Raw genomic sequence first — 57,671 nt, 5'->3', positions numbered from 1 at the left:
TAGAGCAAGGAAAACGAACTACTGGTACACCTTCTATTGAAACTGCTCAAAATTATTCATACAGCGCTTATGATTTATTCCGTATAAAAGAAAATCGTCAACGTATGATTGTCGGTGATCCGTCTTCTGTAAAAGAAAAAATAATAAACTTAAGCAAAGCATACAATACTGACGAATTTATGATTGTCACGATTACTCATCAATTCGAACATAAATTAAAGTCTTATCGCTTACTAGCAAATGCTTTTAATTTATAATTCTAAAAAGAGATGCATCACATATGATGCATCTCTTTTTCTTACTACTTATTGTTTTCATTTCCTATATATTCAATAGCTTCTTTTAATAGCTCTTCAAAGTTAATAGGATAATTATGATCTAAGTCAGGCACAACTTTATACTTATGTTCTATATTCTTCTCTCTTAATAGTTGTACGAATTGCTGCGTGGATTCGAAACAGTCTTCATCTTGATCCCCGCATACTATATATCCTTTTATATGTTTATCCTTCAGCACTCTTAGCAACTCATCCCATTCTTCAATCTCAGGAAGCCAGGGTGCCATAAAAACAAAACCATCTACATCTATATCTTTTTGTAAAATCGTATATAAAGCTACTCTTGCCCCTGCAGAAAAACCACCAATTATTACATTTTCTACTGTATGATTTTCTATAAACTTATTGTAATGCTCTTTTAATTCCCCTTTCCCTCTCTCTAGATCACCCCAAACAAATCCATCTGAAAACTGAATTTGTGAAGACTGTGGTAAAGCTAACGTGTAATCTTGTGTCAAAACTGATTTCCAATATGACTCTACTATTTGAATATTTTCTTGGTCACCATGTAATGTAAGTAGTAGATTTCCCTCTTTCTTGCTGTATATATATTTCACGTCTGGTCTTTCCGTTTTATGTGCTAATGCTTCTCTTTCTTTACATAATTGAACCATTGTATGAAATTCTTCAAATTTATGTAGTGATTTTAAATCATCGTCCGAAATTAAATACTCATTTCCATACCAGAATCCCTTTTCTATAATGGCCTCTCTCATTAAATGTAATGCTTCTTTTTCAAGTCCCGATGCACTTGCGAGCGCATACTTAAAATTATATATTTGCGCCTCATTCCCTATTACACCTGTAGCATTTTCCATTATATAATTGTACGCTTCAAAACTTCCTTTATTTGCATAACAACGTAACGTTTCATTTAATAATTGAATGTAAGTCATACTATTTTTCATGTACCAATTCCCCCGAAACCTTTTATAATATTTTTTTGCGAATCTTTATACCACTTTGTATAACCTACTCTAACAATTTCTTATTCTCAGAATGATGCTTAATAGTTACTCTTCCCTGTCCAATGCATTTAGTATAAATAAGAATAGACTGAAAAATCAATATTTTAACAGACAAAAAAAGACAACAATATATGTATTGTTGTTTTCATTACGTCTACCCGCTCTTTTGTTTTTTTCTATCTGGTTTACTTGAAACTAAATAATGTTTTTCTGAAATATATAAGTCTCTTTTTAAGCTACGATTTAAGTAAGGTCCTAGTTTCATTCCGCATATGAGGCGATCTTCGCTACCTTCAACAATTGGGAACATTTCTTTTTCTGTTACGTATTGATCTACTGCTTTTTGTACGACATCAATTTCTTTCACTAGGTTTAAATTTTCTTCTGTATGTTCAAATACCTCAAGCGTTTCCTTCGTTATAAGAAAAACATTTGTTGGAAATGCAGGTAAATACGGTTTTAACAGATCATAATTTACTGTATAATCATCATTTACTAATACTGTATAAACGATATTAGCATTCGTTTCTAAAAACTGAGCCATCGCTTGTTCTAACTCATCTTTCGTAATTTCCCGCTCTTCTTTTCCAGTTCTGAAAAAGCGAAACATCGCATCGCCTCCTTTTTACTATATTATAGCATAAAAGAAAACTGAAAAATCATAAAAAAACCCATTGAAATAATTTTTCAATGGGTTTCTATATATTTTTTATCGTTATTTTAAGAATGCACTTAGCATCCATACATGTTGTTCTAATGTTGTATGAATTGCTAACAGCATGTCAGCTGATGTTTCATCGCCAGCTTCACCCGCAACTTCCATACCTTCTTTTAATTCTTGAATAAGTGCAGAATAATCATTCACTAATGTTTGCACCATTTCTTCTGCAGATTCTTTGCTTGTCCCTTCACTGACACTAGATGTTGCGAGATATTCTTTCATTGTCGCTAATGGTTTACCTTCTAAAGCTAAAATACGTTCTGCTAACTCATCAATATACGTTCCAGCCTCATTATAAAACTCTTCAAATTTCTCATGTAATGTAAAGAAGTGTGGCCCTGTCACATACCAGTGATAATTATGTAATTTAACATATAACACATTCCAGTTTGCTACCTGCTTGTTTAATACTTCAACAACATTTGTTTTCGTACTCATACAATCCACTCCTCTTATCATTTTGTAATGTTTATCTTTTAATAACCTAATTACATTTTACCATACATTCCCTTTCCTTTCGAACAATCGGCTTATATGTAACAAAGTTTTAACACCTTTAATACTTCCCTAATATCATTTAATTCATGTATTTTTTCAAACACTTCATACGTCTAATTGTCCAAGCTCATACATATGCATAATAGTACATCAAGCTCATCATAGTAGAAAGAGGGATAACATGGACAATCAACAATGGCAAGTAGCAAAGAAAGTAGCTGCTACTTATATCGGAACTGTCGTTGGAGCTGGATTTGCTACTGGACGAGAAATTGTTGAATTTTTCACAGTGAATGGATTATACGGGACAATTGGCATATGTGTAAGTGGATTTTTTTTTATTTGGCTCGGCACAAAGATGATGTTACTTTCATCACAAATCGGGGCATTTTCAGCGCAAGAATTTAACAAATATTTATTTGGGGATGTATTTGGGAATGTTGTAAACACATTATTATTACTCGTTTTATTCGGCGTAACGAGCGTTATGTTATCAGGGGCTGGTGCAGTATTTGAAGAGCAACTTCGCTTACCAAGACAACTCGGTATTCTCATTACAGTTATCGCTTGTCTCATTATAAGTAGCCGCGGATTACAAGGTGTTTTTGAAGTAAATACACTTGTCGTACCTATTATGATGATTTTTATTATCGGACTTGCTATTACAACCTTTTTTCACGGTACACCTTCCATTAATAACACTATTCCTGCAGAGAGTTGGAATATGAAATGGATTACTAGCCCTATTACATATGTCGCCTTAAATCTTTCTCTCGCCCAAAGTGTTCTCGTCCCATTAGCCAGTGAAGTAAAGGATCGAAAAGCCATTTTTTGGGGTGGGATTTTAGGTGGTGCTGGACTTTCTTTAATTTTATTATGCAGCCATTTAGCAATCTTATCAGTCGATCAATTTTATCAATATAACATCCCAATGGCTGAAGTCATAAGAAGATTTAATGCAACTTTTCACTTCTTCTTCGTTCTCATTATTTTCGGTGAAGTTTTCACAACTTTAGTTGGTAATGTGTTCGGGATGACAAAACAGATGCAATCTATTACCGGGTGGAAAAATCACAATATTATTTTCTTCATTTTACTAATTAGTTATTGCTTTAGTTACATCGGTTACAGTGACTTACTTCACATTCTATATCCTATCATCGGATGGGTAAGTATTGTTATACTTCCAATCATTGCGTTTAAACAACTTCAAAAAACATAAAAAAGCATCCATGTTATTGGATGCTTTTTTATGTTCATTCACAATCATCACATACTTCCCAGTACGGTCCCATTTCTAATGCTAAATACGGCTTTAACTGCAACCGAATCATTCGACTAGGCATGCGTTCTAAAACAAATTGAATTCCTTCTTCATCTTCGTCTAATTCAACTTTTGAAATCACAATTCTTTGTATAGTCGTAATCGGAATTCCATCTTTATATAAAGTGATTTTCACCTCATCGTATTCATTAAAATACAATTCGACACTCATTTGATTTTTCAGTATTTCATCACCAATTTTATATGTATCATTTTGTTCTTGGATTATATATTTCCATCCGCCTCTATCTTCTTTCGGAGCTGTTTGAAATAATGTCTCCAAATCCTCGTATAGCATAAGATAACCCCTCTCTTACTAAAAAACGATGAGTATTTTATATACCCTTTATCTCTATCACTATCCATAGCTATTGTACCATATATCACCGTTCTTACCGTATTCATTTGCTTCATAGATACTTATAAAATAACTAATTCTATCTTCATTATTATGTATATTACCTCATTACTCCATACACTCTTACAAGTTTAAATAACGTCAGACTTTAATCCATGCAAATATTGTCTACTCTCCGCTTTTATTAGCTCACAGCATTCATACTTTTACATATAGTAAGACTACCACAAATAAAAAAGGAGAGTGACTTATACCACTCCCCTTAAAAGAACTTCCCTATAGCTGCTAAAACTAATACGATTATTAAAATTGCAAATAATAATGAGACAATGAAACTAAAAATAGGTAACGCTTTCTTTTCATTCTTCTTAAATAGTAACTTTAAACTAAGAAAAATATTTACCGGTACAAGTATAAAATAAAAATATTTAACAATTTGTACCGAGCTATTCGAAAGTGTTTTTAATATAAACACTTCAATTAGAAAAACAATAAAAAATGAAATACTTAGCCAAAATGAGACGTAACTAAGCCAAGAATGTCTTTTTGTCCCCCAATACACTCCCATAATACTCTCCTTTTATTTGTATTCTATACGTTAATAATTATACACAAAGCTAACAAATACCTCTATTTTTCGACAAACATTATGCAAAATGCCATTTTAAACGTCATAAAGGAAGTCTACATCCCTATTTGATTTTACACAATAAAACAGACTACCCTCTAGTGGCATAATGCTACTAGGGGATAGTCTGTTCTCTATTAAACTTTAAATCTGTCAATTAGTCCTTGTAACTCTTCAGCCATTTGAGATAACGTGCCCGCTGCGGATCCAATTTCCTCCATTGAAGCTAGCTGTTCTTCAGCTGAAGCCGCAACATTTTGTGTGCTTGTTGCATTATTTTGTGCTGTCATTGCAATTTGTCCTACCGAAATAGATACTTCATTTGCCCCTTTTGACATTCCATTAGCCGTTTCAACCATCGTCTTAATTTGATTAGCTATTTCATTTGTAGATTGTAAAATTTCAGCAAAGTTTTGCTTCGTTTCATTTGCGATAACAAGTCCAGATTGAACTTCCTCATTTACATGATTCATAGATTTGACTGTCTTACCCATATCATCTTGTATTTCACATATTAATTTACTAATTTCACTAGAAGATACGCTAGACTGCTCTGCCAATTTACGCACTTCATCTGCAACAATTGCGAAACCTCTTCCATGCTCACCGGCTCTTGCGGCTTCAATCGCCGCATTTAGAGCTAGAAGGTTTGTTTGATCTGCAATATTTTGAATTACTTCTAAAATATCACCAATTTGTTTTGATTTATTATTTAGTAATTGTATAACTGCATCTGATTGTGACACAGATTCTGCAATAGACTGCATCTGGTTTACTGTTCTTCCTACTAGTTTCCCACCATCTTCTGCTTTTTCACGAGTATGTGCAGAAGCCGTATTAATAGATGATGAACTATTTGCTACATGCTGAATACCTTCCGTTACATCAAACAGTAACATAGCGCCATTTTCTACGCTTGTTGTTTGCGTCGTTGCCCCACTTGATATTTCATCCATTGCGATTGTGATTTGCTCAGTCGCTTCACTTGCTTGCCTTACACTTGCAGTTAGCTCTTCTGATGCCGCTGCAACATGCCCAGCTGAATCGTTAATTCTTCCGATTAACGTCCGTAACGAATTCGTCATCTCATTAAAGCCTTTAGCAAGTTGGCCGATTTCATCATTAGAATGAATTTCAATTGTTTGCGTTAAATCCCCTTCACTTATTTCTTTAGAGGTAACAACTAATCTCTTTAAAGGCTTCGTAATTGAAAGTGTTACAAAATAAATAAGTGCTCCACCTATTACTAATGAGATAAGCATAACAATTAACATATTATAAAATACAGGTTGAGCAGCTTCAATTACTTCACTTGAGTACATAGTTCCACCAATTTTCCAACCTGTTTTTACATTTGTAGCAAATACCATATTCTTTTCACTACCGCCATAAGAATATGAAAAAGCACCGTGATTATCTTCATAAATTTTCTTTGCCCAAGAATCAGCCGCTTTTTCTCCTGATTTTTCTTGTGGATGAGCAATTATTTTTTGCTTTCCATCTAAAATGAAGGCATATCCTTTTTTACCAATATTAATTAACTTTGATGTTTTTAATAAATTATCTAAACTTAAATCTAGCGCAACAACCCCATTTTTATCTTCTGTTTGTTTTGCGATTGTTACGACAATATGTCCATTTCCTTTTGCCTTATATGGCTCAGTAACAACAATACCACCTTGTTTTGCAACTGCATCTTTATACCAAGAACGCTCTGTTGGATCATAGTCTGCTGCCATTTGTATATTTGGTTCTTGTACAAATTTTTTATCATTTCCGGCAACATATACTTGTTCAACATCTTTATTTAAATTTATATATTGAGATAACATTTTTCTTAATTCATCCTGATTATCTCCTTGATACATATTCCCCTGAATCACCCGTGCAAAATTATTCACATCATTAAATTTTGCATCAATCATTTGATTGATTAAATTATCCAGTATTTTTATATTGTCGTTGGCACTACTCTTAATTTGCGATTCAAAATTCTTTTTGGCTGTTTGATAAGACATGCCTCCAATACTAGACACAGCCGCAATTAAAATTACAAAGAATGAAATTAATAGCTTTTTTGCTACTTTCATATCACGAAACAAATTTAATAGTTTACCCATTATGAACCTCCTAATTTTCAAATTTAAAAGTTAATTTGAGTTAATTATGAATATTTCCCATTCCCTAATTATTATTTTCATAACCTATTATGGTGAATACTTTGTAAAGTTTAAACAATTAATTTCCCTTTGTCTATATATACGAATAATATTATTATAAAATTTACAAATAGAAAAAACCAAAGGGGCCCTTTGGTTTTTACATTTTTTTATGTTGTTTAGAAATTTTCTTCCATTTATCACGCTCTGCTCTGGCAAGGATTGCATCTTGTTTCCTCATAAAATACGCCAGTTCTCTTTGTAATTTTTTATAGCTTTTCAAACGATCTATCGTAATAAGTCCGTTTTCAATTGCACTATACACCGCGCATCCTGGTTCATTCTCATGCTTACAATCCCGGAAACGACATGTTGTCGCAAGTTCTTCAATATCAGAGAATGCTGTTTGAATCGCTTCGCTGCCTTCCCAAAGTTGCAATTCCCTCATGCCAGGCGTATCAATCACGAGAGCGCCACTAGGCAATTGGAATAATTCTCGGTGCGTTGTCGTATGCCTCCCCCTACTATCCTCTTCACGTATATCTCCCGTTTTTGCTACATCAATTCCTATTAAAGCATTTAACAAAGTTGACTTTCCTACCCCTGATGATCCAACTAAAGCAATTGTTTTCCCTGAAGAAACGAATTGTTTCAACGAATCAATACCTGTATGCTCTAAACTATCAACAACGAAAATAGGAACACCAATTGCTATAGCTTCCGTTTCTACAATTTTCTCTTCCACATCATTACATATACTACTCTTTGTTAAAACAATAACTGGCATAGCGCCGCTTTCATACGCTAATAATAAATAACGTTCCATCCTTCTAACATTAAAATCATGATTAAGTGCATTCACTAAAAATAAATAATCTACATTTGCTGCTATAATCTGTTCTTCTGTTCTTGTTCCAGCCTCTTGTCTTGAGAAAGAGCTTCTTCGCTGGAAAATACGATGAATAATCGCTTTCTTTTCATCTTCTATTTTCTTTATATACACCCAATCACCAACTGCTGGATAATCGCTTTTCGTAATCACTTCATGCCGAAACTTCCCAGACAGTTCTGCCATATATTCACCATCATTACAAATAATGCGATATATATGCTTATGCTCAAGTAAAATACGACCTACTTCATAATTTTTCTCTGTAACTTGTTCTTCAAAAAATGAATCCCAGCCGAAAGATTCTAAAATATTTTGATTCAAATAAATATCCTCCCTAGTTTGTATTCAGTGGAAGGATTGCGAATTACCTTATATAATATCGCCCTTTCCATCCACCTTTGTATTTGGTTGATTATTCATATAAGTTATTTTCGCCATAATACATCACCCCGTTCTTATTTTAATTATTCTCATTATATGGAATTCTCCTATAAAAAGCTACATTACTTTACGTAATTTTCAAATAACTTGTTTTTGAGCATTCTAATTTGTCCTCGATGACTAATTTCATCTTCTAGCACATGAAACCATAGATAGTGCTGGTTATATGCTACACCGTTAGGCCACTTTCTTTCTGACATGAGCCACTCATCACCTTGTTCACTTAAATACTTCAGAGATTCTTCTCGAACACTTTGTAGAAGTTGTACATAATACTGTATTTCATGACCACGGATTGCTCTACCCGCTTCCCCTAAATACAGTGCATCTTCCCATATTTCTAATTCTTCTTTTGTAAAGTCACGATCTTGAAATGAAATAAGCTGATGAACTTTTTCAATAGCTGCTATATGCTTTAATAAGGCGCCAATTGAATTTCCGCTGCTTTGCATAATTAAATCTAATTTCTCAACTGATAAATTTTTTACTTCGCCTAATGTTACAGCTCTCGTATGCTCAAGCAGGCTTACTAATTCCCCTATTTTTTTTGTATAACTATCTACGCTTCTTATTCGATAATCTATATTCATATCACGCACCCCTTTCTGCATTCATATTATTGTAAAAATGATTCATATAATAGACTGAAATATATCTAAATTTTCTGTTAAAATTAATTTGAATACAAAATATACCCAAACAAACTTTCTCAATATGCTTATATGAAATATTAAAAGGAATCAATATAAAATAATCGAATCTTATTCACTAAAAGGAGTGGATTCGATGGAAATGTATCAATGGCTAACCGCTGTTCTCGTTGGTGGCATTACCGGCTTCGTTTCCCATCTAATCAATAACCAAGGTAAGTTATTGCTTCCACGCCGTTTGAAAACATTTTTTCATTTTGGATTTTTAACTGATATTTTTACTGGTAGCCTAGCCGCACTTCTTGGGCTCGTTTTATTCGATGTCACCGCAATAAAAGAAATTATAAAAGTATCCATTGTAACTGCTATTTCCGGCCAAACTTTCTTACTACATCAAGCTCTTGGTGGCGAACAGGCTAAAAATACGCAAATTGGGAAAGCTGATGAGAAGATTCAAGAAATTGACAAATTATTGCGACGTTAGTGTATACTTTCTTTTAAAATTATTGTTATAATGAGAAATAAATATTTTCTATTGCGTCGTTTGTCAGGAGAAAGGGTGTTTCGTATGACAAAAAAGAAAATAGAAGATTTCTTAACAAACTCCGAAAAAGAGGAACTGCTAGAAAACTATAAATGTTTACGAGAAGCCCGCACAAAAAGCGAAGCTAACTATTTTGGCGAAGCAGTAAACCATCTATTAAATAAAGCAAAACAACGAATTATTAAAGATGCAGGTATACATGATGAAAATGCTGCAACTGTTCAATCAAAGAGAAAAGCACTGTTTTAGCTACATTAGCTAAAACAGTGCTTTTTATTTAGAATTTTTTTCTTTCCATGCTATATTCTCTCTGCCTTTATCTTTCCATTTTTACAGTTTCAAAAGTCATCTAGACCTAAAGATCAACCTAATAATATTAGCCCACGCAAACCATTTTAATAATAGATAAAATAATTGAACTAGTAATGCTACAAACTAAACAAGTTTATTAAATCGCTTCTTTTAAATCTGAATGCGGATTTGGTCCGTATTGATTGTCATTTTCTTCACTTTCAATGATAAAAAATACAAGTAAAACAACGCTACCAAACGGTACAAAATTTAATAGTTGCCACCATCCCGTTTTCCCAATATCATGTAATCGTCGTGCACCAACCGAAAAGCTTGGTATAATCATTACTAACATAAATAGCAACGCAATAATAGCAACTAACACCTCTGAAAATGATGATAAAAATAACAGTAGCCAAAAAATTACGATATTGGATAAACTAAAAATCCAGTACTCTTTTCGCGTAGCTCTACCACTAAAATTCCCATAATTCTTTAGAGCTTTCAAATACCATTGCATTTAAACCTCTCCCTTTTATCCCTAATAAAATTAAAATATGTAATTATTAACAGATAAGTAGAAATATAACACAACATTTATGTAAAATCCATATCCCCATCTAAATTGCCCTCTATTTAAATAGTTTTTTCCTTCGGCATTTTTCACATTACTTTCACATCTATTTCATAAATATAAGTAGTCCGATATGTTAAACTAAGTATATCCTTTTCCAAGGAACTATATGCCGATATATAAATCCCTATCTTTATAGGGATTTTTATTTTTTGATTCCTCATAACTTTGTTACAATACATTTCTTCTACTATTTCTATACTTTTAGTAACCACTTTAATTAAAAGCACATTCATGTATTCACACTCTTATTAATTCTGATTTGCGAAATATTTATACAAGCTTTATGATACAATTCCTGTTTCACTATTTTCAGTAAGTTTTTCACTTTTTCTAAACAAAAATAAAGCTCCTATATATAGTAACGCAGTAAAACTACCTATAAGTATAAAATTGTGAGATACTGCAAATAACATTCCTGCTATTGCCGCTCCAATCATTTGACCAATATACATAGAAGCATTTGCAAGCGCGGCTCCTGTTCCTCTTGCTATACTAGACATGTTTTGTAAATGTCCCATCATTAATACAAACAAAATTCCTGTCACAAAAAACAAAGCAAAGAACGATAACTCCACCAATACAATGTTCTTTACATGAGGAAGTAATACATATAGCACTGCTGTAAATATAATTCCACCATAGAAAGAAAGGTTATAACCAATTTTATTTACGATTCTAGGACCAAAAATATTACCAGTTAAATTTCCTAATCCTAATACGAGCATAGCTGTACCTACTTCATGAACTTGTAAGCCAAATTGAATGGAAAGCCATACACCAAAAAATGAAAATGCAGCAAAATTTCCGGTTTGAAAAACAAAGTATGCAAAATAAGAAAGTGAAACCTTTGAATCTGTAAGTAATTGTTTATAGCGCTTTAAGATAGCTTTTTTATTTCCACCTATATGAACCGACTGGATTTCTGGTAATACAACATAAATAAGAATGACAAGTAGTGCTGATAATATACCAATGGAATAGAATGGCATTGTATAATGTATCGTTGCTAAATAAGCTCCCAGTGGCAGCCCTAAAATTTGAGAGATTGATAACCCTGCTGTTGCAATCCCAATTGCTTTCACAATTTGCTTTTTCTCTATAAGGAGCGGAATGGATGCCCACACTTGTGGAGATACAAAAGCTGCACTTACACCTGCTAAAAATCTAAATGTTAGCATCCATAAAAAACTCGGTGCAATTCCACACAAAAACGTACTTATTGCAAAAAAACTCATACCTAGTACCATCACTTTTTTTCTGTTTAATCCATCTGATATAGGACCAGCGATAAGTGCAAATCCAGCATACCCTAAAGCATAGGAACTCACCATCCATCCTGACAACTCAGTTGAAACATGATACACCTGTTGTAATGTCGGCAACAGTGGTGAAATTAAGAAAGTATCTGTACCGATCATAAACATTATTGTGAAAAATACAGCTAGTGCTCTGTTCATTTAGACCTTCTCCTTATATAAACAGAGGGTACTCTCCCTCTGTTTCACTAATCTTCTAAAATAGATTGGATTTCTTTCATGACTCTTTCATTCAATACAACGTCTACCGCTTTCACACTTTCTCTTACCTGCTCTGCCCGCTTTCCACCAGGTATAACAGTATCAATTCCTTCTTTATTTAATAACCATGCTAACGCTAAATGAGACACTTCAATATCATTTTCTTTAGCTAGCCCTTTTAACTTTTCCACTTTCTTAAAATTACTCTTATATGTATTTTCTTCAAATAGATTTACATTTTGGCGCCAATCGACTTCGTTCAATTTAAAATCTTCTGTATATTTTCCGCCTAATATTCCAAAAGCAAGAGGCCCATATGGAATAAATGAAATACCCGCTTCTATACAATACGGCAACAGTTCTTCCTCAGCTGTACGTTCTAACATATTGTATGGAGATTGTACAACATCTATATGACCATGTTGATTCGCCTCTTTTAATTGTTCTATGTTTACGTTCGATATTCCAATTGAACGAATTTTCCCTTCTTCTTTTAAATGAGTAAGCTCTCCGATTGAATCTATGTAACTTGTTTCAGGATTTGTAAAGTGTAAATAATATAAATCAATATAATCAGTCTGTAATCTTCTTAAGCTATTTTCCACAGCATTCCTTAAATAACTTGGTTCATTGTTAATATAAGTTTCTCCATTTAACAACGGTTGAATTCCACCTTTTGTAGCAAGTATAAACTCATGACGTTTTCCCTTTAATACTTCTCCTACTAATTCCTCTGATCTACCGAAACCATATGAATCTGCTGTATCAAAAAATGTAATCCCTTGCTGAATAGCTTCTTCTACTAATCGCTTTCCTTCTTCTTCATTCACATCAGCATATAAATTATGTCCCCCTACTGCATTTGTACCTAAACCCAACTTTGAAATATTTAATCCTGCCTTTTGCAATTTTGTATACTTCATTTTTTCTCCCCCTATATTTCTATTGTTCGAATATATTCGAACAATAGAAATATAGCACTTTATATGTTATAGTGCAAATATCTTAACTTATACAAGTAGGTGAAATATGCGTACACTCTATCATCCAAATCGAGAAGAAATTCAATTTTCTTCTGTCTTATATGCACTTAGCGATCAAATTCGTTTACAAATTGTAAATATTTTACTAGAGAAAAATGAACAATCTTGTGGTGCTTTAAACATCCCTGTTGCAAAATCAACTTTATCTCACCATTTCAAAGTTTTACGTGAGTCAGGTGTTATGTACACGCGCCTTGAAGGAACACAACGTTTCATTTCAATTCGTGAAGAAGATTTAAATGCTAGATTCCCAGGTTTATTACAAGTTGTATTACATGCGACAGAGCCATATTAAAAAAACATCTCATATTCATATGAGATGTTTTTTTAATATGGCTATTCTTTTAATAAATCTATTAATCCATTCCCTTCAGATGTACGTTCGTACCCTAAAGGTACAGTTCTTTTAATGAGTTGTGCATATATTTCCGGCTCCGATAACTTTCGACCGTATTCTTTCTCACACTGTTTAATGAGCAAGGCGAGCGCTCCAGCAACATGCGGCGTCGCCATGGAAGTTCCACTTAACACAGCATATTTTCCTTCTGGATACGTAGATAATATTTCATCACCTGGCGCTACTAGATCAATTTCTTGATTTGAATTACTAAAACATGCAATCTTCCGCTCTAAATTAACAGCACCAACTTCAATTACCTCGGAGTACGCACCCGGAAAGTCTAGTTCCTCTGTTTCATCATCGCAATCTCCATTATTTCCAGCAGCACATACAACGAGAACATCTTGCTTTACCGCATTTTGAATTGCTTCATGTAATTCTGGAACATCTTGCGGACCACCAAGTGACATTGAAATAATTCCCACTTTCTCTTGATTCGGCCCTCTCCAATTTACAGCATAATGAATTGCCTCAATAATTTGCTCATAACTCCCAGAACCATCTCCCGCTAAAACTTTTAATACTAACATTTTAGCAAGTGGTGCAACTCCTAATACACCGACACCATTTTCAGTCGCGGCAATCGTTCCCGCAACATGAGTACCATGTCCGTTATTATCAAGATACACATTTGGATCAGCTTCATAATCTTTTGTGAAATTTCTTCCGCCGATAATACGATCCTTTAAATCTATATGATTAGTATCACACCCTGTATCTAATACGGCAACGACTACATCTTGCCCCTTCACACTCTTTTCCCATACTTGCGGAGCGTGAATCAGTTGTACACCTGGTGGAATTTCATTTACTTGTTCTACCACCTTATTTACGGTAAACGGAATCAATTGTATACCTTTTTGTTTATTCACTGTACTACTCATCGTAATCCCTCCTGAAAATGTATTATTTTCATTTCAGACCACTTTTGAATACGTGTAAATGTAACATTCGTTTTATTCTTTTTGTTTTCCTTCTTTTCAAATATTTCTCAACATCATTTACTACCTCTATAATACTTTTTTATTTTCCCTATGATTTGTAGGAAGTAACAACCCGGGTCGTTCAACTAATAACCAAAATAAGAGGACCAATTAATGGTCCTCTTACAGTCTTTTAAAAGAATGATATGTATTTGAAAAATAATATAAATTAAGACTAAACCTCACTCTTGTTTAAAAACTTTTCTATTTCTTTTACTAAATATTCCGCTCCCTCTATCCCAACTGTAATATTTCCATTTGCTAATGTAATATTCTGCCCTGAAACATCACCTGTGATTTGGCAAGCATTGTAAGGTTGATATTTTTGTAAAATGATTTTATCTGCTTCTACAAAAATTTCAAGCGGTGATTTAATTTGTATTCCCAATACATCGCGTAATTCTTTAGGGATAACAATTCGTCCTAATTCGTCTACTTTTCGAATAACTCCTGTTGCTTTCATATTTCTCCCCCCTTACTCTCTATTAATTTTTTCGCCTCGCTTTTTCCATTTTATCACTTTTTGACAATACTTGCCTCTTTTTAGAAAATTTTGTACTCGAGTTAAAAAAACACATTTAATGCATACGTAATCTCTCTTTCAATTGTTTTACATAACGGGATCTTATAAGTAAGAAGTATACAACTTGAATACCTATGAAAACACTTAATACAACTGTATTTTCTTTAAACAATGAGTACTCAAACATTTGCCCTAACGCCGTTAAGGCTACTGCTCCATGTAATGTTGCAACACCAATTGGAACGAAGAATAAAAGCGCCAATCGAATTGTAACTACCTTCGATAATTCCCTACTTGTCAATCCAACTTTACGAATCATTTCGAACAAACGAACATCATCCTCCAAATCGGAGAATAAACGGAAGTAAAGGAAACTTCCTGCGCAAACGAAAAATACTATACCAATAAAGAAACCTACAAATAAAATCGGTCCTGCAATTTGTAAACTTTGGTTTTGCTCGTACTCTTCCGCACTAAACGTTGAATATTCTTGATACGGTTTAATTTGATGCGTAAGCTCTTTACCAATTTCAATCTCATCTTTCGTTCTTTCAGTTTTATACATATAATCTTTTGTCTCTATAAACCCATCTTGTAATGAATCATATTGATTATTAGAGATTACATAAACATTTCCTCTTAATATTTTCCCCAATGAAGATGAAGTAACTTTTTTCACTTTTAAATTTTCATTCATATTAGGTAAAGTAATTTCTTTTCTTTCTTTCATCGTTGGCCCTGGTATATTAGCTGACAAAAATACAACTTCTTTATTTGCTACAGTATTAAATGGTTCTTCTGTTAACTTTGCATATTTCTTATAGTCTGATTCTTTTATAAAAATGGCGCTTCTTAACGACTGTTCCTCCGTTTTCTTTGTCGAAATATTAGTTTTTGAAGCTGCTATACTATGTTTCTTTAATCCTTTGTCAATCATTTGTATATGCTGTGATTCGTTACTATTCCCTTGCTTAGAATGGTAATGAAACGAAATCGGTCTCTCCATTATCCCTTTCGTCATGGATGCGAAGCCAACTAATGTCCCTATTGCGGAAAATGCTACAGTAGAAATAATGGTTACAATAAAGAACATTCTTGCGTTATCTCTCATGCGATACGCTAAATCTGATAACGTAATAATATTAGTCTGTGTCCAATAGAAACGTTTACTTTTTTTACATAATCGAATAATAAAGACACTCAGCTGCTTGTACAACAAATACGTCCCAATAATAACTACCGTTGTAACAGGAATCATCATAATAAATACCATTGCGCCATGCGATAGAAGAGCTCCTACATAGCCAGCACTAAGCAATACTACTGCTAATATTGAAGAAATGATTGATGCTTTCGGTTCCGGTTTTGCCTCTGCTGACCCTCTAAACAACTTCATAATTTTATTTTTACGAATCATTCCTGCACTAAACAATGATATGATCATAAATAAAATAAAAAACATAATACTCGTTACAACAATTGCTTTCATCGGTATGTAATAGGATAAGGAGATATCTAGTTTCAATATCATCGGAGCGACAAATAGTAATACCCCTGAAAATAACATACCTGAAATAATACCAAAAATAATTGCCCCTATTCCAATCATAATATTTTCAAAAAAGATCAGACGCTTTAATTGATATTTCGTCATACCTAGCATCATTAAAATTCCTAGTTCATGCTTTCTCGTTTTTAAAAACATTCCCATCGAATATAAAATAAAGAAGAATGTAAATAAGTAAATAATAGACTGTGCAAAAGACATACTTACGAATACGTACTGACCTAATTCTCCTGCACTTAATGCCGGATGAAACGCAAAAAATGAATACACAAAAAAGGCCATAATTGCAAATGCACTACTCAAAAAATAGGCTGAGTATGTCCGTCTATTTCGGGTTACATTCCGATATGCTAGTTCTCTAATGTTCATATTACTTCTCCGCCCTTCTACTATCTATGTTTTTATATTAGTAAAGTGCGGAAATACCTTCCATCGATTCAAATGACAAAAACCTTACATTTTTGAAAGGTTTAAAAAAATTGCTTATACGTAGTACTTTATTTATAATGACTACATTCATATTCATACACACATCCTATTGTATATTCGTTAATTTTGCGAAATAATAAAGGATAGAAGTATGTACCATTATACATATAAACTTAATTACCGCTTTAATATGAATAGGAGGAAACATAATGACATTACAAGAACAGATTATGAAAGCATTACATGTTCAGCCTGTAATTGATCCAAAAATTGAAATTCGTAAACGAGTTGATTTCTTAAAGGATTATGTAAAAAAAACAGGTGCAAAAGGATTTGTACTTGGTATTAGCGGCGGACAAGACTCTACATTAGCAGGACGCTTAGCACAACTTGCAGTTGAAGAAATTCGTAACGAAGGTGGTAATGCAACGTTTATCGCCGTGCGTCTTCCTTATAAAGTACAAAAAGATGAAGATGATGCACAATTAGCATTACAATTCATTCAAGCAGATCAATCTGTTGCATTTGATATTGCTTCAACTGTTGATGCTTTTTCAAATCAATATGAAAACTTATTGGGTGAATCATTAACAGATTTCAATAAGGGTAACGTGAAAGCACGTATCCGTATGGTTACTCAATATGCAATTGGTGGACAAAAAGGGCTACTTGTTATCGGAACAGATCACGCTGCAGAAGCTGTAACAGGGTTCTTTACAAAATTCGGAGATGGTGGTGCAGATTTATTACCATTAACGGGATTAACGAAGCGCCAAGGACGTGCATTATTACAAGAGTTAGGTGCAGACGAGCGACTGTACTTAAAAATGCCAACAGCTGATTTATTAGATGAAAAACCAGGTCAAGCTGATGAAACAGAGTTAGGTATTACTTATGATCAATTAGATGATTATTTAGAAGGTAAAGCAGTTCCAGCTGACGTTGCAGAGAAAATTGAAAAACGTTACACAGTGAGTGAGCATAAAAGACAAGTACCAGCGTCAATGTTTGATGATTGGTGGAAATAAATTAAACATCAAAAAGAAGCTAATCTTCATTTAGCTTCTTTTTTATATGTTAACGATATACCCCTACTCTTTTCTCCAATAAATCTTGCAGGCAATCTTCATGTTGTTTACAAAATAACGGTGGCATGTCGTCTAACGGGAAAAACTTCAAATCCAACGTTTCATCACCATCTACTTTTTTGTCACCTCCAACTATTGAGAATGAAAAGAACATCACAATTGACTGGGCCTTGTCTCCATTTGGATATGATTGAAAATATTTTGTATACACTCCAATAAGCTCATTTATTTCTACATCATACCCGGTTTCTTCTTTTATTTCTCGGATTGCAGTTTCCGCAGCTGATTCCCCTATCTCCATTGCGCCACCTGGAAATCCCCAAGCGTTAAAGTCTCCTCTTTTTTGCAGTAATACTTCTCCTTCTTTATTAAATACACAACCACCGGCAAAGTTTAAGAAAACATAATCATGTCCTACTTTTTCACGTAATTCTTTTATATAATTGGCCATTCTCTTTCCCCTTTTCATACTTCTTCTATCGCTATTTCTTATCTTTTTCAAGCAATTCAATAATTCGATCTAGCTTCTGGTTCATATTAATCACGTGGTGTTTCTTTGCAGCACTGCTTTGTAATACTCTTCTAATAAACAAAGTAAATGATATGAAAAACAAAACGATAAGTCCGATTACTAAACAAGTATATATCAATGTAAATATATTACTTTCAAACAAGTTCATTCCGCATTCACATCCTCTCCTTTTTATTTTATCACATAATTCTCAATATTTTAAAGTGATCAACAAATATAAAAAGAGCATCTTTTACAGATGCTCTTTCTCATTGCTTAATACGTAAATGTAATTGTCGCTAATGAATAACCCGCTAATGCACTATAAGGTGCTACTTGATAAGACACACGCTTTGCACCTTTTGGCCAATTTATTTCATTTAATACTTTCTTTATATCTTGCATCGTTCCATCCATGGACTGCTTATATCGTACTTCTACTTTTTCTGGTTTGGCTGCAAACTGTTGCTGTAACTTTTTCTTAAATTCATTATAATTTTCTGCTCCGTATTCTGCAGATAAGTATTGTAAATTTGTTTCTTTTAACATTTGCTCATATACGACAGTTTTTGAGCTACCAGCTTTTATTTTATTTGTTAATTCACCAAAATAACTTGTAGTTGCTGCTGGATATTTACTACGATCCCAGTCGTGATCTTTACTTAACTGTTCGTCAGACATGTTAAAATATGAGTAAGTTACACGCCCTGCTTTATCTGGTACTGGATCATCAAATGTAGTATCTAGGTGATACCATTTGTTTTCAATGTTCACTAAATTCCACGCGTGAGCTTGTCCGTTTCCTGTGCCTGTTACAATATGATTTTGAATACCTGCCTCTTTTAACAACTCATACGTTAATAATGTATATCCTTGGCAAACGGCAGAACGATTCGCTAATGCTTCATATGCTGTATACGCTTGATAAGACGTATCATAAGACACATGCTTAACAACGTAATCGTGAATAGCTTTTACTTTCTCATGCTCATCCATCCCTGGTTTTACAATTGATCCAACAATTGATTTCGCCTGAGCTTTTACATATTGAGTTTGTTCTTTTGATTCACGGTATTTTACTTGCAGTGTAAACGTATAGTCCCCTGGCATTCCTTTAATAGAATATCTAGTAGACGCTACATTATATTTTACATACTCATCAGCATCTACAATTTTATTAAACTCACCATACAATTGATCCATAATATTTCTAGCATTTCTATCTTTTGTTTTATATGTGATTGTAATATTTTCTTCTCGATTATCAATCTGTTTTTTTAATTCTTTTCTGAAATCATCTAATAACTTTACATCTGATTGTGCTGTCACTGTAGTCGGATTTGTAGCTGCATAAGATACAGATGACGCTTGTAAGCCTCCCATTACTATAGTTGAACAAAGTGCGGCAGCTGTCACATACTTACTTGTCTTTCCCATCTTGTCACTCCTTACATTCTATAACTATACGAAAAAGTATCGTATAGTTTCAGAGTATACAATACTTTTTCGTATAGGTCATATGAGATTATGCATATTAATTAATTCACATAAAAAGGTTGTTCTTTTTAAAAGAACAACCTTTTTTCATTAGCAAGTTTGTAATACGCAGCATGTATTTTCAAAACGTTGATTTTTCAAATCTTCATTACTAATACAGAAATATAGCATCCCTAGTTCTCCCCAAACCATATTACAATTTTTATGATCTGAATCAATTTGGAATAAAAGAGTCATTTGCTGTGGGTCTACTCCCATATATTCTCCTGTCTCATATAACACTTCCTCTTGTACAGAGAATGGCTCACCAAACATTTGATGGTTATCGTAGTTATCCGGAATTAGCTCTTCAAGTAATTGCAAGAAACGATCTGAATCAGCCTCATCTTCAATGAAAAGCTCTGGTAATTTGTATGTAAGTTCAAAAGTAATTGCACACTGGTTATATTTCGCTTGTACTTCATTTTCTCTTCGTAATTGCTCTACAGGAACATCATAATAAAGTACACGCCCAGCCTCTGTTAGATTCACATTTTCTTCAAAATAATTTTCGATGCAAAAGAAATACAGCATCCCCGTCTTAGGAAGATTGTGATCCATACCAACGTTTTGTAAATCACTTAAGTTAAATTGCGCGATAAATTGTAGTGGATTTCCTTTATGCTTTGGATATTCAAATAAAGCTGGTAAATCAGGAACTCCTCCCATTTTCGAACTACCTATCGCAACAGTTTCCTGCTGCTTTGGCACAACTTTTATACAAGGAAATACAGTATTAATAAGTTCCTCTTTCAAGTGTGTTAGTTCATATTTATCAATTAATACTTCAATTTTTTTATTCATAAATTCTCCTTACATTTACATACTTATTTATATCATAGTACAAAGATTATACTTCATTCTTTACAAAATCAACAAGCCTCCAAAAAACGGGCTTATCCTTCGTACGCGAACAAGTTTAAAAAAGCATACTATACATTGTTCCTACAAACACGATAATTCTTTAATTCTTCCAGTACATTTTCCCCTCGTTCATTTTTAAATATAAGGAGGAATTCCACATGGGTTACGGATATAGTTGCTGTGGTTACGGATACGGTGGCGGCGGTTGTGGTTACGGAGGTTTCGCTTTATTAATCGTTTTATTTATCCTTCTAATCATCATCGGAGCTAGCTGTTGGGGCGGCTTTGTAGGCTGCTAGTAAACTTAAAAACCATTGTAAAAAAGCACGTACAATACGTGCTTTTTTGCCATTTCCAAATCTTTTATTTGAAAGGAAGTATGTTTAATGAAGATTGATGGTGTTTTTGAAGGAGGCGGTGTGCGCGGTATTGCGCATGTTGGGGCAATTTGCGCGTTAGCCGAAAAAGGTTATGAATGGGAACGTGTAGCTGGTACATCGGCTGGTTCGATTATTGCAGCACTTGTAGCGGCAGGATATTCTTGTTCAGAGTTAAAAACGATTATAACTGATATTGATTATAATAAATTTATGAAAAAAACTTTTATTGATAGAATTCCTTTTATCGGTAAGGGGCTAAGTGCATGGACTACTCTAGGTATATACTCTAATGCATTTATAGAAGAATGGATTGAAGAATTGCTTCGAAAAAAAGGTATTCATTTATTTACTGATTTACCGGATCTAAACAAACTCAAAATCATCGCCTCTGATATTAGTAATGGTAAAATGGTTGTCTTTCCTGACGACTTACCAAACTACGGATTTTTAAATTATCGCTTCTCTATCGCTAAAGCGGTAAGAATGAGTAGTACAATCCCCTTCTTCTTTGAACCCGTAAAATGGAGAACTCCAAAATGGAAGCAGCCTTGTTATATGGTTGATGGAGGAATTCTAAGTAATTATCCAATTTGGATCTTCGATTCACCTACCGCTCCTCGCTGGCCGACTTTCGGATTTCATTTTGTAAAAGATGAGATTCAAGCTGATCCTGCTCACTATAACGAGCCTATTTCCATGTTCAAAGGACTATTTAAAACAATGATGCAAGCTCATGATTTACGTCATTTAGACAAGGAATCAAAAGCAAGAACAATTACAATTCCAACAGGGGCTATTACTAGTACAAACTTCGACTTAACAAAGGAAGAAAAAGAGTGGCTATACAATTCTGGTTATAATGCCGCAAATAAGTTTTTACAATCGTGGAACTTCAGACAATATATTGATGACTATAGAAACGGAAAGCAGGATAGAAAATCAAATCGTTACTTCCGTCAACTTGACTCATAATACTATTGCTTTTCATACGAGAACACGTAACGCTTTCAAAAAAATAAGCCTAGTAATAATATATTACTAGGCTTATTTACTTTCTGCATCATTATTATACGTTGTTTAAGGATACGTTAACCCTTCTGCTTCCTCTGCAGTAATAACTGTGTATCGATTTCCCGTTCGTAATCCTAACAATTCTGCTTTTTCAATTGCTTCCTCCTTCGTCTCCGCATAAGCAGCTAAATATTTTTCTCCATTGATAATTTGGCAAATTACATATTGTTTCATTACTTTCTCCTCTTACTTTTTCATTAGTTGTGCAAGTTTTTTTATACCTATTTCAATTTCTTCTAACGTTGCGTATGAATACGATAGGCGCAAAAATTGATTTGCACTTCTATCATATAAAGTACCTGGGTTTAATAAAACCTTTTCTTGCAGAGCTTTATCAAATAAACTGCGATATGAAATGGGTACTTTTATATGTACCCATATATAAAACCCACCTGTTGGCTCATGCCAAGTTGCTATTTCACGAAGATATTTATCTAACATTAGTAACATAAAATCTCTTCGTTTTTTCAATTCACTTCTTACAAATCGCAAATGCTGATCATATAGACCATTTGTAAACCACTCTGCTGCAATTTGCTGGGATATAGTGCTTGAGCCATAATCTGTTTGCATTTTTATGTCTGACAATCTTTGAATTACTGGCTCAGGTCCAACAATCCATCCAATTCTTAAACCTGGACTAATCACTTTGGACATGCTTCCAATATGTAGTACGATTCCATTTTTATCATAGGCTTTTAAAGGTTTCGAACAAGGTGCATCAAACCATAAGTCTTGATACACTGCGTCCTCTATAATAGGTAATCCAATTTCATTACATACTTCCATTATTTCTTTTCGCTTCTTAGTATTCATACTAAAATTCGTCGGATTATGAAACGACGGGATTGTATATAAAATAGAGGCATTGAATTGCTTCTTATATTTCTCAATATATGATGTATATAAGCCGCTCTCATCCATTGGGATTCCAATTAAACGTACTCCTGCTGATTGAAAAACATTAAGTGAATATAAATAAGATGGTTTCTCTAATAAGATTGATGCCCCTTTCGAAAGAAGACCCATAGAAATAAGTTGCAGCGCTTGAATCGCTCCTGAAACAATTAATATAGAGGCAGGAGATACATATACACCATGCCCCTGTAAGTATTCGGAAATCTTTTCCCTTAAATACAGATTTCCTTTCGGCTCTTCATACCCAAGCGTCACATTTGACTTTAAAAGCTTATTCATAATTTCTTTCATCTTTTTCTCAGGTAAGAGACTTGGCGCGAGCTCACCTGTTCCTAATCGGATTACATGTGGATAAAATTCAGCTTGATTAATCTCCTGAATAGCTGGGAGATTCGGATAATGAAGTCCTGTTTCTACATAAGACTGCCAATTAGGCGGGGGTGCGTAAGGTGAAGCATTCTCATTATTATTTACAACAATTGTTCCTTTCCTGCCATTCCCTTCAATGTATCCCTTTGCAACTAGTTCATCGAAAGCCATTACAATTGTGCTTCGATTCACACCAAATGTATGTGCCAAATCTCTTTGTGAAGGTAATTTCGTTCCAACGGTCCATTCTCCATTAACGATCCTTTCTTTTATATACGTTTCTATTTGTTTATACAGAGGAGTCGCTAGAGACATATTCGGTTTCCAAACGAATCTTTCCATTATATCACCTTATATTCTTTTTGGTTGGTAACCTCCCCAACCATATGGATGGATACAAATTTTCATTTCTTCTATACAATATACACTATCATAATGAATTAAAATAGGAGGTAATATGATGAGTGAAGCAATTATTCATGGTATCATTCTTGCATTTGGACTTATCATTCCATTAGGTGTACAAAATGTTTTTGTCTTCAACCAAGGTGCGAGCCAACCAAACATTTGGAGGGCAGCACCCGTAGTATTAACTGCCTCTATATGTGATACGTTACTCATATTGATTGCAGTGCAAGGTGTCTCCCTTGTACTCCTTACTTTTTCTTGGCTAACTAACTCGTTATATATAATTGGATTTTTCTTTCTCCTATACATGGGCTTTGTTATTTGGAGAAGTAACCCTTCCAACGATGTAAAACAAGAAAAAAGTATGCCCTTAAAAAAGCAAATTCTTTTCGCAGCATCCGTTTCGTTATTAAATCCACATGCTATTTTAGACACAATCGGTGTAATTGGAACAAATTCTATTCAATACATAGGAAGTGAAAAATGGGCTTTCACACTTGCAACTATTATCGTTTCTTGGATTTGGTTTATAAGCTTAGCTTTAGCGGGGAAATTTCTAAAAAGAATAGACTCAACCGGAAAGACAATTTTATTATTAAATAAATTTTCTGGTCTCATCATATGGGGTGTCGCGCTTTATATGTTAAAACAAGTTATTTATTCTTAATGAACGAAAGAGAATTGCATGTTACTAAAAACATCATGCAATTCTCTTACAAATTATGAAGTAGGTTCCGGTTTCTGTTTTACCGTCTTTGCATCTTTTGCTGGTTTAATCCAAATGATTGCTATGACAGCACCAATGGCAGCGAAAATACTTGTCAAATAAAACACTTCATGGTCCGCCCCTTTCATGAAAAAAGAATATAAAGGTGGTCCAGCTGCTACACCGATAAATCGCATTGAACTATAAAATGACGTAACCGTTCCCCTTTGCTCCTTTTCAATTCCTTGTGTAATGAGGGCATCTAAACATGGGAGTGCCATACCAATTCCTATCCCCATAATAACGAGACAAAGAAGTAGTAAATAAATCCCTTTTATAAATAAAGGAATGATGACTGATGCAGCTGCCATTAAAAAACCAATATAAATACACTTCTTCATAACATTTTGATTATCTCCAATTTTTTTACCGGCCATATATGAACTAAGTGACAGTACAAGTAACGGGATAGCAAGCACACACCCTTTCCATATACCATGAATGTCATACTTTGATTCCAGTATAGTCGACAAATAAAAGAGAATTCCGAATAAAATAAGCATAATAATTGCACCTAATGCAAAAATGGCAATTAACCATCTTCCTTTTTCTCGAAACGTAGACAGAATAGATTTTATAAACTCTTTAAGTGGTGGTACTTCTCCTTCTTGTTTCTTTGCCTTTACTAGAACAAGTAACAAAACAATTGATATGACACATAAAACTGGAATCGCCCAAAATGGTAAGAACCATACAATGGCAGCAAGAGCAGATCCTAAAATAGGGCTCAGCACTTTTCCAAATGTATTGGATGTCTCAATGATTCCCAAGCCTGTACTAACTTGTTTTTCGTCTTTGTATAAATCACCAACACACGGTATAACAACCGGCATTGCACCAGCAGCACCAATACCTTGAATCGCTCTACCGATTAATATCCAAGTGTAGGGATTATCAACTTTCCAAGATACCCAACCAGTTATCGCTCCTCCTATAGCCGCAATCAGCAAACTCGGAACCATTACCATCTTTCGTCCCCATCTATCTGATAAATAACCAGCAATCGGTATAAGTAAAATGGCTACGATAGAGTAAATTGTAATAATCATGGATACTTGAAACGATGAAATATGTAATTTCTTTTCAAATGTCGGCAAGATTGGAATGAGCATTGAATTCCCTAATGTCATGACAAGTGGAACTGATGCAAGCGCAATTAAACAACAGTTTTCTTTTTTTAACATGTTGATTTCGGAACCTTTCATCATATATTTCTTACCATATAATAGCCCTGCTGGAACATAATTTTCATTCCACCAGGGCTATTACATCTTTAATACTTCCCATTCACAACAAAAGAAATTGGGTAAAATATAGTATTACTTCTATTCTTTGAATTCTGTTCGCAATATATTCATACCAATTAATTGAAAAAAAAAAGAAAGGAAGAATCCTTCCTTTCTCCTATAACCTTCTACATTTAGCGAGTATATCCGCCACCAAGCTGTTGTTCTGCCATCGCTACTAGGCGTTTTGTGATTTCACCGCCTACAGAACCGTTTGCACGTGAAGAAGTATCAGCTCCAAGTTGTACACCGAACTCTTGTGCAATTTCATACTTCATTTGATCTAAAGCTGCTTGTGCTCCATGTGATGCTAATTGATTAGAATTACGATTTCTAGCCATTACCAATCACCTCCTTATTTATATATAAATTGTGTTAAATTCAAATTAAAATACATGGAAATTTTTGGTTATTTCTTACCATAAAAAAAGAGCCTCTAAAACGAGACTCTAACATCATTTCACATTACGAAGTTACTACTTCTAATTTTCTATTTATTAATACTTTCATTTCTTCTTTTAATATCTCTTTTGAATTATGTCCAAACCATTCTAAGGAAGCAAAAAGATCCGTACCTCTCACTTCCTGAATAATCTCATCATAATTTACAATACCTTCAAATAACGGAACCATACCAATACGACTTCCTGCTGCAGCATATACATTATTAGGTTCAAACACATGCAAATAATCCGCTGAAGATATATTCTTAAAATGGTAATGTAGTGTCCACGGCTTTAATCGCTGGAAACTGTCTATTGGATCTGCGCCAGACTCCCATATATGAAGAAAATCAAGATTTATTTTTAAATTCGGATGATTTACTTCTTCTAATAGTTCTATAGTAGAAGGCAATGTGTCCGTTAGTGTATTGGGATGTGTTTCTAACAGCACATACATATTGTGCTGAGCAAACACATCACAAATCTTACGTATTCGCTTCACATACTCTTTTCTCTCTTGTTCCGAGAAGTCATTGCTCCCTTTTTGCCCAGCAAACGTGCGAATTTTATTCGTATTAAACCAATTAGCTAGTACTACAAGTTGTTCACTTTTCTCTATCGTTTTTTCAAAATCTGCTGATAATGATATATCTAAGTAATCACTTATCATCGTAATTTCTAAGTTTTTATCCTTTAGAAAATTCAATTCTCGTTCTGTCGTTTCACGTTCTTGCATGTACAAATTTTGTGCATGCGTCCCCCATAATTCAATTCCTTCAAAACCGTTTTCATATGCAAATTGAACAATATCAGTAAATGAAATTAATTGATGACGAAATGAAATGGTACATAGCGAATATTTCATAGTATTAAACTCCCCTATCTTAAATTCAGTTAGCTTATTAAAGAGTTGCGACAGATTGATTTGTTTTCATACCTTTCCATGATAGAAACTGTCTCTCTAATTCCTTCTTAATTTGCAGTTCAATTGCATTCATTTCATCCAGTTTTTCAATAATCGATACTAGCATACCTTTATTATTCGTCATTGCCATTTTAATTGCACGATACTGTACATTTGTAAATCCTTGTACAATATCCTCTACCCGATCACACCAATAATCAAATTCTTGCTCCGAATATTGCAACGTTTCACGGAAGTATGCAAAGGCATGCTCATAACTATATTTACGAATTGCAAGTACTGGTATTTGTTTTACTGCTGCTACAAGTCCAGAAAGCGCATATCCTTCTTCCTCATTTGCCATTTTTACAATTAAATTTTTCAGTTCCATAGTCAGTTCATTGTCGTTCTTTTTGAATGTTTCTGTGAAATAATTAGCTACTGTTTCTTGCGTTGGCTCCCCAATTCCTTCTATATCAATGAAATAACCTCCACCAAATGGGTTATCTTGAATAGAGTGAAGTACTTTTTCTCTTTCCATATTTCCTTCCCAACGAAAATCAGGATCTAGCATGAACCACTCTTCTTCTTTCTCTGTTTTTGATATCATTAAATAATGTGGAAACGGTTTTTGATGAAATTTATTTTCCCTCTCTGGTAATAGAGACATATCAACCATTACAATGACATAACGATTTTCCGGCTTGTTTTCTACTAATTCTAAAAACGTTTCTACATTGCTATCTTTATCTTTTGCATGATCATACCATTCGTTTACTTTAATACCGTACAATTTTTCAAACCAAAGTAAATAATGATCATGGTTAATGTTTTCAGAGTGATATGAAATAATTCCGCCTTCTGTTATATCAAAATCTCCATCCCATAGTCCAAAATAAAATGGACGAAAATCAATGTCGCTACGCCTTTTTATAATTTCACAAAAACAACTCACTAAACAGTGCACTTTAATTGAAGTCATACTCTCATCCACTTTCCTAAAGGTTAGTTATTCACATTTACTTCCTGTAACGGCTGTAACTCCTCCATAAAATCAAGCAAAGATCCTACAGTAAGAAATGCCTTTGGATCTACCTCATCCTCTGGAACGCATAACTTTACATCCATTTCTATGTATACAATAAGCTGTAACATCATTACCGAATCTATATATAAATCTTGATTTAAGCGCATCGTTTCTTCTAAATGCGTTACATTTTTCAGTTCCATTTTTTCTATCATAATTTTTAATACGGCATTCTTTAACGCTTCCCGTCTCATGTTGTAACCTCTCCCATCTCTAGTAACTTTCTACTTACTTTTCCAGTTTTATTTTTAGGAATTTCATTTACACTTTCAATTTCATGCGGAACTTTATAAGAAGGTAAGTGCCGAATACACCATTCTCTTATTTGTACTGGATCAACATGAGAGATCACTTTCGCTTTAACTATTTCGCCCATCACAGGATGTTTCCCACGATATACAATTGCCTCTTGAACACCTTCCAATCGAAGCATCGTTTCTTCTACCTCTATAGGAAAGACTTTTAATCCTGAAACATTAATTACATCGTCCATACGCCCCATAAAATGAATGCCACGCTCAGATTTATAACCTAAATCTTTCGTGAAAATTTCCTTATCATTCATTTTCACGACGATTTCTTCCGGTGCATTTTCATCTGAACCTATGCTTATACTCGCATGAGGTAGAGGGTTTCCTAAATCTAAATGGCTCTTCATATCATGACATATACTAATACAACCTGCTTCAGAACAACCGTATTGCTGCATCATATATGTTGTCATTTTTTTTAGTTTATAAAATAGTGCTTCTGGCAAAGGCGATCCTGATGTCATAATTTTATGAAACTGGAACGTTCCTAATGGAAAACTCCCCATAATGTGTAACATAAGTGGTACTGCATATATAATATGTTTTTCTGTATTGCGAACTATATTTAATGCGAATTTAGGATTTTTGTTCGTAATGATTACAGGCTTGCTCCCCCTCGTAATTGCTGATAACGTACCACATATTAGTCCGTATGAATGTGAAACAGGAGCCATAACGATTGGCACTTCATCTACTTCACAGTTTAAAGCTTCATTATAGGCAGTAATTTCTGTATCAACTTCCGTCCATGCTCTACGAATCAGTTTCGGTTCTCCCGTAGTTCCCGAACTATATTGCAATAAAGAAGGCTCTTCTAGTAAAAAGTTCTCTACTTCTAATTTTGTAAAATCGCCATATTCTCCATATAAAACTCCTACACAATTTGCACGCTTTGCCATTTCAATAGCCGTTTCGTTTGGCGTATCTTCATGTATAAGTAATACTGATGATTTCTTTTCTTTTAAGAAAAACACAAGCGTAATAATATCGAATGGATCTTTCAGACAAAGTGCAAATCTATTTCCTTCTGCTTCTTGAAATTGTTCCATTTCCTCATAAACTTGTAATCTCAATTCAAAATCACTTTTGCTATACTCTTGTTTATTAATGATTAGCATAATTTCCCCCTGTAACAGCTGATTTTTGTTTCATAAGTTGTCTTACTCTATACAATGGATTTGGAACTTCATGAACAAGCGATTCCACATCCATATATAATCGACGTTTCGTTAATTGTTCAGCATAGAATGTAGGTGCATATAATTGAATATTTTCAAATCTACCTTTCAAATGTGGATATATTCTTAAATGATTTTCAATTTCTTCAACAACCATCATCCAAAAATGTTCTTCTTTCAATCCATATTCATCCGCAAGTACGAATGCTAATTCTCCTAAATTAAACAGGAATAGTGCATCTAACACCATCTCTTGCAAACATTCAATGCCATCCATTTCAAAGAAATCATTCATTTTTCCATTCGCATATGTTTTATGCATTTTAGTAAAGTCGGGACATTTGTCAACTTCTTTCAAATATGGACGATAAAACTCAAGCCCTTCATGAAAATCCTTTAACGCAATACGAACAGGCACCCCTTCTTTATGAACTAGAATCATATTTTGTCCATGTGATTCCAGTGCGATGCCATGCTCTACAACAAGATGTATAACTGGTATTATCGCTTTTTGAATAAGTAATTGTAGCCAATCCTTCATTCCATATTTATTCAACCACGCATCAATAATTGGTGTACCATCTTTCTCTTTAGCGTATAAACCATTAAAAGGAATTGCATCCTCTTGTGCATCTAAATACTTATGAACGCTTTCGCGCCAAATACATCCTAATGAACCATATATAGCTTTCTTATTCGTGTCATACGTTACACTTGAAAACTCACTTAACAAGATTAAACGTGCTTCATCCATTAAATAGGCGTCATTACTTACAACATCATTTAACCAATTTGATATTACTGGTGCACTCACAACAGAGTATGGTTTCAGCGTACGAAGTGTTGAAGTGTTGAGTAAATTCATCGATAACTTAACGTACGGTTTCTTTGGACTAGTAATATTTCTTAACGTTCTCATTGACTGTTGCGCGCAATAATCGTCCTCTGATGTTCCTAAATAAATAATAAATTTACCCTGTATATGATCCGCATAATTTGAAATGATGAAATTCTCCCACTGCCATGGGTGAACAGGTATAAACACGTACTGTTTTGGATTACATCCCTTATTACGAATTCGTTCCATAAACTCTTCTAATTTACGATCGCCAATCTCCTCTTTTAAAAGGTTGTTATACATCACTTCATTCTCATAACCTACAGCCGCATAATTCTTATGCGCTGCAATCCATATGAGTTTTATTGGCTGCATAAATTCATAACCATATTGAAAATTGTCACGATATTGAAATCCAACACGTGCTTTATAACTAGGGTGATATGGATGGCCGTCTATTAATTGACTTTCAAACTCATCGTAAGATTTTTGAGTGTATTCTCTCTTATTATTTCTTTCATATTGTGCAATCGTGTCTTTAAATATTGTTTGTTCTAATTCGTGCATAAAAGAATCTAATTTAGCTTGTTCTACACTAGTAACCCGAAAAACTTCTTCTAGAAATTGCGAGACAGATTGTATTTCTTGCTGTTCATCTTGGACTCTTACTATTAATGAGTCTAACGAAATACGTCCAAATGTCATCCGTTCCCTGCCATAGCATTTGTACGTGACACTTTTGTCTTCTTCATCATGTCCTTGTATTATAAAAAGAATTTGTTCTTCTTTTTCTATGCGAACCGGTGTAATAATCCCCTCATAAATTAACGATTCTACTAATTGACGTAGCACTCTTCTTCGTACTGAAATGTAATCTTCTGATTCGAGCGCCTTCAATACTTTCGTATGATACATGTCCACTCTCATAAAACCCTCCACCTTATGACAAAATACCATTATTTGTATTACGTGAAATTTTAACTCTATTTATGAACGAACAGCCACTTCTCTAACGAGTGGATTATGTACTTGCACATAGATTGCTTGCTCTAATGGATTACTTAACTCATCGACATCGAAAAATCTCGTTAGTAAATTTGCTTTACACGCTAACTTATCTTCGTCCAATAATTCTCTTAAAAATGTAGAAGGTTCCCGGTTATATGGAAGGAATGATTCAAGTACAGACCTTAATTCCGAAAGAAGAATTTCCTCCTTAATTAATCCTGCTGTGCCAAAACCATTAATGAGGCCAAACATATGATTGAAAATTAAGTAGTAACGAAATCTCTCATCCACAATATAGTCGTCATATAAATTTCCAGTACGTTCTCCAATACCAGCTAATTCATTATTAAGCATCTCTTTCATTGAATTACAGAAATAAAATCCTTGATTATCACGGAAATAATATTTGACCGGATAACCATCTTTTAGCTGAACAACACTATTTTGCTGATGAGCTTCTAATGCAACACCATACTGTAAATACATCCATACCATTGGCTTTAAAGAAATATTCATATATCGTCTAAACCACACTAAGCTTACTTCTTCACAGCTTTTACTTTCTAAATCTGCTAGACGATGAATAATATTCGATAACCGCGTACGCTCTCCAGGTATAGCGTCTTGAACTAGTCCAGCAATTAATGTTGCGTCATTTGCATGTTCACTATAAAAAGGGTTCTCGCGAATAATCACTTCAAATCCAGATTCTTGTGTTCCATAATTTAATGTAATAAAGGCTGGATCACAAATAAAATCAAATCCTGGAAATCTTTCTCGTACTTCACCAATAGCCGTATTTAACATTTCCTTCCCTTCAAGACCACTCTCAAGTTCTTTCAGTTTATTAATACGCATTGAATTCGTTACTTTCACCGGAAATGAAAACTTAAGCATATACTTCGAATCGGGATGATATAGCGTCCTTAGTGATGATGTTGCCATATAATACTTACCTACAGGACCAATATACTCAAGCAATTCTTGAACTATCCAATCTTGTACGTAAGCTTGATGCAAGAGCCATTCTGCCTGAAGCGGATGAATTGGAATTAATGCATATTGATCTTCCTTACAGTACTTCGCTATAAATTCCTTACTAACCATCTCATCATTACTTAATTCTTCTTTTATAATCATTGTTGTAGAATCTGATAATAATGATTTTTCATTTACTATACTTTTATGTGCCCGAAAATAATGAAGCTGACATTCTCCTTTTAATTCTGGAGAATACATTGCACTTTTCCAATCCAATATCCCCTGTCTACTCTTTGGTGTAGGATGAGTTAAATGCCCAAATAATAAAGATTGCTCCGCTTCTATAAAAGTTGTATGAAAACCGTATAATGCGGATGTATCTTCTATTCTCTCTTTTGTAAATTCCTCAATATTTTGACAACTACGGATAACTCGAAGCATAAGTTCCGCAGGATTCGATCCTTCTCCGTAGTTGATAGACATCTCTTTTATTAAAAACGTAATAACTGTAACGTAATCTGCTGTAATAACAGAATTACTATCTCCAATTTGATAATAAAATTGTTCTCCAAACAAATGGCGATCTGTTGATGATTTATATATAACTTCTCCATACAAAGTAACGTTCTGTGCCGATAGCCGACAACATAAATATGTGGGGACTGTATCTCTATTCAACGTATTACTGAAGATACTTTTCATTCTTTCATCCTCTGTAATCCATTCTCCACTCCCTGTTTCTCTTAAATAACAGTTTAAAAAGCTTTGTAATGTTGCATGTTCTGCGATTTGTTTCGCATGCTGCATGTTGGTCCTCCTCTTTATATTAACGCTATGAGAATTTCATATTACAATTGATAATTGAACATCGTTATCAATTATGATTCTAATTGATAATGATATTCAATTCAAGAGTATATTTCAGAATTTTTTTATGAAATTAAATTTTTCTTTTTTTCTTTCTTTTCTTTAATCTAGTTAAAAGTACACTAGAAAAATTCTTGCCTTCAAACTAATTACCTACTATTTTTTATTAATCCATTTTTTGATGGATTAATAAAAAGGTACACCAAATGAGGTATACCTTTCCCTACGATATATTTACATAATATTATTATATGTATCAATCTATATAGCTGTTTGTTTTTGTAACAAATTCAAATCTCTCCAACAATACGCTGTTTCTTCTCTCCTTACTCTCTCTAAAAATTTCGTATCAATTTTTTCAGGGTTAAATTTTTCATAAAACTTTTTAGAAGGATTATTCGTAACAATCCAAACTAAAAGTGATTGCATATTATTGTTTATACAATCCGATAATAAAGCTTGAAATAACTTTTGTCCTATTTTCATTCCTTGATACTCTTGTAAAAGGTAGATTGCATATAATTCTCCATCACAATTATATGTGCCAGTTCTTTCTACTCCCCCATCGATGAATCCAACTATTTCTCCACTTAAATTCTCTGCTACAAATCTAAATTGATGATTACCTTCTTTTTGAAAAATATCTTCCCATTGTTTTTCTCGTTTCTCATATGCTATATTATCTAGAATTTCGTCAGCAAATATACCTTTATAAGTTGTTTTCCAACTATCAACATGCACCTTTGCTATACCTGGTATATCATCCTTTATTGCTCTTCTAATATGTATTCCCATCATTTCTCCCCCTTGTTACTCATCATTATATCAATTTCATTCCTTAAAAATCCAAATAAAAAAGAGTGAATTCACTTCACTCTTTTTTATCACAATTATCTACTTTCCACTTCAACTGAAACTACTCGATCAATCTCTTTCAGGGAACTATATAACTCTGTTGTATATAAATCTTCTGGAGCTAAAATAACCATCTCTAGTTGCTGAAATGCTCCACTATCTATATCTTTAATTTTCACGCGTTTCACATGCATGCCTAAATTTTTAATTTGCTTAAATATACCATCTAACTCATGATGCTCTTTAACAGTAATTTTTATAGATAAATCCTTTTGTCTTAATGAATACGGTCCTGCAATTTTCACAAGTTGCGGAAGTACATTAATCGCTAAAATAATTAAAACCATAGCAACTGTCGCTTGTAAATAAAATCCCGCACCAATTGCGATTCCTAAAGCTGAAGCAGCCCACACCATAGAAGCTGTTGTTAATCCAGAAATAACGTCATTGCTTCTTCGTAAAATGACACCTGCGCCAAGAAAACCAATTCCACTAACAATTTGAGCAGCCAGTCGCATCGGATCCATATTTGTATGTCCTGGAACAGAATATACATGCACAGATTCAATTGAAACCATCGTAATTAAACAACTTGCTACAGAAATAACCATACTTGTTTTCACACCAAGTGGTTTATTCTTTAGCTGCCTATCTATCCCGATGAATAATCCTAAAAAGAGTGCTAAACCTAATTTGAGTAAAAATTCATATGACATATTTCCATTCTCCTTACTTTACAATTTTTCCCTTAGAATAACTCACTATAACTCTTTTATGATATCAATTCCAGTCTTTTCTATTCATTTAACGTAAAAAAACCGAAAAAACATTTATAACGATGTTTCTCCGGCTTTTTATTACACTTTAGATTCTTCTTTATTTCTGATCTTTAATCTTAATTTCTGCACCTTTGTAGAATGCTAATTTACTGTCATTATACTCTTTTGTAAATTTGTTAAACTGCTCTTTCGACTTTTGTGTTTCCACATTTAATTCATTAACAGTTTTAACTCTTTCACCGATTTCTTTTAATTTCGTTTCTTTTACTTTTAATTTTTCATACAGTTCTTTTTCAGTCGCTAACACTTTCGTGTAATTTTCATTCATTTTTTGGAATGCATCATAACGATTCTTATACGACTCTTCTACTGCTTTTGCTTGTTTTTGTAACTTCTTATCTTCAATCTTCTCTATATTACTTTGAACAGATTTCGTTTCCTTCTGTGCTTTTTCTAGCATTTCTTTCTCACTTTTTAATACTTTTTCACGATCATCTACATTTGCAGTAGCTTGCTCTATTTTCTTCACAACTGCTTCATTATGATCTTTACCTTCTTGCAAAATTTGAGCATATAATTCTTGTCCTTGTTTCTCTAACTGCTCTAATTTTTTTGCTTCATCCACTAAAGATTTTTCTTGTGTTGCTGCTGTTTCAAAAGCTGTATATAGATTTTCTTCTGGCTTTTCACCGAAACAACCTGTTAAAAGTCCTACTGATAATGCTCCAACTACTGCTACTTTTCCATACTTCAACGTTCATTCCTCCATTACATACGGTTATCATGCCAAAAGTTCACTGGGAAGTGACTCTCTTCATGATAAGCTTCAAACTCATAACCTTTTTCTTTTAGTCCCTTTAAAATTGCTGGCACAGCAGCAACTGATTGCGGGTGAATATCATGCATTAAAATAACTTCTTGTGGTTTTGTTGCATTTGTTAATACGTTTTGAGCAATTTGTGCTGCAGCTGCATCAACTGGCATTTTATTGTATTTCCAATCTAATGAATCAATTGTCCAATCCCATACTTTAAATCCGCCTTCTACCACTTTATTTCGAAGACCTTCATTCAATCCAGGCATCGAACCATACGGAGGACGTGTTAATTTAGGTGATTTCCCAATAATATTAGCGATTAAACCTTGATCTTCTTTCATCTCATTTACATACTCGCCATTTTTATATAACTTTGCGAAATTATGTGTCATACTATGCATGCCTACATAATGACCCTCAGCATTTTCACGTTTCACTAAATCAGGAAATTCTTTTACATTTGCTCCAATTAAAAAGAACGTTGCCTTCGCATCATGTTGTTTTAGCGTATTTAATAATTCGGCCGTATATTTCCCTGGCCCATCGTCAAATGTAAGATAAGCAACTTTTCTTTCTTTTCCATTAAAACGACTTGGTGCCGTTTTATTCATTTCAACTTTCGGCTGTTCACTTGCAAGCTGCACTACATTTTCTTGTTTCGCAACAGCTTTTGCTGGTGAAGTAATTGATTGAAACATGTAATACCCAATAGCTACTGCGGCAATCGCTATTAAAACGACTACTATTTGTTTAATTTTTAAAGCTTTTTCCATTCTATCGAATTCCTCTCCCTATTAATCTTATATATAAATCGCCCAATATAATTATACATCTATTTATTTTTATTTCACTATATAAATAGATTTTATTTGTATTATAATGGGAGTTTTATCAAAATTGTTGTTCCTATTCCTTCTTTGCTTGTAACACTAAACGCACCGCCATGAAGCTCTACCATTTTTTTAACGATAGCTAAACCAATACCTGCACCTGCAGCATGATTATTAATTTGGTAAAATGATTGCTCAATATATGGTAAATGTTCTTTAGCAATTCCAATCCCTTCGTCTCTTACCTTAATCACTGCTTGTCCTTCTATTTTAGTCGCTTCAATGTGTATTGTACTTTTTTTATGTGAATACTTAATTGCATTTTGAACAATATTCAAGAAAACTTGCTTTAGCCTATTTCGATCTCCCATCAATTCAATTCGGTCTATAGTAGTAATAAATTGAATTTCCTTCTCTTCCGATTTAGGAGTTAATTGCCAAATCGTCTCCTCTAGTATATCGTACAATTGAACCTTTTGTTTATATAAATTAAAATGATTTGATTGTAATCTTGAAAAATCTAGCAATTCTTCTACTAAATGAATCAATCTATCTGTCTCACCTGAAATAATGCCCATACCTTGCTTTATTTCTTCTTCTGTTAAATGATCTACTGTTTTTAACGTCTCACTCCAACCTTTAATTCCTGTTAAAGGCGTTCGTATTTCGTGCGAAATAGAAGCAATGAATTCATTTTTTATCTGCTCAGCCTTATCTATTTTATAGGCCATATAATTTAAACTATGTGCCAAGTCACCTAATTCTCCAGGATAATCTTCTTTAATTTTTTGCTTTAATGTGCCTTCTGCAATTTGTGAAGAGGCCTGAATAATAGATTCAATTGGCTCAACAAATGAATTTGCCAAACGTCTACTAATTAAGAAGACAACTCCCGAAATAACAATACCTACAGAAATAGTAAACGTAATAATTTCAATAATCTTTTTATTTACATTTGTTAAAACAGTCGTATATTTTAAAACACCAATAGTTTGTCCTTGATGTATAAGTGGACTTAGCACCTCTAGTTGTTTTTTATTACCTTTCATAGTAACTTGGTTATACATTTCACCTTCTAATAATGATTGCGGAATATTCACTTTACCTTCTACCTTTTCACCACTTGAAGATTGTATAACCGAGCCATGACGATCAATTAACTGTAATTCTGTTCCTTCTAATTGAAAGCTACTAATTATGTCACCACTATATTCTTGTAATCGAATAAAGTATAGTGAATTGTATTCTGAAAAAAAACGTGTACTCGTTTTTGCATGAGACTCTATATATTGCACAATACCATTATAATAGTATCGATAAATTGAGACTGAAAATACAACTTCAAATAATACAAGCATAAGTGTAATGACCGTCATAAAATATAAAGTCACTTTCCGTTTCATCTTATACTTTCCTTCCACACATATCCTTTTCCCCACACCGTAAGAATAAATTCAGGTTCTGATGGATTACATTCTATCTTTTGACGTAACCGTCTCATATTTACATCTACTACTTTCGTCTCACCTACGTAATTGGTTCCCCAAATCATATTTAAAATTTCATCACGCGAAACTGGCTTTGAAGCCTGATTCATTAAATACTGTAATATCATATACTCTGTAGGTGTTAAATCGACTAATTGTCCATCTTTATACAATCTTTCTTCTATAATATTTAACGAAAATGGACCTGACGTAACAATATTCGTTTTTTCTTCATGTACTTCTATTCTTCTTAATAAAGACTGTATACGTGCAGTTAATACTACTGGACTAAACGGTTTTGCAATATAATCATCTGCACCTATTCCTAGTCCTTGCACCTTATCTTCATCTTGTACACGTGCGGTTAACATAATAATACCCATTTTTTTATTTTCTTTCCTGATAGCCTTACAAACTTCTAAACCATCAATCCCCGGTAACATTACATCCAGCAGTGCTATATCAACAGTTTGTTCACTCAAAATCTGTAACGCTTCTTCTCCAGTAGTAGCTTCTATTACATAAAATCCAGCACGTTTTAAATTTAAAACAATAAAGCTACGGATCGTTAATTCATCTTCTAAAACTAAAATTTTTGACATAATTCCCACCTCCTACTCTTGTTGATAATCCGCTAGCGGTTTTATATATGCTTTCACTTTTTCAAATTCCGATTGCTTCGGTACTGCATATACGTGAGAAGCCGTTTTAATTGCTGCGCTGTAGCCTTTTATATTGAACCATTCTTTCCGCTTAAAAATATGAACTTCAAGCCATATTTTATTTGTTCTTGTATCCAAAAACTTTTGAGAATTTGATTCTTTTTGCTGATCTGGTATTGTAATTTTCCCTATTAACTCTTTAGGAATTTTCACATAATACCCTTTTTCTATATCTATATATCGTTCTTCAATTGGTTTAATTCCAGATTCACTCCACTGTATGTAACGTTCAAAAAGCGGACTATCACCATGTGATTTATCCTCCCAACCTTTTGGACGTACAGTACGAACAAATTCAATAATGCCGTCTTCATTAACATCTTTACTTTCTACAACATATTCATTAAATAAATCTTCTTTCCCACCTATAGGTAATACTTCATAATGATCCTGATCAAATTTTGCTACATAAGTTATACCTGAATGAGCCCCTGTTCCCGCATCGATTACAACTGCCTTTAATGATTTAGAAATACGGCCCATTTGTATTCTTTGAATACTATTTATATACGGATCAAATGTAACCTCTGACAATACCTTAAACTTTTCAATGAACTGAACCTTCAACTGTTCATCTTTCATATACGAAACAAGGCTTATGTCTTTAAAACCATTTTTGTTTAAATCATCTATAAATAACTTCGTATACTTCTGTCTATAAAATTCCTTTATATCGTCACTCTCATTGGAAAAAACATACATTGTGTTTTCTAATAAATCACGATTGGTAGTTATTCCTATCAATAGTTCTCTTTTTCCACTCCCTGTGAAATCTCCTACCTCAACAATATCTACTTCTTCCCCATCAAATGTATAGGTTGACTTCATATTCCATCCATTATTTTTCTTCTCATATACGGCTAAATATATATGATAATCTTCATTAGGTATTTTATATACGATGACAGCTTCTTTTTTATTATCTCGTTCGAAATTCATTGACCATGTCGTCTGTTTATCTCTATTAGACATTGGAGTAAGTAAGCGATAATTAACAGGTAAATCTTTATCAATTTGTTCCTTTAATTCATTAATCCATTTTTCATTTGTAGGAGCTTCCATTAGACTTGTTGGAGCTTCAGACATTTTACATCCAGTCAATATAAAGATAATTCCCATCATGCTTAACCATTTCTGCATATGATATCTTTCCTTACCACAAATTTTGAATATGTCCTTTTACTTTTTTACCTATCCATTATACTCATACATATAAGTATAATTTTTCTAAACTAAAAAATCGTTACAGAAAAGTTACAAATACATTCCAAAAAAAAGATTGGCAAAAGCCAATCTTTTTTTATTATTCGTTTCGGACTGATTTTGGCGTTACACCTAAATGATCATTTAATTTTTTTGAAATATCTTTTACATTTTTTTCATTTGGAATGTAATAATAAATACCACCGATACGTTTATCTGTACCTTCTATTTGCAATTTTTCCATTTCCAAATTAGATCCTGCCATATTTTTTGTAATGGCAAGCATATCGTCAAATGTTAAGTTCGTTTTCATATTTTTATCAACCGCATCTAGTAAAGAGCCCATTTTGCTAATTGATTGAACAGACATCGCTTTTTTGGCAATTGCTTCTATTACAAGTTGCTGTCTCTGTCCACGCATTGCGTCACTATCAATTTTACGCGTTCTTGCAAGTGCAAGAGCTTGTTCTCCATTTAAATGTTGGTAACCTTTTTCTAAATGGATCATACCAGCTTGGTCTTTACTATCTTGTTCAGTGAAAGTAACTGGTACATCAATATCAATACCACCAATTGAATCGACAATTTGTACGAATGATTCAAAGTTAAACTTCACATAATAATCAACAGGTACATTCAAAAATCTTTCCACCGTATCGCGTGTGCTTTCTACGCCACCAAATACGTGAGCATGAGTAATTTTATCTAATTTTTTTCTAGTTGGAATGTAAACACGTGAATCACGTGGAATACTTACTAGCTTAACAGACTTATCATCTTTATTAATTGTTGCTAATAAAAGTGCATCTGTTCGAACTGCTTCGCCATATTGGCTTTTTCTCATTTCACTTCCATCTACACCCATGATTAATATTGAAATATTATCCTTTAAAGGTTCGACTTCTTTATCACGCTTTGATGACTTATCAATTTTTGCATACGCATCATTTACAACAGCTTTTGCTTTATTATATATAAACGAACCATATCCTACTCCTCCAAAAATAAGTAGGAAAAATGGAATTAATATGAACCATTTTATTGACTTTCTTTTAGAACGCTTTTTATTACTTCTCGTATTTTGTTCTAATTCAGAGCTCATACCCATTCGCCTCTCTTTCTCTTTACCAAGTATAATGTAAGTCTATTTATCTTCATATTGAATTTCCTTTCACTAACCTTACAATTTTGTAAGGTTACTACTTAAACCCAATACGTATTCCATTTCACATTATACTCTCGTACTTATTTTTGGCAAGTCACTATTTACCAATTTCAAAAATTTAGCACTTCGCAACATATAAATTTACAAATTTATTAACTCTTTCATTTTAAATTAGGATGTCTTTTTCTTAACAAACGATATGAATAAAGAATCCAGCTAATTATAAAATCTCTATGAATACAGTATATTTGACGTTATTATTTCTCAAACGGCGTATACACGCTTTTCTTCCCCTGATTATCAATGTAAGCCGACTTTGCTTTTATTTTCGTTTTTTCTACTTCCATGTCTTCATTTGAGAAGTTCACAATGATTTTAATATCTTTTCCATAAGAAACAGATTGTACTAGCTTATCTTCTGACAAATACGCAAAATTCGTCATCTCTTCTTTTACTGCTTTTTCATGAACTTCATTCCAAACTTTTAGATGCTCTGTAATTTCTTTTTTATGCTTATTCCACTCTACTTCATCTAAATGGTACAACGGAGGAACATTATACAATAATTCAGACAGCATTCGATTTCCAACTTCATCTTTTACCTTTAAACTTCCCCATTCCCAATGATGCGTTGTAATAACGGAATCATTGTATACTAATTTATATAATGGTACCGAATATACTGGGTTTAAATATACTTGTTTATATTCTTCTTTCAATGGTACTTGTTTTGCATATTTTTCAGGCACATTTTGATTTGGTGACCAATATCCACCGACATAATACGGACTTGTTTTATTTTTCCGCATATCTTCATCGTCCCATTTAATAACAGGTGTTTCAATTCCATGTGCAAATGCAATCGTACTACTAGCAAAATCATTTCCGCCTTCAGAACCAACGACCATACCCTTTTCTTGCGCAATGTAGTCCATTCGTTTTAAACGTGCTTTTAAATCTTGCTCTTGCGTCGTTATATGTTTCGCTGAATAGTCATCGTAAATTTCACCTGTCGCATCACAATCAATAAACCATGAATTATATTTAGGACCATTTTGTAATATATCATTCATGCGTTCCTTTACACTAGGCAGCGATAAAGTCGGATTTAACTTGCGACCTCTTCCTAAAAAGCCTTGCACCTTTTCTCCGTTTTTCTTCGTTACAGTAGCCTCTTCATATAATGACGGGTCATTAAAGGATGCTGTGTTCCAATTTTTATCACTTTTTTCGTGAATGGAATGATACGAATCATACGGACCAACTAAATACCCCATTTCCTTAGCTTTTGTCACGAAATTAGGTTGCATAAATCCTTGTTCCCAGTTCGGCATACCAATCCACGCTTTTTCTATTCCTGCCTCTTTCATTTCCTTTAATATATCCGTTCCATCTGCATTACCCCATTTACTTACCTCTTCAACCGCATCACCAAGTAGCGACTTTAATAAATGCTTATTTAAGCTATACAATTCTGTATTCGTTAAGTGACCTACACCTTTCTTTAATAGCACACTAGCTTCCTGATTAACGTTTTGAAAAATATCCTCTTTATAAAATTCCTTCATCGATAATACTTCGTTTATATAACGTAAAATAACATTTTTTTGATACTTATCAATGAAATCTTGTTTACTTACTTGATCCAATACATTCAGTTCCCCAGGCTCGGAACTATTCTTTTGAATAAGTTCTTTTATATGACTAAACAGCCGGCTATTTATTTGCTCCCTTAGTTTTGGCCAATTTATATTATTTTCTAATAAACCATTTTGATTCCAAAAATAAAAATGCGCCGCTCCATATAACTTTTCGATTTCTTTATTTTTTCTAGCCTTTTCTTGTAATGTTTTAAATTCACCTTTTCGAACAATATCATCCTTATACAGTTTAGCAATGCTTACCGCATCATTATTTGTCACATATAATTGAAATCCATATGTTTTATTTTTATTTATGCTCGGAAATTCATGTGTAAAATCAAATCCTATTTTCGGATCCGAATGAAATTTCAATTCATTATTAAACATATTCGTTGCAATATATACAATTGAATATTTCGAACCATTTAATGCGAAAAACTTCATAGAAAATGATTCAGCAAATGAATATGCATCATCCTTTAAAAACTTCTTCCAATTCTCATCATTGCTCGGAATTTGCTTACCCTCCCATAACGGAAGTGTATAATTTTCAGCTTCTACTTTCGGCCATGTAAAGCTTTCTGCACCAGTCGATTCCACTTCAATGTTTAAGTGGTCTTTTTTCTTTTCTAATTTTATTTTTACTTTTTGATCTGGATATTCCCACGATGTACGATCCTTTTCTTTTTTTACATTCGATACCTTCATTTTCGGTAGGGGTTGTGATGCCTGTTCCTTTACCCCCTCATGTTCTACAGTTAATGTGAATGTTTCTGGATTTACATCATAAGTAAAATCTTTATACGTCGCTTTCTTTATTTTAGACTCTTGTACAGCATTACTACCTTTTACGTCACAACCGACTAAAGTCGAAAACGACATAGTTGTAAGAAGACATATCGCTATCATTTTTTTCATCCTCTGCACCTCCACCAATGAATATACAGATGCTTTGTTACAGGAATGTGGCAAAAAATAACAGAGCTAGCATTTTGCTAGCTCTGTTTGGAGTATTAAAAGTTGATATGAACAACTATAATTCGCTTAGAAGATATGTAATACAGTAACTGCATTTTTTCTCAACAATTATGAAACTAAACAAATCAAAATTTTAACAAGCATTCTTCAACTGAAAAAATAAGTGTATACAATGTATCCTAAAAGTAGTACTAAAATGATTATTCCTGTACCTTTCCAATTCATACCGCCTGCTATATCAACTGGACTACCCGTTTCCGCCCTATTGAGTCCGTCACGTAAAGAACCCGTAGGATTACTTTTTAATTCACTTTGTCTCATACGCTCTCTTTTTTCTTCTGGTGACTCTTTATTCATTTAATCACCTCCAAAATGAATGCACTCTTTACTTACATTATTCAAAATCAACATTTGTTTTATATTTTTTCCGAAAAAACCTAATTTAAAATACGTTTGCAACGTAAAGAAAGCTAGCCATGCCAGCTTTCTTTACGTTCCAATATGCTCTTCCTTATTTACAATAATACCTTTATGGTCGATTTCAAGCTCACATACTTTCATATCTGTAAATACTCTCGCTAATTGCTCAGCGATTTCTTGACGTTTCTCATATGGCGTTAATATAAAAATAGATGGCCCCGCACCGCTAAGTGCTGTGCCGTACGCACCAAATTCTTTTGCGCATTTACGAATAGATGGTAATAATGGTACGAGTTCTAAACGATATGGTTCGTGAAAATGGTCTCTCTCCATCATTTCACCTACAACTTCCCACCGCTTTTGACATAATGCAGCTACTAATACGTTACTTATCGCACTAGCTTTAACTGCCTCATGAAACGGAAACATCTTTGGTAATACAGATCGACTTTCATCTGTATTTAATTCTGCATTCGGAATGAGAGAAATTACACCCAATTCCTTGCTCTCAATTCTTACGACGGAAACATCCTTTCCATCAAGTGCTCCAATTACAGTTCCACCTAATATAGAAGCAGCAACATTATCAGGATGTCCTTCAAAATTTGTAGCAATTTGAACTTTTTGATCAGCAGTTAAGTTCAAATTGCCTAGTTGATTCGCAAGCTCTATCCCGGCTACAATTGCTGATGCACTACTTCCTAGCCCTCTCGTTAATGGGATATTACTAGTAACTTCTATTATATGGGGTGATATAGAAGGACATACTTTACATGCCGTGCTAACGATTAAATTTTTATCGTCTGTCGGAATTGATTCTTCAAAGGAATGGATTACTTGCCATTTATCAACTTTTTCTTTAACCACCACATCTAAATACAATGACAAAGCTATTCCAACTGAATCAAATCCAGGACCAACATTCGCCGTACTAGCAGGGACACGAACGCTAAATGGTATCACGACATAATCACCCCTTTAATATGATCTTTAATTTGTTCTATATCATTTGACACACTTGCGATGTCTAGTTGATTTGAAGAAATAGCGATATCAGGATCCTTCAAACCATTTCCAGTTAATACTGCAACAACTGTTTCTCCCTTTTTGATTTTTCCAGATTCAACATGTTTAATTACGCCGGCTAATGAAGCATTTGATCCCGGTTCAGCGAAAACTCCTTCAGTTTTTGCCAATAACCTATACGCATGTAAAATTTCTTCATCTGATACCATATCTATTTCACCGTGAGACTGCTCAGCAGCCTCTACTGCGTATGACCAACTTGCCGGGTTACCGATTCGAATCGCTGTTGCAATTGTTTCAGGCTCTTCAATTACATGCCCTTTTACAATTGCAGCTGCTCCTTCCGCTTCAAAGCCATGAATTCTTGGCTTCTTATAACCTTTTTCTTTCTCATATTCACAGAAACCTTTCCAATATGCTGTAATATTTCCTGCGTTCCCAACAGGGATAGCTAGAACATCTGGTGCATTTTGCAATTGGTCACAAATTTCAAATGCTGCCGTTTTTTGCCCTTCAATTCGATAAGGATTTACTGAGTTTACTAACGTAATTGGCTCTTCTGCAGCAATATTTCTTACAGCCTTAAGTGCATCATCGAAATTCCCTTCTATTGAAATGATTTCAGCACCATAGGCAACTGCTTGTGCTAATTTTCCATGTGCAATCTTTCCTTCCGGTATTACGATAATGCATTTCATCCCAAGACGTGCCGCATATGCTGCAGCTGATGCTGATGTATTACCTGTTGATGCACAAATGATTGCTTCTGAACCTTCTTCTTTCGCCTTAGCAACTGCCATGACCATGCCACGATCTTTAAAAGAACCTGTCGGATTCGCTCCTTCGTACTTACCATATAGCTGAATCCCTAATTGTTTTGATATATTTAATAATGGAATAAGTGGTGTGTTTCCTTCCATTAAGCTGACATCAGGTGTATTTTCATTCACCGGTAAATAAGACGCATACTGTTTTAATAGTCCTTTATACATATTGTTTTTCCTCCTCAATAATGTAGTAACTGTTTATTTCACTTGCGACAGCTTCTATCGCTTCTAAAACTCGTTCGAATTGATACTTGGAAGTTCGATGTGTCACAACCACGACTTCTGCCAGTTCACGGTTTAAAGGTAATTGAATAACTTCTTTTAAACTTACAGAATAATTAACGAAACATTCTGTTATTTTCTGTAACATCCCAGGCTCATCTCGTAATGAAATACGTAAGAAATATTTCGAAACTACTTCTTCATCACCTTGTAATTCATAAGGAACTGGTTCTTTTAACGCACTTTTATTTTTCGGAACTTGATTCATATTTTTAACGATTGAAATAATATCACTTACTACAGCAGAACCAGTCGGTAACTTCCCAGCTCCGGGTCCATAAAACATTACTTCTCCTACCGCTTGGCCATGAACATACACCGCATTAAATTCATTATTCACATTTGATAATGGATGCTGGCTCGGTAAAAGCGTCGGTTCTACACTTAAATGAATGGCTGGTCCTTGTTTTTCAGCCTTACCAATTAACTTCATAGTAAATCCTAACTTTTCAGCCATTTGTAAATCTTCTTTTTCGACCTTTCGAATCCCTCTTACTTGCACATCATCTAATGAAACATTCATCGAAAAACCTAAGTTTGCAAGAATTGCTACTTTTCTCGCCGCATCTAGTCCATCTACATCTGCTGTCGGATCCGATTCTGCAAAGCCTAATTTTTGTGCTTCCTGTAAAGCCTCTTCATAAGACCATCCATTTTGACTCATTTTTGTTAACATATAATTTGTTGTACCATTTACAATTCCCATTATTTTTTCAATTTGATCTGAAGCTAATCCATCCGTTAATCCTCTTAACACTGGAATACCGCCCGCTACACTCGCTTCGTAACATAAATCACAATCATTATCGTTCGCCAGTTGAAGAAGCTCTGCACCATATACAGCCATTAAATCTTTATTTGCTGTTACGACATGTTTTTTATTTCGTAAAGCCTTAACAATATGCTGTTTTGCTTCTTCAATTCCGCCCATTACCTCTACTACAATATCAATATTTGAATCATTTAGAACTTCATCTGCATGACTTGTTACTGCAATTCCGTCAATACAAACATCGCGTTCTTTTTCCAAATCACGTACAACGACTGTTTTCACTTTCACTTCGTATCCTGTATCAAGAGCGATTTTTTTATAATGTTCTTTCAAAATATGGACAACACCACTTCCGACCGTACCTAAACCTAATACCCCAACATTTATAACGTTATTCATCTTCTAATCTCCTCCTACAATTTTATTATTTATCTCTATCAATCACCTTACTCTGCTTTTTAATCATGCAGGTGGTGGTTATTTCCGTACGTACAAATCGTTCCATGTTACTGCACCTCCTTTCAAAGTAAAAAAACACACCCATCCCTAGGAAAGGGACGAATGTGTTTTCGTGGTTCCACCCTTGTTCCAATCTAGACGTATTTCTCCCTAGATTGCTCAAGTTCAGATAACGGCTGATACCGCCAATAATTACTAGATTACTCGTTCACTATTGAAGTTCAAAGGTGGTAAAATCATTTCTCGTGTTAGGAAGCTCACACCCTTGGCTTCCCTCTCTGTAAACCGTAAAAATGATTTCGTGTCCTTATCGTTACTTTTTCGTTCATGTTTATTTGTTAACTCATTATACTCGCATAAAAAACAAAATCAATACTATTTTTAATTATTTTAAATTTTCAATCTCTTATACCATAAAAAAACACACTCATCCCTAGGAAAGGGACGAATGTGTTTTCGTGGTTCCACCCTTGTTCCAATCTAGACGTATTTCCTCCTAGATTGCTCAAGTTCAGATAACGGCTGATACCGCCAATAATTACTAGATTACTCGTTCACTATTGAAGTTCAAAGGTGGTAAAATCATTTCTCGTGTTAGGAAGCTCACACCCTTGGCTTCCCTCTCTGTAAACCGTAAAAATGATTTCGTGTCCTTATCATTACTTTTTCGTTCATGTCTATTTGTTAATTTATTATAGTTATCAAATTTTTAAAAAGCAAGCCTATTTTTACTAACTATTTTCAAAATAATTTTTTATTATATTTCACAATAGCATTATGCAACTGCCACTCAATTTACCTATTTTGTCATTTCTCCAGTTTATAAATCAACGGTTCATATATAAAGTGAAACTTTAATCAGTGGGGATTTTGTTCATCCCCACTGATTATTAGCCTTCACCATTCGGGCTTTTACCGGCAGTTGATCCCCACCTAACTTCTTTGCTTTCGCTGAATTTTGAGGTAGGGGTGTTACTGCCCGTTAATGCGGGATAAATTCCCATTCTAAAACCCGTACATACTCACCTTACAAAATTATATCAATAAAATTTTTAATACAATCTTTTGGTATAACTTTCTTCTAAAGAACGTGCAACATCTTCTTCTGAAGCATTCACTTTCGCATGCTCTAACAACATTTTTGCCGCTGAAGGTAACTCTTTTTTATGTAACCAAGATTCTGGATCCCACATCTTAGAACGAATAAACGCTTTTGCACAATGAATGTAACACTCTTCTATTTCAACAACAATTCCAAGCAACGGATTACGTCCATTCGCCTGCATTTCTTTCAAAATTTCTTCGTCGTTTGTAATATACGCTCGGCCATTTATTCTGAGTGTCTCCCCAAGACCTGGAATAAAAAAGATTAGTCCTACACGTGGATTTGAAATAATATTCAAAATGGAGTCCATACGGCGATTTCCTGGCCTTTCTGGAATGATAATTTTATTATTATTGAGTACGTATACAAATCCAGGTGCGTCTCCTCTCGGCGAGGCGTCACACTCCCCCAACTTATTTGCAGTAGATAATACTAGAAAAGGAGATTTAGAAAGGAAATCTACACAATGGTGGTCTAATGATGAAATAACTTTTTTCAATGCTCGCTCACTTGGTTTCCCCAATATTTTCCGTAACTCTTCCTCTGTTGAAATAATCGATTTTATTTCCATACGCTCTATCTCCACTTATAATCGCCCCTTTTTCTTTATTTTCCCAAAATTCAATACGAATATTGTATAATAAAATTTGCAGAAAGGGGAATTAAAATGACAGAGTGGTTAACAATATTTGATTCTGAAAGAAATACACTTGGGAAGAAATTACGCGATGAAGTGCATCGTGACGGTGATTGGCACGAAACATTTCATTGTTGGTTTGTAGAAAAAGATGCTAAAGATATATTCTTATATTTCCAATTACGCTCTAAAAATAAAAAAGAAGCTCCAAACATTTGGGATATTACTTCAGCCGGACATATTATGCATGATGAAGATGTACAAAGTGGTGGTCTTCGTGAAATTGAAGAGGAATTAGGGCTTTCTTTCCAAACGACTGATTTAGCATACAAGGGCATTTTTAAAATAGATTATGAAATTTCAAATCTTACGGATCGCGAGTTTTGTCATATGTATTTCCACAATGTCATCAATCCACTTCCATTCGCACCAGGTGAAGAAGTAGACGATGTGATGAAAGTACATGCAACTTCTTTTCTACAACTATTAAATGGAGAAATTTCATCTTTTACAGCTATTTCTGTTTTAAACAATAAACCAATTACAATAACATTTGAAGATATTTACCCGTATGATCTTGCATACTATGAATTTGTTATAGAGAAAGGAAAAGAATTATTAAAAAATAATAGTTTATAAATAAAATAGGACTCTTAGCATAATATTGCGTAGAGTCCTTTTTTTTATTATTGTTCAAGTATCTTTAATTTATTCTCTACTTGTATAAATAAACGAATAAATAATAACAGCATAACCACCATAATCGCTATTATTGTATGTGGATATCTAAACAGTATACTAATAACACTTCCAATTAACATCATGATGAATCCATTTTGCTTCATCACTTCTGCACTATACCTGTTACCCGCACCCCATAATTCCTTATTTTTCATAGATCGTTTCGTACGATAACCATATGCCGCATTAATATCGGTCGGTGGATTTTTTTGAAGAATAATTGCCGCAAGTATAAAAATAATACTAATCAATATGCTTATTCCTATGTTTACTAGTGCATAAATCAATTAGATCCCCCCTAACTTACACTTTCATTATACGACAAAACCCTATTTTTTCCAATTCATAACACATTCACTTTCTCTCTTTTGATGTCTGGAACATACTCGGAAGTGTTACAAAACGTGCCCCTTTCGTTTTTAACTGCGAAATGATTTTGTCTAGTGCATCTACAGATCCTTGTAAATGCCCACCTGGTGTTGAATGTTGGAGGATGACACTTCCAGGAAATGAATTCCCTAACACATTATTTGTAATCGTATCAGCACTCACACCTTTCCAATCAACCGTATCAACACTCCACTGTACAATCATAAAATTTTGCTCTGTGGCCCATTTTAATTGATTTTCAAGTATTTCACCGTATGGCGGACGTATAAACTTCGGTGCATAACCAGCTAAACGATTTAATATTTCTTCCGTTTTTATAATTTGATTACGGTACTCATCCTCATTTACTTTCGCTAAGTTCGGATGACTATACGTATGATTACCAATTACATGCCCTTCATTTGCAATACGCTTTACTACGTTCGGAAATTTTTCTGCGTTTTCACCAAGTAAGAAAAAAGTAGCTTTTACATTATGTTGTTTTAACTTATCTAATATTTTTGGCGTAAATTCTAAATCTGGTCCATCATCAAATGTAAGAGCTACTTCCGCTTTATTATACGGTCCTGAAAATGCGTACGCATATTTTTCAACCCATGTAAATGGTGTCCACGATCCACGATCATCTGCTTTCATTTGTACTTCATAGCTTTGAGGGATATATGCGTATGGCAATGCGCTTATATAGTCTCCATAATAAAATGAGTTATATGGCATATAAGCATACGAAACATCTCGTTCTAGTCCCCATTGATATGGAGCAAACATTTCTGGCGAATAAAAATAATACATGATAAAAAACCTCCCTAAATTTTCATATGTGATTCATCTGCACTTTGTTAGAGAAATTGTTATTCATAAACAAAAATAAGACTGTCCTTAATTAGGACAGTCTTACTGCTTACTATTATTAATAAATCGATGTACTATCTTTTGGCAAAGCTTTCACATGTTTTAAATAGTTCGTCACTTTATCATCATCATCTTGCGGATATTGATATTCATACGTGTTAGCAATTTCGTTCGCCACTTCCCTAAATAAATCACCCATGACAAAGAATGAATCCCATATGTTTTCATATTCTGCATTAGAAAATGTTCTTTTAAATTGCTCCCACATATCTTCTTCAATATATTGCTCAAAATGCTTTCCAAACTTCCCTGTATTAACTGTAAAGTCTGTTTTCATACCAATATACCATTCTAGCATTACGATGAACATATCTCGCACTGGTCCTTCAAGCATTCCTTTTGCATAAGAAAGCTCCTCTCTCCATAACCCTTTTGCGATATTCGTACTACACCACCAAAATTCATTACAGCAATCTAAAAACTCTTTTTCTGTAGGCTTTTTTACTAAGTAATCTTTATCGCTTGCTGGTGGGAATTCTTCCAGAGAATTATCTTTATCAAGAAGCAGTTTACTTAAACTATCTTGTCCAACGAACTTTTGTATTAACTCAACTGGAACTAGCGTTAAATCAATCCTATTCCCATCCATGAACTGCATTAAATATGGAAACTTCCCGTCTTCATCTGGTGGAACTAACGACATTTCTTCTGGCATTTGTACAATCATTATTTCTCCAAATCTATGAATCCAATTATGATTAGACGTAAAAGATTGTATATCATTTACAACATACATAATATCATAGTCTTGAAAACAATCTCTTTTCACATTTGGATTTACACGCGATCCATTCATGATAACTGCTCGAATTCTTTCATCCTCTTTTGCTATATTTATAATTACGTCTAGCATTTCTTTTTCAGTTCTCATCTATTTATAGCCTCCAATTTTTTAATATACAATATAATGCTATGTATACTGGAGGTCCACGAGCTAATCTCGTTATACACGATACATGTTATAATTTTTGAAACTTCTTTTTCATCCCTTTTCCCTCCTTACATCACTCTTTTACAACTACCATTCCTTTCAATTTACCAATGCTTTCTACCATTCACTTTTAATTATACAGAAAATTCTGTCTCGAATACAAAAAATAAAGAAGGGACACCTACCCCTTACAGAATAGATATCCCTTCTTTTAAAGTTAAATTTAATTCCTATGGATTAGTAGACCAAAGTCCAGCAGATTTAATAAATGTACGTTTATTTAATTTCAGCTGCGCTACGATAAATTCTGCAATATCTTCCGCTTGCATTACTTTATCAGGGTTTCCATCAGTTAATCCTAAATCTACAGCCATATCAGTTGCTACTGTACTTGGAGTTAAAGCTGTTACACGAATGTTATGTTTGCGAACTTCCATCGCTAACGATTCTGTTAAGCCAAGGACACCAAATTTAGAAGCACTATATGCACTTGTTACAGGTGCACCTTTTTGTCCTGCTGTAGATGAAATGTTAATGATATCACCAGATTGTTGTTCAATCATGCTCGGTAAAGCTGCACGAGTTGCATAGTATACACCCATTAAGTTTACTTGAATGATTTTTTCCCAATCAGCAACGTCTAGTTCTAAAAACTTACCGAATTTAGAAATACCAGCGTTATTAATTAAAATATCAATAGATCCTAAACCATTTTTTAACGTTTCAATCGCAGTTGTTACTTCTTCGTATGAAGAAACATCTGCAGTTGCAATAACAGCTTTTACGCCTTCTGCTTCTACTTCTTTCGCTACAGCTTTTAAGTTTTCTTCTGAGCGAGCTAAAAGTCCTACATTTACGCCTTCTTTCGCTAATGCAATCGCTACAGCGCGACCAATCCCTCTACCTGCTCCTGTAATTAAAGCATTTTTGCCTTGTAATAATTCTGCCAAGTATAACACTCCTTAATCATTTCAGTTATGTATTATATTAAAATTGTATCTATGTTTATGTAAAAAGGCAATGATGCACTTTCATGTGCGTAGGTTACTTATAGGTAACTATAGAAAATTACTATGCATTCATTGCACGTATTTATCATTATTCATGCAAAATAAAGACACCCTCCTCATAAAAGAGTGTCTGCGTATGAAATAAAAAATGGTTCTTTATCACTACACTATTTTTCTTCATAATTAGGAATACGCACAATAAATTCAGTACCTTTTCCTTCCTCACTCTCCACTTTTATCTCTCCTTGATGAAGGTCGAGTACTTTCTTTACAATAGCTAAACCTAAGCCACTTCCTCCATAGGCACGATTTCGTGAAGAATCCGCTTTATAAAAACGCTCAAAAATATGTTGTTTCTGTTCTTCTGATATACCAATTCCTGAATCACGGATAAGCACTTCCACTACTGTCTCATGTTCCTTTAACTGAATAGTAATTGTACCACCGCTTGGAGTAAATTTAATACTATTATGAATTAAATTAATCCACACTTGACTCATACTTTCTTGGTCAGCAATAACATGTACTTTTTCTAAATCTAGTTCTAACTCAATTTCTTTTTCAGCCCAGAGTGGTTCACTATTTAACACAATTTGCTTTAATTGTTGATCTAATCGATAGCTCACTCTTTCTGGTGTATACTCATCTGATTCTAAAAGAGTTAGCTTCAATAAGTTTTGACTTAGTTTAGATAATCTCGTTGTTTCAGTTTCAATAATGGTAAGATAATGCTTTCTTTTTTCCTCAGAAAGATTATCGTCTTGTAGTGCTCTAGCAAATCCTTTTATAGAAGTTAATGGTGACTGTATTTCATGAGAAACATTCGATACAAACTCTTGTCTCATTTTCTCCATCGTATTCAGTTCATCTGTCATATCATTTATACTTTTTACGAGCACGCCAATTTCACCATCATACTTTTCTTCATTTCTTATTTTTACGGAGAAGTCTCCTTTTGCAATTTTTTGTATCGGTTCAATAATAGTCCAAATCATCGCCTCTCGTTTTGGTCTCATTAATATTCCAATCAATGTCCAAATAAAAATAATAAATACAAAACCGACCATATCACTAATTAGAAAGGTAACAAACGGCGATACGTTTACGTCAAAAACATTCAATATACTAGTTGCTACATAAAATGCGATAGACCAAATGATAGTAAGAAAAGAAAAGAGCGCTAATACCGCTCCAAATACTTTCAGCATCTTCAACTTACTCAATCGTTTTCTTTTTCTCATTTACTTACCTCTAAGCGATACCCTAATCCTCTTATTGTTTTAATACTAAATTTCGACTGCTCTTCTTGAAACTTCTCACGTAACCGATTAATATGAACGTCTAGTGTACGTTCATTCCCTTCAAAATCATATCCCCATATTTCTTCAATTAATTGCTCTCTCGAACAAGTTCTTCCCGATTTAGACCCTAAAGTAAAGAGCAGCTCAAATTCTTTTAACGGTAACGTAACCGTTTGTTCTCCAGATGTAACTTCGAATGTTTTACGATTTAATAATACATTTCCAACTTGAATCGATTGGGAAACTGTAATTTGGTAACGTTTCAATAATGCCTTTACCCTCATTACTAGTTCTATAGGGTCAAATGGTTTTACAAGATAATCATCTGTCCCAAGGTGAAATCCTTTTACTTTTTGTGATGTTTCCCCTTTGGCCGTTAGCATCAGAACCGGGATATCATAGTATTTTCTTAATTCAAAACATACATCAAACCCATCCATATTTGGCATCATGATATCAAGAATAACCATATCGACTTTTACGTCATCCATTTTCTGAAGTGCATCTACTCCATCAATTGCCTCATATGTTTGAAAACCTTCTCGTTCTAAAAATACAGAAACGAGTTCTCTAATGTGTGGATCGTCGTCTACTATTAAAATTTTAGGTATCAAAGGAACCATTTCCTTTCTACTTAGCATCTAATATATTGTTTAAAAATGAATCATCAGTGGAGTAAAATCTCACTGATGATTCATTTTATAATGCACCCTCTTTAATTTTCAATTGCTGCGTTGCAAACTCACGATACATATCATGCGTCTGTAATAATTCATCATGCGTACCACTACCTGTAAGATTCCCTTTCTCAATAAAGACAATTTTATCTGCATCTACAACAGTAGAAAGTCTATGCGCAATTACTAACGTTGTTCTGCCTTTCATTAAGTTATTTAACGCTTTTTGAACGACAGACTCAGATTTACTATCTAAGCTTGAAGTCGCCTCATCTAGCATAAGAATTTGCGGATTTCGAAGTAACGCTCGGGCAATGGCAATTCGCTGTCTTTGTCCCCCAGAAAGCTTCACACCACGTTCTCCAACTTCTGTTGCATAACCGTTTGGTAAGTCATAAATAAATGCATCAACATATGCCATTGCTGCTACTTTTTCAATTTCTTCATCCGTTACTTCGCCCTCAACGCCATAACAAATATTATCACGAATCGTTCCATCAATTAACGGACTATCTTGTGATACGTAACCGATTTGACGTCGCCATGACTGTAATGAATAACTCGTAACTGATTCTTTTCCTAATTTAATGGCACCACTGGTTGGCTCATAAAAACGTTCCAATAATGAGAATAACGTTGTTTTCCCACTACCACTTGGTCCTACAATCGCTGTCACTTTTCCAGATTCAATTGTGAAATCAATATTTTTTAAAACTTGCTCTTCTTCGTTATACTCAAAATGTACATTTTCAAGAACGATCGGTTGCTTAGCATTTGTCACTTTCACACCAGTTTCATGATCTTCTACTTCATATTCTAAAATCGTACTAATTCTTTCCGTCGCACCAATTGCCTTTTGGAATTGTGTAAAGAACATAGATAATTGACTCATCGGCATTACAATTTGAACTAAATACAAAATAAACGCTACAAGTTCACCAGTTGTTAATGCACCGCTAGAAACTCGCATCCCGCCATATCCTACGATAATAACAAGTAGTGCCATTAAAACAAACGACATAACTGGCGAAATTAATGCTTGCACTTTTCCTTCTTTCAAACCAAATTGTAATAACTTTTGTATACCTGTGTTACCCGTTTCATATTCTCTTTTTTCTGTATTTGAAGATTTCACTAAACGAATTTCTGATAACACTTGCGTTAACACACTTGTAAAAGATGCCGTTTCATCTTGAAGCGCTTTTGAAATCTTATACATTTTTCGTCCAAGTGGAACTAAGATTAACACAGACAACGGAATAACCGTTAAAAGTAACGCAGTCATTTTCCAATCTAAAACAAATAATACAATTAACGATCCAACAATTGAAATACCACCTGTTAATAAGTTTGACAAATGCTCAGAAATTAACGTTTTCACTACACCTGTATCATTCGTCATACGGCTAATTGTATCACCTGTTCTATTTTGATCGTAATAAGATACCGGCAAGATAAGTACCTTTTTCCACAAACGTTCTCTTAGTCCCGCTACAATCTTCTGCCCAATATAATTTAGTAAATATATAGACAACCCTGCCGCAATAGTTTGCATTACAAAGAAAGCAACTAATCCAACAATTTGTCCTGCACTAATTGAAGAAAGCGAAAAATTATCTACTAATCCTTTTGTAAGCATAGGAATAAATAAACTCGCTCCCGTAGAAAGCAAACTCATTAATAACGCAAAAACTAAAATTCCTTTCGGAGGATTTGTATCTTGAATAAGGCGTAAAAACTGCCTCCAACTCCCTTTTTTCTTCATTTCATTTCTAACTTCCATTCCTGTTCATCTCCTCGTGTTAAACCAAACTGTTCTTTCTAAAATTAGAATACGATACAAATGTAAACTGAATGTAAACACACTTTTTCTATTTTTACAAAATATACATAAAAACTCATCTTTACAACAGATATAAACATCTGATATTATTACCTGGTACTTAATATTATTCTATGTAAATTATAGATAAATAA

60 protein-coding genes, 1 pseudogene and 2 other annotated features (1 of these 63 only partly in view) are annotated in these 57,671 nt (G+C 33.8%); of the genes and pseudogenes, 10 read left to right on the top strand and 51 right to left on the bottom strand.

All coding sequences use genetic code 11. The features are described from left to right. Positions 1 to 257, top strand: the 3' portion of a protein-coding gene (locus ACTFRH_RS06135; RefSeq protein WP_000594046.1) for an LLM class flavin-dependent oxidoreductase. It extends 745 nt beyond the left edge of the window; the window shows 257 of its 1,002 coding nt (coding positions 746-1,002); the start codon falls outside the window, past its left edge; it ends in the stop codon at positions 255 to 257. A 44-nt stretch (positions 258 to 301) separates the two neighbouring features. Here ACTFRH_RS06135 and ACTFRH_RS06130 read toward each other — a convergent pair whose 3' ends face one another. From ACTFRH_RS06130 to ACTFRH_RS06120, 3 genes are all read right to left on the bottom strand, one after another. Continuing rightward, the gene (locus ACTFRH_RS06130) at positions 302 to 1,246 is read right to left on the bottom strand and encodes an alpha/beta hydrolase (protein WP_000798310.1); all 945 of its coding nucleotides are present in this window, start codon (positions 1,244 to 1,246) and stop codon (positions 302 to 304) included. Between the two features lie 214 nt (positions 1,247 to 1,460). Further along, complete coding sequence (locus tag ACTFRH_RS06125) at positions 1,461 to 1,916, bottom strand: DUF3939 domain-containing protein (RefSeq protein WP_000488208.1); 456 nt, start codon at positions 1,914 to 1,916, stop codon at positions 1,461 to 1,463. A gap of 105 nt (positions 1,917 to 2,021) precedes the next feature. Next, positions 2,022 to 2,465, bottom strand: coding sequence for a Dps family protein (locus ACTFRH_RS06120; RefSeq protein WP_000105199.1), 444 nt, complete (start codon positions 2,463 to 2,465; stop codon positions 2,022 to 2,024). Between the two features lie 241 nt (positions 2,466 to 2,706). Here ACTFRH_RS06120 and ACTFRH_RS06115 point away from each other — a divergent pair, with 241 nt between their 5' ends. Further along, positions 2,707 to 3,747 carry a YkvI family membrane protein gene (locus ACTFRH_RS06115; protein ID WP_000370207.1) on the top strand — a complete coding sequence of 347 codons (1,041 nt, stop codon included), beginning with the start codon at positions 2,707 to 2,709 and terminating at the stop codon, positions 3,745 to 3,747. Positions 3,748 to 3,781: 34 nt separating this feature from the next. Here ACTFRH_RS06115 and ACTFRH_RS06110 read toward each other — a convergent pair whose 3' ends face one another. The 6 genes and pseudogenes from ACTFRH_RS06110 to ACTFRH_RS06085 form a co-directional block, all read right to left on the bottom strand. After that, entirely contained in the window at positions 3,782 to 4,147 is a 366-nt protein-coding gene (locus tag ACTFRH_RS06110; protein ID WP_000965062.1) for a DUF3979 family protein, read from the bottom strand. 322 nt (positions 4,148 to 4,469) lie between these two features. Then, on the bottom strand, positions 4,470 to 4,775 hold the full coding sequence (locus ACTFRH_RS06105; RefSeq protein ID WP_000539571.1) for a hypothetical protein: 306 nt from the start codon (positions 4,773 to 4,775) through the stop codon (positions 4,470 to 4,472). A 197-nt stretch (positions 4,776 to 4,972) separates the two neighbouring features. Then, entirely contained in the window at positions 4,973 to 5,791 is an 819-nt protein-coding gene (locus tag ACTFRH_RS06100; RefSeq protein ID WP_406741423.1) for a methyl-accepting chemotaxis protein, read from the bottom strand. A gap of 123 nt (positions 5,792 to 5,914) precedes the next feature. Continuing rightward, positions 5,915 to 6,853: pseudogene (locus ACTFRH_RS06095) on the bottom strand (HAMP domain-containing protein); the annotation flags it as partial. A 301-nt stretch (positions 6,854 to 7,154) separates the two neighbouring features. Further along, complete coding sequence (gene rsgA / locus ACTFRH_RS06090) at positions 7,155 to 8,207, bottom strand: ribosome small subunit-dependent GTPase A (protein ID WP_001073079.1); 1,053 nt, start codon at positions 8,205 to 8,207, stop codon at positions 7,155 to 7,157. Positions 8,208 to 8,389: 182 nt separating this feature from the next. After that, positions 8,390 to 8,917, bottom strand: coding sequence for a DinB family protein (locus ACTFRH_RS06085; RefSeq protein ID WP_001019121.1), 528 nt, complete (start codon positions 8,915 to 8,917; stop codon positions 8,390 to 8,392). Positions 8,918 to 9,113: 196 nt separating this feature from the next. Between ACTFRH_RS06085 and ACTFRH_RS06080 the strand changes: the two genes are divergently transcribed. Together ACTFRH_RS06080 and ACTFRH_RS06075 are read left to right on the top strand one after the other, a co-directional pair. After that, positions 9,114 to 9,461 (top strand): DUF4257 domain-containing protein, encoded by a 348-nt coding sequence (locus tag ACTFRH_RS06080; RefSeq protein WP_000426317.1) that lies wholly within the window; start codon positions 9,114 to 9,116, stop codon positions 9,459 to 9,461. Between the two features lie 84 nt (positions 9,462 to 9,545). Continuing rightward, on the top strand, positions 9,546 to 9,770 hold the full coding sequence (locus ACTFRH_RS06075) for a hypothetical protein (protein WP_000162602.1): 225 nt from the start codon (positions 9,546 to 9,548) through the stop codon (positions 9,768 to 9,770). 199 nt (positions 9,771 to 9,969) lie between these two features. On the opposite strand, the gene ACTFRH_RS06070 is transcribed toward ACTFRH_RS06075, so the two are convergent. The 4 genes from ACTFRH_RS06070 to ACTFRH_RS06055 all read right to left on the bottom strand — a co-directional run bounded on the left by ACTFRH_RS06070 (position 9,970) and on the right by ACTFRH_RS06055 (position 12,889). Then, positions 9,970 to 10,332 carry a DUF805 domain-containing protein gene (locus tag ACTFRH_RS06070; protein WP_001198796.1) on the bottom strand — a complete coding sequence of 121 codons (363 nt, stop codon included), beginning with the start codon at positions 10,330 to 10,332 and terminating at the stop codon, positions 9,970 to 9,972. 143 nt (positions 10,333 to 10,475) lie between these two features. Beyond that, the gene (locus ACTFRH_RS06065) at positions 10,476 to 10,682 is read right to left on the bottom strand and encodes a hypothetical protein (protein ID WP_001101744.1); all 207 of its coding nucleotides are present in this window, start codon (positions 10,680 to 10,682) and stop codon (positions 10,476 to 10,478) included. Between the two features lie 48 nt (positions 10,683 to 10,730). Next, positions 10,731 to 11,906 carry an MFS transporter gene (locus tag ACTFRH_RS06060; RefSeq protein ID WP_001077918.1) on the bottom strand — a complete coding sequence of 392 codons (1,176 nt, stop codon included), beginning with the start codon at positions 11,904 to 11,906 and terminating at the stop codon, positions 10,731 to 10,733. Positions 11,907 to 11,953: 47 nt separating this feature from the next. Then, positions 11,954 to 12,889: an aldo/keto reductase gene (locus ACTFRH_RS06055; RefSeq protein ID WP_000877961.1), complete on the bottom strand. Its 936-nt coding sequence runs from the start codon at positions 12,887 to 12,889 to the stop codon at positions 11,954 to 11,956. 106 nt (positions 12,890 to 12,995) lie between these two features. On the opposite strand from ACTFRH_RS06055, the gene ACTFRH_RS06050 reads away from it, so the two are divergent. Next, complete coding sequence (locus tag ACTFRH_RS06050) at positions 12,996 to 13,304, top strand: ArsR/SmtB family transcription factor (RefSeq protein WP_046945368.1); 309 nt, start codon at positions 12,996 to 12,998, stop codon at positions 13,302 to 13,304. A gap of 41 nt (positions 13,305 to 13,345) precedes the next feature. Here the strand turns inward: ACTFRH_RS06050 and ACTFRH_RS06045 are convergent, their stop codons facing one another. The 3 genes from ACTFRH_RS06045 to ACTFRH_RS06035 all read right to left on the bottom strand — a co-directional run bounded on the left by ACTFRH_RS06045 (position 13,346) and on the right by ACTFRH_RS06035 (position 16,851). Then, positions 13,346 to 14,293 (bottom strand): serine protease, encoded by a 948-nt coding sequence (locus tag ACTFRH_RS06045; protein WP_000099754.1) that lies wholly within the window; start codon positions 14,291 to 14,293, stop codon positions 13,346 to 13,348. 274 nt (positions 14,294 to 14,567) lie between these two features. Beyond that, complete coding sequence (locus ACTFRH_RS06040) at positions 14,568 to 14,855, bottom strand: AbrB/MazE/SpoVT family DNA-binding domain-containing protein (RefSeq protein WP_000648325.1); 288 nt, start codon at positions 14,853 to 14,855, stop codon at positions 14,568 to 14,570. A 115-nt stretch (positions 14,856 to 14,970) separates the two neighbouring features. Beyond that, positions 14,971 to 16,851, bottom strand: a complete 1,881-nt coding sequence (locus tag ACTFRH_RS06035) for an ABC transporter permease (RefSeq protein ID WP_001025968.1) — start codon at positions 16,849 to 16,851, stop codon at positions 14,971 to 14,973. Between the two features lie 269 nt (positions 16,852 to 17,120). Between ACTFRH_RS06035 and nadE the strand changes: the two genes are divergently transcribed. Next, positions 17,121 to 17,939, top strand: a complete 819-nt coding sequence (gene nadE, locus ACTFRH_RS06030; protein WP_000174891.1) for an ammonia-dependent NAD(+) synthetase — start codon at positions 17,121 to 17,123, stop codon at positions 17,937 to 17,939. A 49-nt stretch (positions 17,940 to 17,988) separates the two neighbouring features. On the opposite strand, the gene ACTFRH_RS06025 is transcribed toward nadE, so the two are convergent. The 4 genes from ACTFRH_RS06025 to ACTFRH_RS06010 all read right to left on the bottom strand — a co-directional run bounded on the left by ACTFRH_RS06025 (position 17,989) and on the right by ACTFRH_RS06010 (position 20,850). Then, entirely contained in the window at positions 17,989 to 18,450 is a 462-nt protein-coding gene (locus ACTFRH_RS06025) for an NUDIX hydrolase (RefSeq protein WP_000024999.1), read from the bottom strand. Positions 18,451 to 18,481: 31 nt separating this feature from the next. Beyond that, positions 18,482 to 18,679, bottom strand: coding sequence for a DUF4083 domain-containing protein (locus ACTFRH_RS06020; protein WP_001048102.1), 198 nt, complete (start codon positions 18,677 to 18,679; stop codon positions 18,482 to 18,484). A 107-nt stretch (positions 18,680 to 18,786) separates the two neighbouring features. Then, entirely contained in the window at positions 18,787 to 19,947 is a 1,161-nt protein-coding gene (locus ACTFRH_RS06015) for a transglutaminase domain-containing protein (protein ID WP_000520860.1), read from the bottom strand. A 150-nt stretch (positions 19,948 to 20,097) separates the two neighbouring features. Then, complete coding sequence (locus ACTFRH_RS06010; RefSeq protein ID WP_001034839.1) at positions 20,098 to 20,850, bottom strand: YwqG family protein; 753 nt, start codon at positions 20,848 to 20,850, stop codon at positions 20,098 to 20,100. 218 nt (positions 20,851 to 21,068) lie between these two features. On the opposite strand from ACTFRH_RS06010, the gene ACTFRH_RS06005 reads away from it, so the two are divergent. Continuing rightward, positions 21,069 to 21,209 carry a YjcZ family sporulation protein gene (locus tag ACTFRH_RS06005; RefSeq protein ID WP_000540419.1) on the top strand — a complete coding sequence of 47 codons (141 nt, stop codon included), beginning with the start codon at positions 21,069 to 21,071 and terminating at the stop codon, positions 21,207 to 21,209. 87 nt (positions 21,210 to 21,296) lie between these two features. Further along, a complete protein-coding gene (locus ACTFRH_RS06000) occupies positions 21,297 to 22,262 on the top strand; it encodes a patatin-like phospholipase family protein (protein WP_000686821.1) in 966 nt (321 codons plus the stop codon). Between the two features lie 105 nt (positions 22,263 to 22,367). Here ACTFRH_RS06000 and ACTFRH_RS05995 read toward each other — a convergent pair whose 3' ends face one another. Both ACTFRH_RS05995 and ACTFRH_RS05990 read right to left on the bottom strand, forming a co-directional pair. Further along, a complete protein-coding gene (locus ACTFRH_RS05995; protein ID WP_000816377.1) occupies positions 22,368 to 22,535 on the bottom strand; it encodes a DUF3933 family protein in 168 nt (55 codons plus the stop codon). Positions 22,536 to 22,547: 12 nt separating this feature from the next. Continuing rightward, the gene (locus ACTFRH_RS05990) at positions 22,548 to 23,990 is read right to left on the bottom strand and encodes an aminotransferase-like domain-containing protein (RefSeq protein ID WP_000439408.1); all 1,443 of its coding nucleotides are present in this window, start codon (positions 23,988 to 23,990) and stop codon (positions 22,548 to 22,550) included. A gap of 118 nt (positions 23,991 to 24,108) precedes the next feature. On the opposite strand from ACTFRH_RS05990, the gene ACTFRH_RS05985 reads away from it, so the two are divergent. Then, a complete protein-coding gene (locus ACTFRH_RS05985) occupies positions 24,109 to 24,723 on the top strand; it encodes a LysE/ArgO family amino acid transporter (protein ID WP_001287300.1) in 615 nt (204 codons plus the stop codon). A 53-nt stretch (positions 24,724 to 24,776) separates the two neighbouring features. Here the strand turns inward: ACTFRH_RS05985 and ACTFRH_RS05980 are convergent, their stop codons facing one another. The 22 genes from ACTFRH_RS05980 to ACTFRH_RS05875 all read right to left on the bottom strand — a co-directional run bounded on the left by ACTFRH_RS05980 (position 24,777) and on the right by ACTFRH_RS05875 (position 49,681). Beyond that, complete coding sequence (locus ACTFRH_RS05980; RefSeq protein WP_002163949.1) at positions 24,777 to 26,006, bottom strand: MFS transporter; 1,230 nt, start codon at positions 26,004 to 26,006, stop codon at positions 24,777 to 24,779. 236 nt (positions 26,007 to 26,242) lie between these two features. Then, positions 26,243 to 26,449 (bottom strand): alpha/beta-type small acid-soluble spore protein, encoded by a 207-nt coding sequence (locus tag ACTFRH_RS05975; protein WP_000113545.1) that lies wholly within the window; start codon positions 26,447 to 26,449, stop codon positions 26,243 to 26,245. Between the two features lie 124 nt (positions 26,450 to 26,573). After that, positions 26,574 to 27,416 carry a sugar phosphate isomerase/epimerase family protein gene (locus ACTFRH_RS05970; protein WP_000877688.1) on the bottom strand — a complete coding sequence of 281 codons (843 nt, stop codon included), beginning with the start codon at positions 27,414 to 27,416 and terminating at the stop codon, positions 26,574 to 26,576. Positions 27,417 to 27,453: 37 nt separating this feature from the next. Next, a complete protein-coding gene (locus ACTFRH_RS05965; protein WP_000200703.1) occupies positions 27,454 to 28,437 on the bottom strand; it encodes a DUF6005 family protein in 984 nt (327 codons plus the stop codon). Positions 28,438 to 28,460: 23 nt separating this feature from the next. Then, positions 28,461 to 28,736, bottom strand: a complete 276-nt coding sequence (gene asbD, locus ACTFRH_RS05960; protein WP_001250562.1) for a petrobactin biosynthesis protein AsbD — start codon at positions 28,734 to 28,736, stop codon at positions 28,461 to 28,463. Then, positions 28,733 to 29,971 carry an AMP-binding protein gene (locus ACTFRH_RS05955; RefSeq protein WP_000905504.1) on the bottom strand — a complete coding sequence of 413 codons (1,239 nt, stop codon included), beginning with the start codon at positions 29,969 to 29,971 and terminating at the stop codon, positions 28,733 to 28,735. The genes asbD and ACTFRH_RS05955 overlap by 4 nt, the downstream gene beginning before the upstream one ends. Further along, positions 29,958 to 31,796, bottom strand: a complete 1,839-nt coding sequence (locus tag ACTFRH_RS05950) for an IucA/IucC family protein (RefSeq protein ID WP_001261815.1) — start codon at positions 31,794 to 31,796, stop codon at positions 29,958 to 29,960. The genes ACTFRH_RS05955 and ACTFRH_RS05950 overlap by 14 nt, the downstream gene beginning before the upstream one ends. A 60-nt stretch (positions 31,797 to 31,856) precedes the next feature. Next, complete coding sequence (locus ACTFRH_RS05945; RefSeq protein WP_001163347.1) at positions 31,857 to 33,665, bottom strand: IucA/IucC family protein; 1,809 nt, start codon at positions 33,663 to 33,665, stop codon at positions 31,857 to 31,859. 321 nt (positions 33,666 to 33,986) lie between these two features. Continuing rightward, entirely contained in the window at positions 33,987 to 34,523 is a 537-nt protein-coding gene (locus ACTFRH_RS05940) for a GNAT family N-acetyltransferase (protein ID WP_003300898.1), read from the bottom strand. 92 nt (positions 34,524 to 34,615) lie between these two features. Beyond that, complete coding sequence (locus ACTFRH_RS05935; RefSeq protein ID WP_000119510.1) at positions 34,616 to 35,296, bottom strand: MgtC/SapB family protein; 681 nt, start codon at positions 35,294 to 35,296, stop codon at positions 34,616 to 34,618. 160 nt (positions 35,297 to 35,456) lie between these two features. After that, positions 35,457 to 36,113: a YkyA family protein gene (locus tag ACTFRH_RS05930; protein WP_000873567.1), complete on the bottom strand. Its 657-nt coding sequence runs from the start codon at positions 36,111 to 36,113 to the stop codon at positions 35,457 to 35,459. Between the two features lie 14 nt (positions 36,114 to 36,127). Further along, positions 36,128 to 36,949 (bottom strand): peptidoglycan-N-acetylglucosamine deacetylase, encoded by an 822-nt coding sequence (locus ACTFRH_RS05925; protein WP_000409482.1) that lies wholly within the window; start codon positions 36,947 to 36,949, stop codon positions 36,128 to 36,130. A gap of 101 nt (positions 36,950 to 37,050) precedes the next feature. Beyond that, positions 37,051 to 38,409 (bottom strand): sensor histidine kinase, encoded by a 1,359-nt coding sequence (locus tag ACTFRH_RS05920; RefSeq protein WP_000824529.1) that lies wholly within the window; start codon positions 38,407 to 38,409, stop codon positions 37,051 to 37,053. After that, complete coding sequence (locus tag ACTFRH_RS05915; RefSeq protein ID WP_000036070.1) at positions 38,406 to 39,095, bottom strand: response regulator transcription factor; 690 nt, start codon at positions 39,093 to 39,095, stop codon at positions 38,406 to 38,408. The genes ACTFRH_RS05920 and ACTFRH_RS05915 overlap by 4 nt, the downstream gene beginning before the upstream one ends. 12 nt (positions 39,096 to 39,107) lie before the next feature. Then, complete coding sequence (locus ACTFRH_RS05910; protein ID WP_001174877.1) at positions 39,108 to 40,355, bottom strand: hypothetical protein; 1,248 nt, start codon at positions 40,353 to 40,355, stop codon at positions 39,108 to 39,110. Between the two features lie 163 nt (positions 40,356 to 40,518). Further along, the gene (locus ACTFRH_RS05905; RefSeq protein ID WP_002163948.1) at positions 40,519 to 41,520 is read right to left on the bottom strand and encodes an LCP family protein; all 1,002 of its coding nucleotides are present in this window, start codon (positions 41,518 to 41,520) and stop codon (positions 40,519 to 40,521) included. Positions 41,521 to 41,840: 320 nt separating this feature from the next. After that, on the bottom strand, positions 41,841 to 44,144 hold the full coding sequence (locus tag ACTFRH_RS05900) for a glycoside hydrolase (RefSeq protein WP_000738157.1): 2,304 nt from the start codon (positions 44,142 to 44,144) through the stop codon (positions 41,841 to 41,843). 207 nt (positions 44,145 to 44,351) lie between these two features. Beyond that, the gene (locus ACTFRH_RS05895; protein WP_001031483.1) at positions 44,352 to 44,561 is read right to left on the bottom strand and encodes a DUF6366 family protein; all 210 of its coding nucleotides are present in this window, start codon (positions 44,559 to 44,561) and stop codon (positions 44,352 to 44,354) included. A 132-nt stretch (positions 44,562 to 44,693) separates the two neighbouring features. Further along, positions 44,694 to 45,587, bottom strand: a complete 894-nt coding sequence (gene thrB, locus ACTFRH_RS05890; protein WP_000612103.1) for a homoserine kinase — start codon at positions 45,585 to 45,587, stop codon at positions 44,694 to 44,696. Next, positions 45,584 to 46,642 (bottom strand): threonine synthase, encoded by a 1,059-nt coding sequence (thrC, locus tag ACTFRH_RS05885; RefSeq protein WP_000276435.1) that lies wholly within the window; start codon positions 46,640 to 46,642, stop codon positions 45,584 to 45,586. The genes thrB and thrC overlap by 4 nt, the downstream gene beginning before the upstream one ends. Next, positions 46,635 to 47,930, bottom strand: coding sequence for a homoserine dehydrogenase (locus ACTFRH_RS05880; RefSeq protein WP_001066901.1), 1,296 nt, complete (start codon positions 47,928 to 47,930; stop codon positions 46,635 to 46,637). Before ACTFRH_RS05880 ends, thrC begins: the two co-directional genes overlap by 8 nt. A gap of 151 nt (positions 47,931 to 48,081) precedes the next feature. Further along, positions 48,082 to 48,313: a binding site (T-box leader), on the bottom strand. 114 nt (positions 48,314 to 48,427) lie between these two features. Next, positions 48,428 to 48,659: a binding site (T-box leader), on the bottom strand. A 383-nt stretch (positions 48,660 to 49,042) separates the two neighbouring features. Further along, a complete protein-coding gene (locus ACTFRH_RS05875; protein ID WP_089148986.1) occupies positions 49,043 to 49,681 on the bottom strand; it encodes a pyridoxamine 5'-phosphate oxidase family protein in 639 nt (212 codons plus the stop codon). 81 nt (positions 49,682 to 49,762) lie between these two features. Between ACTFRH_RS05875 and ACTFRH_RS05870 the strand changes: the two genes are divergently transcribed. Next, complete coding sequence (locus ACTFRH_RS05870; RefSeq protein ID WP_000141385.1) at positions 49,763 to 50,371, top strand: NUDIX hydrolase; 609 nt, start codon at positions 49,763 to 49,765, stop codon at positions 50,369 to 50,371. 47 nt (positions 50,372 to 50,418) lie between these two features. Here the strand turns inward: ACTFRH_RS05870 and ACTFRH_RS05865 are convergent, their stop codons facing one another. The 7 genes from ACTFRH_RS05865 to ACTFRH_RS05835 form a co-directional block, all read right to left on the bottom strand. Then, on the bottom strand, positions 50,419 to 50,760 hold the full coding sequence (locus tag ACTFRH_RS05865; protein ID WP_000638562.1) for an SdpI family protein: 342 nt from the start codon (positions 50,758 to 50,760) through the stop codon (positions 50,419 to 50,421). Between the two features lie 67 nt (positions 50,761 to 50,827). After that, a complete protein-coding gene (locus ACTFRH_RS05860; protein WP_000291202.1) occupies positions 50,828 to 51,655 on the bottom strand; it encodes a peptidoglycan-N-acetylglucosamine deacetylase in 828 nt (275 codons plus the stop codon). A gap of 118 nt (positions 51,656 to 51,773) precedes the next feature. Then, a complete protein-coding gene (locus tag ACTFRH_RS05855; RefSeq protein WP_001258537.1) occupies positions 51,774 to 52,646 on the bottom strand; it encodes an aminoglycoside 6-adenylyltransferase in 873 nt (290 codons plus the stop codon). 290 nt (positions 52,647 to 52,936) lie between these two features. Next, on the bottom strand, positions 52,937 to 53,656 hold the full coding sequence (locus tag ACTFRH_RS05850; RefSeq protein WP_000818985.1) for a 3-ketoacyl-ACP reductase: 720 nt from the start codon (positions 53,654 to 53,656) through the stop codon (positions 52,937 to 52,939). Between the two features lie 227 nt (positions 53,657 to 53,883). Next, on the bottom strand, positions 53,884 to 54,957 hold the full coding sequence (gene hitS, locus ACTFRH_RS05845; protein WP_001231607.1) for an envelope stress sensor histidine kinase HitS: 1,074 nt from the start codon (positions 54,955 to 54,957) through the stop codon (positions 53,884 to 53,886). After that, positions 54,954 to 55,631: an envelope stress response regulator transcription factor HitR gene (hitR, locus tag ACTFRH_RS05840; protein WP_000612410.1), complete on the bottom strand. Its 678-nt coding sequence runs from the start codon at positions 55,629 to 55,631 to the stop codon at positions 54,954 to 54,956. Before hitR ends, hitS begins: the two co-directional genes overlap by 4 nt. An 85-nt stretch (positions 55,632 to 55,716) precedes the next feature. Continuing rightward, entirely contained in the window at positions 55,717 to 57,477 is a 1,761-nt protein-coding gene (locus ACTFRH_RS05835) for an ABC transporter ATP-binding protein (protein ID WP_000453889.1), read from the bottom strand. Positions 57,478 to 57,671 lie beyond the last annotated feature (194 nt).

This window comes from Bacillus cereus group sp. MYBK216-1 (assembly GCF_051916495.1).
Classification (GTDB): Bacteria; Bacillota; Bacilli; order Bacillales; family Bacillaceae_G; genus Bacillus_A; species Bacillus_A thuringiensis_K.
This window is presented reverse-complemented; position numbering and strand designations above follow the sequence as displayed.

What these genes read in the sequence shown, in the direction of transcription:
- ACTFRH_RS06110 (WP_000965062.1), bottom strand. Translation starts at nt 4,147, where the DNA reads ATGCTATACGAGGATTTGGAGACATTATTTCAAACAGCTCCGAAAGAA.
- ACTFRH_RS06115 (WP_000370207.1), top strand. Translation starts at nt 2,707, where the DNA reads ATGGACAATCAACAATGGCAAGTAGCAAAGAAAGTAGCTGCTACTTAT.
- ACTFRH_RS05915 (WP_000036070.1), bottom strand. Translation starts at nt 39,095, where the DNA reads ATGTCAAAAATTTTAGTTTTAGAAGATGAATTAACGATCCGTAGCTTT.
- ACTFRH_RS06105 (WP_000539571.1), bottom strand. Translation starts at nt 4,775, where the DNA reads ATGGGAGTGTATTGGGGGACAAAAAGACATTCTTGGCTTAGTTACGTC.
- ACTFRH_RS05940 (WP_003300898.1), bottom strand. Translation starts at nt 34,523, where the DNA reads ATGATGGGAATACATATTAGAAGAGCAATAAAGGATGATATACCAGGT.
- ACTFRH_RS06035 (WP_001025968.1), bottom strand. Translation starts at nt 16,851, where the DNA reads ATGAACATTAGAGAACTAGCATATCGGAATGTAACCCGAAATAGACGG.
- asbD (WP_001250562.1), bottom strand. Translation starts at nt 28,736, where the DNA reads ATGAGACGGGAAGCGTTAAAGAATGCCGTATTAAAAATTATGATAGAA.
- nadE (WP_000174891.1), top strand. Translation starts at nt 17,121, where the DNA reads ATGACATTACAAGAACAGATTATGAAAGCATTACATGTTCAGCCTGTA.
- ACTFRH_RS05955 (WP_000905504.1), bottom strand. Translation starts at nt 29,971, where the DNA reads ATGCTAATCATTAATAAACAAGAGTATAGCAAAAGTGATTTTGAATTG.
- ACTFRH_RS06025 (WP_000024999.1), bottom strand. Translation starts at nt 18,450, where the DNA reads ATGGCCAATTATATAAAAGAATTACGTGAAAAAGTAGGACATGATTAT.
- ACTFRH_RS06045 (WP_000099754.1), bottom strand. Translation starts at nt 14,293, where the DNA reads ATGAGTAGTACAGTGAATAAACAAAAAGGTATACAATTGATTCCGTTT.
- ACTFRH_RS05945 (WP_001163347.1), bottom strand. Translation starts at nt 33,665, where the DNA reads ATGCAGCATGCGAAACAAATCGCAGAACATGCAACATTACAAAGCTTT.
- ACTFRH_RS06075 (WP_000162602.1), top strand. Translation starts at nt 9,546, where the DNA reads ATGACAAAAAAGAAAATAGAAGATTTCTTAACAAACTCCGAAAAAGAG.
- ACTFRH_RS06070 (WP_001198796.1), bottom strand. Translation starts at nt 10,332, where the DNA reads ATGCAATGGTATTTGAAAGCTCTAAAGAATTATGGGAATTTTAGTGGT.
- ACTFRH_RS06085 (WP_001019121.1), bottom strand. Translation starts at nt 8,917, where the DNA reads ATGAATATAGATTATCGAATAAGAAGCGTAGATAGTTATACAAAAAAA.
- ACTFRH_RS05985 (WP_001287300.1), top strand. Translation starts at nt 24,109, where the DNA reads ATGAGTGAAGCAATTATTCATGGTATCATTCTTGCATTTGGACTTATC.
- ACTFRH_RS05950 (WP_001261815.1), bottom strand. Translation starts at nt 31,796, where the DNA reads ATGAGAGTGGACATGTATCATACGAAAGTATTGAAGGCGCTCGAATCA.
- ACTFRH_RS06065 (WP_001101744.1), bottom strand. Translation starts at nt 10,682, where the DNA reads ATGAATGTGCTTTTAATTAAAGTGGTTACTAAAAGTATAGAAATAGTA.
- ACTFRH_RS05870 (WP_000141385.1), top strand. Translation starts at nt 49,763, where the DNA reads ATGACAGAGTGGTTAACAATATTTGATTCTGAAAGAAATACACTTGGG.
- ACTFRH_RS05880 (WP_001066901.1), bottom strand. Translation starts at nt 47,930, where the DNA reads ATGAATAACGTTATAAATGTTGGGGTATTAGGTTTAGGTACGGTCGGA.
- ACTFRH_RS06005 (WP_000540419.1), top strand. Translation starts at nt 21,069, where the DNA reads ATGGGTTACGGATATAGTTGCTGTGGTTACGGATACGGTGGCGGCGGT.
- ACTFRH_RS05995 (WP_000816377.1), bottom strand. Translation starts at nt 22,535, where the DNA reads ATGAAACAATATGTAATTTGCCAAATTATCAATGGAGAAAAATATTTA.
- ACTFRH_RS06080 (WP_000426317.1), top strand. Translation starts at nt 9,114, where the DNA reads ATGGAAATGTATCAATGGCTAACCGCTGTTCTCGTTGGTGGCATTACC.
- ACTFRH_RS05895 (WP_001031483.1), bottom strand. Translation starts at nt 44,561, where the DNA reads ATGAATAAAGAGTCACCAGAAGAAAAAAGAGAGCGTATGAGACAAAGT.
- ACTFRH_RS06060 (WP_001077918.1), bottom strand. Translation starts at nt 11,906, where the DNA reads ATGAACAGAGCACTAGCTGTATTTTTCACAATAATGTTTATGATCGGT.
- ACTFRH_RS05860 (WP_000291202.1), bottom strand. Translation starts at nt 51,655, where the DNA reads ATGTATTATTTTTATTCGCCAGAAATGTTTGCTCCATATCAATGGGGA.
- ACTFRH_RS05935 (WP_000119510.1), bottom strand. Translation starts at nt 35,296, where the DNA reads ATGTCATATGAATTTTTACTCAAATTAGGTTTAGCACTCTTTTTAGGA.
- ACTFRH_RS05925 (WP_000409482.1), bottom strand. Translation starts at nt 36,949, where the DNA reads ATGGAAAAAGCTTTAAAAATTAAACAAATAGTAGTCGTTTTAATAGCG.
- ACTFRH_RS05835 (WP_000453889.1), bottom strand. Translation starts at nt 57,477, where the DNA reads ATGGAAGTTAGAAATGAAATGAAGAAAAAAGGGAGTTGGAGGCAGTTT.
- ACTFRH_RS06100 (WP_406741423.1), bottom strand. Translation starts at nt 5,791, where the DNA reads ATGGATGAAATATCAAGTGGGGCAACGACGCAAACAACAAGCGTAGAA.
- ACTFRH_RS05920 (WP_000824529.1), bottom strand. Translation starts at nt 38,409, where the DNA reads ATGAAACGGAAAGTGACTTTATATTTTATGACGGTCATTACACTTATG.
- ACTFRH_RS05855 (WP_001258537.1), bottom strand. Translation starts at nt 52,646, where the DNA reads ATGAGAACTGAAAAAGAAATGCTAGACGTAATTATAAATATAGCAAAA.
- ACTFRH_RS06040 (WP_000648325.1), bottom strand. Translation starts at nt 14,855, where the DNA reads ATGAAAGCAACAGGAGTTATTCGAAAAGTAGACGAATTAGGACGAATT.
- ACTFRH_RS05990 (WP_000439408.1), bottom strand. Translation starts at nt 23,990, where the DNA reads ATGGAAAGATTCGTTTGGAAACCGAATATGTCTCTAGCGACTCCTCTG.
- ACTFRH_RS06125 (WP_000488208.1), bottom strand. Translation starts at nt 1,916, where the DNA reads ATGTTTCGCTTTTTCAGAACTGGAAAAGAAGAGCGGGAAATTACGAAA.
- ACTFRH_RS05900 (WP_000738157.1), bottom strand. Translation starts at nt 44,144, where the DNA reads ATGAAAAAAATGATAGCGATATGTCTTCTTACAACTATGTCGTTTTCG.
- ACTFRH_RS05970 (WP_000877688.1), bottom strand. Translation starts at nt 27,416, where the DNA reads ATGAAATATTCGCTATGTACCATTTCATTTCGTCATCAATTAATTTCA.
- ACTFRH_RS06130 (WP_000798310.1), bottom strand. Translation starts at nt 1,246, where the DNA reads ATGAAAAATAGTATGACTTACATTCAATTATTAAATGAAACGTTACGT.
- ACTFRH_RS05980 (WP_002163949.1), bottom strand. Translation starts at nt 26,006, where the DNA reads ATGTTAAAAAAAGAAAACTGTTGTTTAATTGCGCTTGCATCAGTTCCA.
- ACTFRH_RS06050 (WP_046945368.1), top strand. Translation starts at nt 12,996, where the DNA reads ATGCGTACACTCTATCATCCAAATCGAGAAGAAATTCAATTTTCTTCT.
- ACTFRH_RS06000 (WP_000686821.1), top strand. Translation starts at nt 21,297, where the DNA reads ATGAAGATTGATGGTGTTTTTGAAGGAGGCGGTGTGCGCGGTATTGCG.
- ACTFRH_RS06015 (WP_000520860.1), bottom strand. Translation starts at nt 19,947, where the DNA reads ATGGGAAAGACAAGTAAGTATGTGACAGCTGCCGCACTTTGTTCAACT.
- hitS (WP_001231607.1), bottom strand. Translation starts at nt 54,957, where the DNA reads ATGAGAAAAAGAAAACGATTGAGTAAGTTGAAGATGCTGAAAGTATTT.
- ACTFRH_RS05975 (WP_000113545.1), bottom strand. Translation starts at nt 26,449, where the DNA reads ATGGCTAGAAATCGTAATTCTAATCAATTAGCATCACATGGAGCACAA.
- thrC (WP_000276435.1), bottom strand. Translation starts at nt 46,642, where the DNA reads ATGTATAAAGGACTATTAAAACAGTATGCGTCTTATTTACCGGTGAAT.
- ACTFRH_RS06055 (WP_000877961.1), bottom strand. Translation starts at nt 12,889, where the DNA reads ATGAAGTATACAAAATTGCAAAAGGCAGGATTAAATATTTCAAAGTTG.
- ACTFRH_RS06120 (WP_000105199.1), bottom strand. Translation starts at nt 2,465, where the DNA reads ATGAGTACGAAAACAAATGTTGTTGAAGTATTAAACAAGCAGGTAGCA.
- ACTFRH_RS05905 (WP_002163948.1), bottom strand. Translation starts at nt 41,520, where the DNA reads ATGAGCTCTGAATTAGAACAAAATACGAGAAGTAATAAAAAGCGTTCT.
- ACTFRH_RS06010 (WP_001034839.1), bottom strand. Translation starts at nt 20,850, where the DNA reads ATGAATAAAAAAATTGAAGTATTAATTGATAAATATGAACTAACACAC.
- ACTFRH_RS05965 (WP_000200703.1), bottom strand. Translation starts at nt 28,437, where the DNA reads ATGACTTCAATTAAAGTGCACTGTTTAGTGAGTTGTTTTTGTGAAATT.
- ACTFRH_RS06020 (WP_001048102.1), bottom strand. Translation starts at nt 18,679, where the DNA reads ATGAACTTGTTTGAAAGTAATATATTTACATTGATATATACTTGTTTA.
- ACTFRH_RS05910 (WP_001174877.1), bottom strand. Translation starts at nt 40,355, where the DNA reads ATGCAGAAATGGTTAAGCATGATGGGAATTATCTTTATATTGACTGGA.